This is a genomic window from Bacillus sp. AR2-1 (genome assembly GCF_008368755.1).
Taxonomy (GTDB): Bacteria; Bacillota; Bacilli; order Bacillales; family Bacillaceae_G; genus Bacillus_A; species Bacillus_A wiedmannii.
Genome location: NZ_QORY01000012.1, coordinates 1 through 57,671, shown reverse-complemented (window position 1 = coordinate 57,671; position 57,671 = coordinate 1). Strand labels below are relative to the sequence as shown.

Here is a 57,671-nt window from a genome sequence, read left to right as displayed (position 1 = left end):
ATACTATAAAGGTTACTTTTGGGATATTTTCACTTTTCGCATTTAGTTTAGGTTGTATTATTTTAAAAATGAGAAAAATTTCCACTTACAGTAATGAATGTGCCAAAAAAGTAGAAAATATGAAAAATTTATAGAAAAATTTTTAAAATGTGAAAAAGATAATTATATTTGGAATTTCCAAAAAGATTGATGAAGTTAAAAATTCTGTAAATACAACATTGGAGTTCATTAAAGACGAAGGCTTCGAAAGTGTAACAATAAGAAAAATTGTGGCATTGTCGGATACAAATATTGCGCTTGTAAATTACCATTTTGGCTCAAAAGAAAAATTGATTAGTGAAACAATTAAAATCTTATTAATTAGCTTTCAAGACACCTTTTCTATTTTAGATGATATTAAAGTGCCAGCAAAAGAAAGATTAAAAATAGTTTTACTTGATTATGTACTGGTAATTGGGCAATACCCTGAGTTAGTTAGGAAAATTATTGCAATGGGAACTACGGTATTTACATCTCAATACGAATATGGAGATTTTTTGAAGAGGCTCGGTTTTAGTAAAGTGAAGAATATTTTGAGTGAAATAACAAATGAAACGGATCAGGAAATTTTAATGATGATGACGGTGCAAATATTCGGATCCATTTTTCTTCCAGCATTAATGATGCCAATTCTTGAATCAGGGGCAGATATAAGAATACAGCCTGTAGAAAAGCAAATTGATTTTCTATTTGAACGCTATTTTTATAAAAATTGAGAGAGTGGGTGATAGAGATGATTAGTTTCTTTAGAAAGCACTGGTGTGATGTAGGGTTAGTTATGGCTATTGTTGTCTTAGGTTATTTAGTCGCGAATTTTGGGAAAATGAGTGAAATAAAGGTACTGTTAGCGTTAAGCTTTGTAGCCATTTTAGTGCATCAATTTGAAGAGTATCGTTGGCCAGGTTATTTCGCTGGTCTATTTAATGTAGTTATATTTAAAAGTGATATACCAGATCGCTATCCATTAAATACGCAATCTGCTATGGTAATAAATATTTTGATTGCGTATGTTTTTTATTTACTTCCGGTTTTCTTTCCAAATATTATATGGCTTGGGTTGGCACCTATTTTAATGGGATTTTTTCAATTCATATGGCATGGTATTTTTGCGAATATAAAAGCTAAAACAATATACAACCCAGGATTAGGTGCTGTTGTATTACTACATGTTCCGATTGGTTATGCATATATGAGATATGTTCTTTTACACAATTTAGCTACAAATTTGGATTGGATATTAGGGATAATCTATTTTCTAGTAGCTACCTATTTTTTAATTATAAAAGGAAATATGTTACTGAAAAATAAGGAGACAATTCATTATTTTTCTAAAAAGCAATTAGGTCCGTACAATGCTACGTTAAAGTGATTCAGATTTTGGATGCTGAAGAGAGTACAAGTGAATTACAAAAGAAAGGTGCTTAGTCGCCTTTCTTTTTTTGATAGAGATTTTTGTATTTTGGGGTAGCGCCACATCGCTATCAAGCTAAGGTTTTGAAATACCCCCTAAATAAAAATTTTCTTTTTCTACAGGTGATTCCTTTGAAAAGTCAGCTTATTTTTTCTTAAGCTAATGAGGTATGTGGTGGTATTTAGATATGCAATTAGGCATATTCTATTTATTTTAATTTCTTCTATGATAATATATAATCTATATATTTTTATATTAAATAAAGAGTGGGAATGATTAATGAAGAAACAGTCTCAATATATGTATCATTTAATTATTAGCATACTATCATTTTTAGCTATACTATTTTTGTTTTTTGGAAACTATAAAAGTACTATTTTTAAGTACTCATTTATCTTTATATGTTTAATTAATATGATAATAAATTTCCTTTCTTATTATAAAAAAAGAAATAATTAGTTCTCCATAAAATTAAAAAATACGCTATTCTTTCTTTAAATCATAGGAAAGGATGGCGTATTTTTTCATTTTAGGGGGGATTTTGTTGAATTAGCCTGATAGCAATTGGTGGTACCCCTTATAGGATAATAGAAGTTTACATTTTCAATTTTTTCACACTCTATTAACAAGGCAGTTATAGCATCCTGGTTTAGCGTTAAGAATGTGAATATATTCTACTTCTTTATTATCAAAAATTTCATCTATATTTTCTCTTAAATTCACACCTTCTGTAACCCTTGCTTCTACAATCATTGATTCAGCATTGTAGCCGCGTATAGATAGATACCTATGATGTAGCATAAGCGGAATTTCATTTACATCTAGCTTAGCGGTAGTTGCTCCCTTTCGTATAAATATAGGACCACTTGCTCTATAAGGCGAATTAACACTATGATATTGGTAATTCAGTAAGATTACCTCTTCTCCTACCTCTGCATCCTTCAAACTTATCCTGCAAGGATATCCAGGATTTTTATTTGCTATTATTTTGACTGCCCCGATACTTTTTAATACTTCTTCATTCATTAGAAATAGGTTATTAAACTCCTTCTCTTGTAACGCAACGATTTGAAAGTTATTTCTCATATTCTATCCCTCCTTAATTAGTTGTTATAAAGCATTTCACTAATGATGCTACCACTAAAGTTCATAAAACTTGTTCAATAATCCTGCCCGTTTGTTGAGGATTGAATTAAAAAGCTTACAATTCTATAACAGAGAAAAAATGGCTTATTATTGTTCAATACAAAGTTGTTTACTTTTAATCAATCAGTAATGATTTATCGAAAAATACGATGAGTACAAAGCGCTCTTGTTAATTCATGCTATCTTTTGTTAAAGAACGTGAATTCAGTCAAGTTCTTGGTTTACGGTATTTCCACTATGGAAAGCACGGAATTGACTCGGTGAAAATCCTGTATTTCTTTTAAATGCATTATAAAAGCTAGATACACTTTGATAGCCTGTTTGATAACCAATCTCTGTACTATTAAAGACCGTTGTCAAGAGAAGTTCCTTTGCTTTCTTAACTCTGATCCTTTCTAAATATATTCGAGGAGTATACCCTGTTCTTTCTTTGAAAATCCGATTTAAATGAAAACGACTAACTCCTACCCTTGATGCAATTTCATTTAAAGACATGTTTTGAACATAATTATTTTTTATCAATCGAATAGTATCTTCCAAAACGCATTCGAACGGGTCGTATATTTTTATATTTAGATCTGATCGGCATCTTTTGCATGGGCGATAGCCTGCCCTTTGAGCTTCGTGCACATTTGAAAAAAAGGATACATTTTCATAATTAGGAACCTTAGACTTGCAAGAAGGCCGGCAGAAAATTCCAGTTGTCTTGACTGCGTAAAAGAATATCCCGTCATACGCTGAATCACATGATACTGTTGCTTTCCACATGGTATCTCTGGAAAGGTTATATTGATCCTTCATTAGATTTTACTCCTTCCTTGTAGGCGAAAATCTTATTACTCAAAATCATATAAATCGCATATATAGCCACGACAATTAACGGAACAAATATATACAATTAAAAAAATGGAATCACCAGCAAACATAAAATGAAAGAGATTAACGATGCCCACCATGCCGGTGTGTTCTTCCTAAATAATTTAACGCCTGCTGCCATTGAAAGAACATAAACTAGAATCCCAAGAGAAGTCGGTATAAACAAAATATCATCAAACGTCAGTGACAAAGCTTTTGTCACTAACACACCTGCTACCGAAAAACAGATAACAAACAATACCATCTGTCTTGGAATTTGAGTAGTTGCATGCAGCCTTGAGAAAAATTTTGGGAAAGCACCATCTCTGCTTAATGAATATCCTAATTGCGTTAGGCTGGCTACAAAAGCATTCGCTGTCCCTGTACTAAAACAGCTGTAACGACTTTGGCACCTCCGCCTACTGTATCTCCCATTATAACACCAATAGGAGACAGGTTGCTTTCTTGACTGCCATACGTGGCCGTTCCAATAGTGACAAGGCTTAGCGCTAAAAATAATAATCCAATGACAACTGCACTAATAACTGCACTAATAACTGCACTAATAACTGCTCCTTTGACAATATCTTTTTCTGGCCTTTTAAAGTGCTCATCCAGATTACAAATCGCCTCCCAACCGAAAAATGACCAAAAGATAACCGTTATAGCGTTCCCGACAGAAAACCATCCATTTGGAACAAAGGGAGTAAAACTTCCCCATTGTATTCTTGGAAACGCCACAAATACAGCTGACGCTAAAAGAATCAGTAATAAAGAACTTAAAATCAATGCAACTTTACCACTAACATTTACGCCGTAATAATTGGAAACACCTGCAATTACCAAAATAAAGACGGCAATTAAAATTGTTTCAAAATGCGAAAATCCAAATGCCTGACTGACGTAAAAAGCACCAGTTAAAGATACAATCGTTTGACCAACTGCTGCTGTTACAAAGTAAAACCACCCAACGATATTGCCAAGATGATATCCAAAAGAATTTCTAACAAAGGTTGCTGCTCCACCGGAATCAGGATATATCCGTGCCAAACTAGCAAAGGAATAAGCAAGCGGAAAACTAATTATAATAACGATAAACCAGGATACAATAGATGCAGGGCCCGCTATTGAGGCCGTTACCCCCGATAAAAAAAGGACACCTGATCCTAGAATAGCTGAAATGTATAACGCAATTCCTTGAATAATCCAATGGCTTTATTGTTCATGATCTCCCCCCTTTTATAGGATTTAGTGTACTAGTAAAGGGGGGGGAATTCTTCTTGTTTTTTGCGGTTTAATTCGTTTAATAAAACAATCAAAAGCATTTTTATTATATTTCTTCTTCAACAATCTGGCCCGATTGTTGAAGAAAGTAGCCTGTTCCAATAAAGAACTTTATTGTTCAGTAAACAACTTGTCATGAAACCATAAAACGAACCGAAATTTTTCTTAAGAGTAGAAAATTCGGCTCGCTTTATGTTGGGATTTGCTTAGCGTATATTTTCGTTAAAATGTGGGCGGGACCCCATGCCCATCAAGCTAATATTTTATTACACCCCCAGAACGAAATTTTTAGGCTTTCTTGTAACGAAAAAGCTTATTTATTGTTTTGGGGGTGACCTGTTTTCTTAGGTTGATGGCAATGGGCTAGCACCAACAAAGCGTAAACTTCGTACGCTAAGCAAAATTTCATAAAGAAAAAACCGATTTCCTGTACGCTAAGAGATAATCGACTTCTTATTGTTAAGTTATCTGTAGCGCTCTTTCTCGTAATTTACCATGTTTCCCAAAGAAAATAGCAAAAGAAGGCTATGAACACATTTACAAAATGACGAGAAAAATGACAAAACTGTAAGAATGCACGAATGTTTGTAAGAAAGTTCGATGTTTTCCTTTTTCTTTTTTTATTATAGTGAAAAAAAGAAGGAGGAATTTGAAAATGTCTTTTTCTCAATTCAATATTGATATTTTTCGAGCAATTAATGATTTAGGTAAACAATATTCATTCCTAAATTCAGCCATGATATTTTTGGCAGAATATATGGTATATATTCTTGGTTTAATTATTATAGCTTATTGGTTTACCGGGTCTAGAAAAAGTAGGATGATGGTTATTCAAGCGATGGTTGCTTTTGTGATTGCTGAGATGATTGGAAAAATAGCAGGGAAATTTCATTTGAATTATCAACCGTTTGCAGTATTGCCTGATGTGAATAAACTTGTCGACCATGCTGTAGATAATTCATTTCCTAGTGACCATACGATTCTCTTTTTTTCGATTTGTTTTTCATTTTGGCTTGTTCGTAAAAAGACTGGATGGTTATGGCTCATACTTGCATTTTGTGTAGCGATCTCTCGTATTTGGGTAGGAGTTCATTATCCTTTTGATGTTGTAATAGGGGCTTTAATAGGATGTGTTTCAGCGTTATTTTCGTATTGGTTAGTACCGAAATTTTCTTTTATCAAGCAATTGCTTACTCTATATGAAAGAGTAGAGAAACATGTTTTACCATCCAAAAACAAATCAAAGGGATTTTGAGTATACAAGTATAAAAGTTAACGTGAAAAGTGGGGGAATTATGGGGAAAGAAATATTATTTGATAATGAAGGTCTGATTCTAAAACTAAATGGGATAACAGGATTACTTGCATTAAAACTAAAATTAAAAATGCCTTATAACACGATTAAGAGTGTGTATGTTGACTATTTTGATCCTCCACAATGGATGCTTCGTATGCCTGGAACATCAATTTCTCCTCTCAATATTTTTGAAGGAAGTTTTAAATATGCTGATGAATGGTACTTTCTCTCTTGTGAAAATAGAGTCCCTCTCGTAATGATTGAATTAAAAGGTCATGAAAAATATAAGTATGTCTTTTTTGAGATTGATGATCCTACCAAAGTAGCCTCAGATATTAGAAAACATATAAAAGATTTGTAAGTATTGACCTACCAATATATTACTTCCGCTAACGAGAATTTTACCTTTTCACAATTATTTATGAGAATTCGGCTCATTTTTTCCGTTTTGGGGAACAATCAATTTCTTAAGTTGATGGCGATGCCGATGCCGATGCAATATCAGACATTTTCAGCTGAAATGGGCAGGAATATTTCAGGAGAACAAAGACAACGAATAGCTTTGGCCAGGGCACTACTTAATAATCCAACCGTACTAGTATTGGGTGAAGCAACGAGCGCTTTGGATCATATAAGTGAAGCGCGGGCAGATGAATATTTACCAAGTATTAATTGTAAACGAATAGTGATGGCCCATCGGTTATCGACGGTGATGAATAGCGACATGATCATTGTTTTGGAGAATGGGAAGGTTTGCGATGTAGGAAATCACAGTCAGTTGTTACATACTTCAAGTTATTATCAATATTACTATAGAGAAATGAGTTCATAGCTGATTTTTCTTTACAGGCTGTTCTTAATGAATTCATGAAATGAGGCTGTACTTATATTGTAAGGAGTGGGGAAATTGAAAACGGTATTATCGGTGCAACACCTAACGAAAGAAATCAAGGGCAAGTCGATTGTGCAAGACATATCGTTCGATGTGGTAGAGGGAGAGATTATTGGACTACTTGGTGCGAACGGAGCGGGCAAGACAACCACAATGAAGATGATAGTTGGTCTAAGCACAATAAGTGCCGGGGACGTGCAGATTGCAGGTTACAGTATTAAAAGTCAGTTTTCTAAAGCACTCTTCAATGTAGGGGCAGTGATTGAAGCACCTGCATTCTATCCTTATTTGAGTGGGTACGAAAATTTACGTCAATATCAGCGTTTGCACAAAAATGTGAGTAAGGATTGGTTGCTGGAGGCAGCCAGTCTAACCGGTATAGAACATGCGCTTGAGCAACGAGTAGGCACGTACTCCATGGGAATGAAACAACGCTTGGGAATTGCACAAGCACTACTGCGAAAGCCAAAGTTGCTTGTGTTAGATGAGCCGATGAATGCACTTGATCCTGCTGGTGTCCGTGAAACCCGGAACTATTTAAATAGAATTGCGGCAGAGTTGGGCGTAGCAATTGTTATTTCCAGTCATCAACTGTCTGAGATTGAGCAGATGGCACGTCGAGTGGTTATTATGCAGAATGGCTGCTTAGTGACAGAGCAGCGGATTGATGATGGGTTAAATGATGGGGAATTCTGTATCACACTTCACATTGATAATGTTGAGCTTACAAGCGAAGTTGTGGTTAACTTGTTTGGGGATGATCATCATGCATTGGATTATATGCAGACAGAGAAATTATCTAACGGTTTGCATACTATGATAGTAGCTATTGATGAAGGTCAAGTTCCAAAGCTGATTCGAGCATTGTGTGATGCCGGGGTGGAAGTTCATCGGGTGTTGTCGGCACATACGAGTTTAGAGGATAAGTTTTTAAAATGGACAACTGCGCGCGGTGAGGTGAGTTAAATTGTTATGGAATGAATGTTTGAAGATAGTGAATAAAAGAATCTTTATTCTTTCACACATTGGTTTTATTGTGATGACTGTACTGTTCTCTTGGGCATACACCAGTAATCTCAAGGCTGATGATACGGTGGCTCAAATGGTAAATGCTTTGCTTGGCCTATCGGGAATGCTTGTTATTCTACCTTGGGCGATTGTTTTGTCACCTCTTATTTGGACGGATGAATATCAATATGGTACTCTGAAACAACTGTTCCTGCATACGTCCTCGCGCTCGAGGTTGTATGTTGCAAAAATTGCTGCGATGATTTTGCTCATCATTACGGGTGCTGTTAATATATTCATTGTTTCTTTGTTAGTGAATCCTCTGATGGCTCCCACAAATATACAATGGGGTGACATGACGGATGTTATATACTCTATCGGAGCAATCGTATTGCAATGTTGCCTATATGCAAGTCTAGCATCCTTGATTGGCGTGTGGACGAGATCAGCTGCTATCGCAGTAGGCAGTAGCTTAGTGCTATACTTTTTACAAATGATATTTGGAGGTAGTCTCTTATCTACATCATGGACACACATTCTATTCATTCATCATGATGATTTAAGTGTCTATTGGAGCACGTCACAATATAAATCAGAATTAGTTGGCTTACCTATGTCGTTAGCGATAGATATCGCCTATATTTTGCTTTTCTTTGCAATTGGATTTGGGTTGTTCGTCAAAGAGAGAGGAGCAGACTAAACATAAAACGGAGCTAAGAATGAGAAAAATAGGATACAGTTGTGTCGCTTATGCCGATACTCGGGATAACGGTATGGAAGACAAAATGAAAGTAGCCAATAATGATAAGTGACAATTAATTACGCTAGTCCAATAAACCAGCAGCAGTCTAGGACTTTATTTTTGTCAAAGACTATCGCTGGTTTTACATTAAAGTCAGTCTAACATTTTATCTTTTTCGGGCAGAAACAATAGAATCAGGGGTCCCACCACATCGCTATCAAGCTAATAAAACAAAATTCCCCCTAAAATGAAAAAATACGCTATTCTTTCTATAGAATCATAGGAAAGGATGGCGTTTTTTTAATTTTATAGATACTTTGTGGTAACCTCAAGTAGGAGGATTTAGCACAGTCAAATAATAATATCTTTTGTCTAGAAAGGAGAATGTTTTTTGAAATACACATTAAGAAAAAAATTAAGGGTGTTTTTTATAGGATTATTAGTACTAGTAATAATCGTTTCTATTTTCGTTTATTATAAGTTTTTAACACCTTCAGCAGATATTCAACAATACAAGGCGTATTATGCTCCAAAAACAACACAAAAAGTATTGAATCAAGGCGAGGTAAAGGTCACATTTTTAGGAACATCATCTTTACTATTTGATGATGGAAATACACAATTAATGATTGATGGTTTTATTTCTAGGCCATCCTTACCAAAAATGTTGTTCAGCAATATAAAAACAGATGAAGATAATGTGGATAAAGTTTTTAATCAAATAGGGGCTGATAATAATAAACTTAAGGGATTATTTATTGCACATACACATTATGATCATGCGTTTGATTTAGCTTATATAGCTAAACGAACTGGAACACATGTATATGGTTCGGAATCAGCAATTAACATAGGTATTGGTGGTGATATAAATAAGAACCAGATGTCTGTATATGAAGTAAATAAGGCTATGAAGTTTGGTGATTTTACTGTTACTGTCCTTCCATCGAAACATTCACCAACCTTTGATGAAGGAGAAAAAATAAAAAAGCCACTTAAACAACCGGCTAAAGCCCTAGATTATCATGAAGACTCTTCATATGATTACTTGATTACGTATAATAATAAAACTTTCCTTGTTAAACCAAGTGCTAACTATATAGAAGGGGTATTAGATGATATTCGAGCTGATGTCTTGTTTTTAGGAATAGGGGTATTAGGAAAGCAGGAAAGTACTTTTCAAAATACGTATTACGAGCAAACTGTACGAAAAGTACAACCGAAGCTTGTTATTCCAATACATTGGGACGATTTCAACAAACCGTTGACAGATACTCTTGAAGCAATGCCTAAATATGCGGACAATACCAAAAATGGATTAGATTTTATAATTCAAAGGACAAAAGCAGATAAAATTGATTTTCAAATACTTCAAGGTTTTAGAAGTATTTACTTCTAAAAAAGGGATCCACCACACCTCTATCAAGCTAAAAAATATATTACCCTCAAAATGAAAAAATATGTTAAATTCCCATAGATAACTATCTTATATTAATTACATAACCTAGTGTGTAATATAATAATATAAAGATATTGTGTTTAGAGGGGGGATTCAAATTGGTTAAAAACTTACCTTTACTAATAGTGATTTTAATACTAGGTGTAAGTTCTTCTACATTAAGTACGAACGGATACTTTTCTCCAGTTATAGAATGGTCTTTAATGATTATAAGTATTATTTTAAACATTACTGCAGTGATAGGTTTATCACTACACGTCCTTGTATATCAACCTATGAAAAGATTTGAAAAAAATTTAAAAGAGACCTTCAAATAAAATAATTATATTTGAGGTAACACCACATTGCCATCGAGCTAAAAAAATGTAGCCATAAAAAGAACAAATACGCTATTCTTTCTGTAGAATCATAGGAAAGGATGGCGTTTTTTATGTCTGTTTCTGTGTCTGATGAATTACAACTATTTGCTCAAGAGATTCAAAGATTTTTATCTCCAAATACCTTACGGAATCTTGCTAGAGATGTTGGTTTCGTTATGGGGGTACTTTAAAATCTTAGCTTGATAGACATGCGATAAGACCCCCAATTAAATATAAAAAAGAGCACTGATTTTTAGTGCTCTTTTTGTAAGCATTAAATAATGAAATTTGAAATATTCTTTAGAATAGCGAATAATTCAAATCTGTTTATTTTTAAGATTAATCAATACAGCAATACTTATGCATTTATTATATTTAAAAGGGCTATTTTATTGAAAGCAAATAATAGATAATTCTACTTTACCAATAAGGTTTACTTCTCCTTTTTCAACATCAGCATATATTATCTTCGGTAACCTCAATAATTTCACTCAATTGAATTTGGATCGTTGCTAATTTCCATGTAATTAGTAATTTTTTTACATGAATACTTAGCGCGATATAAAAACCTTCCATATTTAAATGGAATTCCCTCTATCCGATTATATAAATCTATACAATTAAGAAAAACTATTCGAACTTTTAAATTCCAATTACAAGTAACGAGGTATTCTTCGAAAAAGAAGATAAAGATAGCTTTGAGTGTAGAGAGAAACTGTAATAAAAGTAAGATAGGGCAAAGACTAGTATTGAAAAATATAAAAGATGGAAGTAGCATAGGGGATTTACGCATAAAGTAAAATTGATGGTAAAGTTAACAAAATTTTCATTTAAGTCAGATAAAAGGGTGGTGTTTTTAACTTATAATAATGTTAATACAATGAAAATACGGCTGCGAATTAGTTGTTTTAAAAATCAAATTTAGATGGGAAGAGGATAATGAAGACCAGAGATAGTTATAAAATTATTGTAATTGGTGCTGGGACTGCAGGAATATCTTCTACTGCACATTTGTTACGAAATGTACCCCTATTGAAAGAAGATATAGCAATTATTGATCCATCAAAAAAACATTATTTCCAACCACTATGGAGTTTAGTGGGGGGAGGAATTGTTTCAAAGGAAAGTACGATGCGTGATCAAGAAGTGCTTATTCCAAAAGGTGCAACGTGGATTCCTAAAAGTGTTGTTAAGTTGTTTCCGAAAGAAAATAAGCTACTTTTAGATGATGGATTGCTGCTTGAGTATGAAATTCTTATTGTAGCAGCCGGTATACAAATAAATTGGGATGGTATTAAAGGCTTGAAGGAGTCTATTGGGACTAATGGGGTTTGTAGCAATTACTCTTATAAATATGTTGATTCTACTTGGAGAGAAATTGAAAAATTTAAAGGAGGAAATGCAGTTTTTACCCACCCAAACACTCCTATTAAATGCGGTGGTGCTCCACAAAAGATTATGTATTTAGCAGAAGAGTATTTTTCTAATAGCGGTGTAAGAAACAAAAGTGAAGTAATGTTTTATACGGCGAACGCTAATATATTTCAGGTTCCACGTTATGCTAATACATTAGAACAAGTACTAGAAAGAAAGCAAATTATAACGAATTATAATAAAAACTTAGTAGAAATTATTGCCGAAAAAAGAGAAGCAATTTTTGAAGATACGCAAACACTGAAAAGAGAAACTGTACCATACAGTATGATCCATGTTGTTCCACCAATGGGGCCACCTAATTTTATTAAAGAGAGTGAGATAAGTGATTCTCAGGGGTGGGTAGATATAAGCCCTTATACTTTGCAGCATATACAGTATAAGAATATTTTCGGACTTGGAGATTGTACCAATTTACCCACCTCTAAAACTGGAGCGGCAATTCGAAAACAAATACCTGTCTTAAAACAAAATATTATGGACGTACTTAACGGAAGAGACTTGCATGCTAAATATGATGGATATACATCCTGCCCGATTGTTACAGGTTATAAAAGTCTTATACTCGCTGAATTTAACTATGAACATGAGCCTCAAGAAACATTTCCGTTTAATCAAGCGAAAGAACGATATAGTATGTTTTTACTTAAAAGATATATGTTGCCCTATATGTATTGGAATTTTATGTTGAAAGGGATGCTATAGGAGAAGATAGAAAGCAGTTATACAAATTGAAAAGTAATTTGAAATAACTATTTGGAGGGAATAGCTATGCTTTTAAAATATTTTTATGATGAAAAATTAGCACATGCTTCCTATTTGGTCGGTTGTCAGAAGGAAGGCGTAGCAATTGTAATTGATCCAGGTCGCTATATAGAACAATATATAGAATTTGCTAAGAAAGAGGGAATGGAAGTAATTGCTGCGGCTGAAACTCACATTCATGCAGATTTTCTTTCTGGGTCTAGAGAACTTTCTAATCTTTATCATGCAAAGTTATATGTATCTGATGAAGGAAATTGTGATTGGAAATATCAATATCTTAACGAAGGTCGATACAAATTGGTTAGAGAGGGCACAGAGTTTAAAATAGGTCATATAAAATTTAATGTAATTCACACCCCAGGGCATACGCCTGAAAGTATTTCTTTTTTAGTAACTGATACAAGTCAAAATAATTATACGAATGATAAGCCAATGGGAATATTCACAGGTGATTTTATATTTGTAGGAGATATAGGAAGACCGGATTTATTAGAAACTGCTGTAGGTATGAAAAATACTGCAAAAATAGGAGCGAAACAATTATTTAATTCTATACAAAAAATAAAAATACTCTCTGATTATTTGCAAATATGGCCATCACATGGTGCAGGAAGCGCATGTGGAAAAGCATTAGGAGCAATTCCAACTTCTACATTAGGTTATGAAAAGATGTTCAATTGGGCATTTCAGTGTAATGAAGAAAGTGATTTTGTATCGACTTTATTGAGGGGACAGCCAGAGCCTCCAAAGTATTTTTCATTAATGAAGAATTTAAATAAGTCTGGTCCTCCAATTCGTAAGAAGAGAGAAGTTATTGCTATTGATACAGTAGAAAAACTTCAAGAAGTTATGACAAGCGTTCAGCAAATAGTTGATATAAGGGATGTAGAGAGTTTTGCTTCTGGTCACATCGAGAAATCAATTAACATACCTTATAACAATTCCTTTACAACTTGGTGTGGATGGTTACTAGATTATAAAACAGAAACTTTAATCATTCTAGATGAGGAAAAGGTTAGAGTGGAGGAAGTTATTAGAGACTTTGAATCTATTGGGCTAGATAATATTATTGCTTTTGTACCTGTAAAGGTAATACAAAGATTTAATAGATTAGAAAGTTACAAAGAAGACACATCAATCGAATTATATCCGCATATAAAAGGTGGAAGTGTTAAGGTAATCGACGTGCGTAGTAAAAAAGAGTGGGAGGAAGGACATCTTCATGATGCAATACATATCCCTTTAGGAAATCTATTTAAGCAGCTAGATTGTATACCAAAAGATTGCCCAATAGTTTTACAATGTCGAACCGGATTGCGTTCCGCCATAGCAGCTAGTATTTTACAAAGAGCAGGTATAAAGGAAGTAGTGAATTTAAAGGGAGGATTTCTTGCATGGAAAAAAGAAGAGCTTCCTTATATAACATGTAATCGCAATGTGTAGGGAAATAATTTTTATTAATTTATCCGATAAGGAAAATTGCGGATTACATAGGAGTATATCTATATATAGGTGCAATACAGTTAGATAGTGTATTAAAATAGGAGAAATAGATGATTTATTCTATAGACCTGAATTTATTCAGAATTATGCTGATGAGCAAATAGATATAGTTTTATCAGGACACGCTAATGGTGGATAATTAAGGTTACCATTTATCAGCAAATTAGTGGCTCCAAATCAAGGTGTTTTACCTAAATATACAACCAGTTTATATGAAAAACAAAATACGTCTATGGTAGTAAGTATAGGATTAGGCAATAGTATCATTCTGCAAAGAATTTTTAATAGGCCAGAACTTGTAGTCGTACAGTTAAATTGAACTGTACGACTTTTTGTACAGAAAAAATAGGCCATATGCATTTTATACAAGTTAACATTACAGTTTTGTTAAAAATTTTCTACGTTACATAAAGTAACAAAATTTGACCCGGAGAGTTTGTTATAGTGTAAATAATCAAAAAACTTAAAAATTAGTCGAGTGAAAAGTGTGATAAGCAATTCAGTAAAAAACTTAAAGGGGTGTACACATGCATAAAGAATATGAAATTGAAGAGTATACGGCGATTGAGGAACAAATACATTATTATTGTAAATGTTTATTAGTAAGTCATCCTGATCAAATTATAAAGTATTTAGAAAAAAGGTTAGAAAAATATGCAGAAACATTACAATATGCACATTTATATCCTGATACAGTTATTTTACCGTTACAGCAATTAGTTATCGAATATTCTTTAGATGTTGCTAGAATTAGAAAATATATGAATTTAAAAACGTAAAATGAAATATATAATTTAAATGAAACAGAGTCGACTTTAAGAAATGAAATTCTAATGTCGACTCTGTTTCATTGTTTAAGATTGAAAATACATACTAATCAATGAAGTTTGACATATAATTACGCAAGAGTAAAATGAAAGTGAGTACTCACTCATTTTGAAAAGGGGGAAGAATACATGCAGCAACCTGCTATTATTTTACGAACCGTGTCAAAAAGTTTTTGGAAAAAAGAAGTTTTACACAATCTTTCATTGCAAGTTGAAAAAGCAGAGATATTTGGTTTAGTTGGGCCTTCAGGTTCAGGGAAAACGACTCTTATTAAATTGATTGCAGGTATTAATGAGGCAACGAAAGGTGAAGTGCTTGTATACAACACGAACATGCCTAATTTAAATGAAATGAAAAGAATTGGTTATATGGCTCAGGCTGATGCATTATATGAAGAACTATCAGCATATGAAAATGCAGATTTTATTGCAACGATGTATGGATTAAAAGGAAAACATAAAAAAGAAAGAATCGAAGAGGTTTTTGACCTTGTACAATTATCAAAACATATAAGACAGCAAGTGCAGCATTTTTCAGGTGGGATGAAGAAGCGTTTATCATTAGCGATAGCACTCCTTCATGAACCTGAAATATTAATTTTAGATGAGCCAACAGTGGGGATAGATCCACTTCTTAGAAAAACAATCTGGGAAAAATTTTATGATTTGAAAAAGAAAGGCACAACTATTATTGTAACGACGCACATTATGGATGAAGCTGAGTTTTGTGAGCGTTTAGGGTTGATTAGAGAAGGAAAGCTAGTTGCGACTGGAACACCTGAAGAATTGAAAAAACGGGTATCATCAGGACGGATTGAAGATGTCTTTTTGTTGGAAGAGGTGGCCCTATCATGAGAGTTACTGGTGTAATCATTCGTATTATTCGCCAATTTTTTCGAGATAAACGTTCGTTAGCGATGATGTTTGGAGCACCAATGTTATTACTTTGGTTATTGTCTCTAGTGTTTACACAAAAAGACTATGTACCGCATATTGCTGTAGTTGATGTGCCTGCTCCTATTGTAAAAACAATGAAAACTCAAGAAGCCTCAATTTATGAATATGGCAAAGAGAAAGCAATTTCAGAGTTAGAACAGCAAAAGGTAGATGCAGTAATTTATTTAGAGAATGGGAAAATGAATGTTTTATTAGAAGGAAGTGATTCATCAAAAAATCGTGCTGTACTTCAAGTTTTACAAAAGAGTTCAGAAAAGAATGATGTATCAGTTATGAAGCCTGAAGTAAATTACTTACATGGCTCTAAAGACTTTACAATGTTTGATGGGCTTGGCCCCGTATTGATTGGTTTCTTTACATTTTTCTTTGTATTTATATTATCTGGAGTTTCCTTTGTTAGAGAACGTTTAAGTGGTACATTAGAGAGGTTATTGTCCACTCCAGTGAGAAGATGGGAAATAGTTGTAGGATATATTATTGGTTTTGGAATCTTTGCATTTATACAATCAATTATAATCGTGAATTTTTCAGTTTATATTTTAGACTTGTATGTAGCTGGCTCCATATGGCTAACGCTACTTATTACATGTATGCTTTCTTTAACAGCACTAACTTTAGGGACATTTTTATCAGCATACGCAAATAATGAATTTCAAATGATTCAATTTATACCGCTTGTCATTGTGCCACAAATTTTCTTTTCTGGGTTGTTTCCAATTGAATCTATGAATAAGTGGCTACAAATGTTAGGGAAATTATTTCCGCTCACATATGGAGCTGACGCAATGAGACAAGTGATGATTCGAAATCAAGGATTTACAGAGATTGTGTTAGATCTAACTGTATTACTACTTTTTTCTCTATTATTTGCAATAGGGAATGTATTTGCATTAAAGAAACATCGGAAAACATAATGATGATACAAAGGGGCATTATAGATGAAGAAGGATTGGTTGGATGAATTAATTGCCGCAACTAATACGGATAAACGAAATGAACGTCAAATGCGTATTTTAGAGGCAGCTGTTGATATGTTTGGAGAAAAAGGATATGCATCAACTTCTACAAGTGAAATTGCAAAGCGTGCTGGTGTAGCGGAAGGAACAATCTTCCGCTACTATAAAACGAAAAAAGATTTATTGTTAGCGGTCGTCATGCCGACATTAACAAAGTTTGCTGCACCATTTTTCGTACAAGCCTTTGCAAAGGAAATATTTAAATCGAAGTATGAATCATATGAGGGACTTTTACGAGTTGTCATTCATAATAGATTTGAATTTGCTCAAAAGCACTTTCCTATGATTAAAATATTAATTCAAGAAGTACCATTTCAACCAGAGCTAAAAAATGAAATACAACAATTAGTAGAAACGGAACTGTTTTCACATTTCAAAAAGTTGATTGTGAAGTTTCAAGATAAAGGAGAAATTATTGAGATACCACCATCTTCTGTATTACGTCTTACTTTATCAGCTGTATTAGGTTTACTATTAACACGATTTTTATTATTGCCTGAAGAAAAATGGGATGATGAAGTGGAAATTGAAAATACGATTCAATTTATATTGTATGGATTAACGCCACGAATCTAACTATAACAGCATTTCAGGAGTTTGATTTTTGGTATTTAAATAAATGTAATTTAATAGGTTTAATCATAAGTAAAAATATGTTGATGTGTGAATTACATATACTATTTTTAAGCAAATAATAAATCGCCTTTAAAAAGGCGATTTATATTCATTATACAATTTTGATAAATAAGTACTTGTTTATGAAAAACATTCTAGATTAACGTACTTCTTTGTCTCTTCTTCTAAGACCTAATAATCCTGCTAGACCTAATAAACCCAGCCAAGCCCAATTATTATTTCTATCATGATTATTATTTAAATCATTTGTCGTATTTACATTTCGAGTTCTTACATCATTATTAACTCTGTTCAAGTTATTATCATTAACTCGAGTTGACATATCAGTGTTATTAACTCTATTCATATGATTTCCATCGTATTCAGCTTGGGCAGATGTGCCTAAAAACATAATAGATAGTGCTAAAACACTTAAAATAGATGATAATTTTTTCTTCATAAATTTCCCCTCCTTTCTTATGTATTAATTTCTCCATTGCTTTTGTACATTATTCGTATCACAGTATCTAAATCATAAAGTTAAAATTATTAGAACTATCTTTAATCTCCATTATTAAAAGGACAGGTAAATACAACGAAGCGGTTAACAAAAGTTAACCGCTTATGCCATGTTATGCTTGATCAGATTGAAGAACATGTAAAGGAGGAGGAATAATCCAGCCTTTTTTCTTATTTAACCGTAGTAAGGTAGCCCCTGCTTGTGCCTTTTTCATATGGAATTGTCCAAACATCATTCCTACGTCTTCTCGAAGTGATTGTCCCATCGCTTGGCTACATGCTACTAGTCCAGCAGCAAGATCCATAGAAACTTTAGCTGCAATTTCTGCGTCATTAATACGAGCACCAGGAGGGATTGTTTCAATAGATGCAACTGGACGCTCTGGAGGTGCTGGTGGTAATGCCACACCGTTTGATTTTAACAAGTTTTTTAGTTCTTCAACTTCTGATTGGATATCATTTTCTATAAGATTTTCTAAAAACTTTTTTAAGTCCTCGTCTCCAGAATGATTGACAAGAACTTGGTAACCAGCAATGGCACCTTGTGCCCCTGCAAGATAACTCCAAATTGCAAAGACTTCTCCGTAATGCATTGGTTCATTTTGGGGATTACCACTTAATACTCCCATTTTAATATGCCTCCTTAAAATAAATGGATTTTTTGAAATATTTTTTACCAAAGAAAAAATGCTTCTGAAAATGTTCCGCAATAAAGAAAGTAGGTTTCTAAAATTCATTTGGAACACCCTAACTACAAGTAATACTTTCTCAGTCTATAATGTACAAATATAAAGAATATATTCCAAATAACTTGGGATTAAAATTCGTATTAAGACTTATTTTAATTTAAATGTAAAGAGGAGAGGAAAGAATCTGTAACTATGCTAGTAAAGATGGATTGTGTTTAGACAAAAATGTATTAACAAGTTTGTACAAGAACTTGTTAATACATATACGAAATAGATTTGAATTGCAGTTGATATAGCATTAAATTTATAGTTATTATAAAAATAATCAATATAAACAGACTTTGCTTAAGATACTAATATCAGTACAATTTAGATTGTATGGATTGATACCATGGAGGTAATGAAATGCGGCAATTTGCAAAACCAACAATAGTTGTAAGTAAATGTTTAGAATTTGATGCCTGTCGTTATAATGCAGAGATGATACCAGATGTAACAATACGAAATTTGCAGCCATTTGTTACATTTATACCTGTTTGTCCAGAAGTCGAGATCGGATTGGGGACTCCTCGTGAAACGATACGAATTGTAGAAGAAAATGGTGTGAATAGGCTTGTACAGCCGTCGACACGAGAAGATGTAACTGAAAAAATGGAGCAATTTTCATATGTCTTTTTACAAACGATATCTGATGTGGATGGTTTTATTTTAAAGAATCGTTCGCCGAGTTGTGGTACGCGTGATGTGAAAATTTATTCTGGTTTTGAAAAAGCACCAGCAAAAGGAAAGGGATCTGGCTTATTTGGCGGAGCAGTAATAAAAAATTTTTCGCATCTTCCAATTGAAGAAGAGGGTAGATTGTCGAATTTTATTATTAGAGAACATTTCTTTACAAGGCTGTTTACAATCGCGCATTACAAAATGATTAAACATACTAAAAACATAAAAGAACTCGTATCATTTCAATCAGACTATAAGTATTTATTTATGGCATATAATCAGGTAAAACAAAAGGAATTGGGGCGTATTATTGCAAACCAAAAAAATGAAACGATTGAAGTGGTATTTGAAAACTATGAGAAGACTTTATATGAATTATTTATGCGCACACCCCGCTATACATCGAATGTAAATGTATGTGAGCATATTTTTGGATATTTTAAAACTAAGCTGAAAAAACAAGAAAAAGATCATTTTTTAGATTTGATACAAAAGTATATAGAAAAGAAAGTCCCGCTTAGTAGCTTACTTGCAATTTTAAAATCATGGGCCATTCGATTTGACGAAAAGTATTTATTAAGACAAACATATTTTGAACCTTACCCTGAAGCTTTAGTAGAAATTTCTGATTCGGGAAAAGGTAGAGATTATTAAACAATAAATTACATAATTCGACAAGAAAACTCCTATGTTGTTGTAGAACAATGTAGGAATTTTTTTGTGCATTAGTACAGAATCTGTTTTAAAATTAAGTTATGACAGAATTATAGCAATTATCTAACTAATATTCGTGTCTTTTAATTCGTAATGTTTGTAGTAGAAACTCGCACGCTGTCGAAACTCAATATTCGATAAGGGGTGTGTAGCGGAATGGAATTTACTCTAACTCGCGAAAAACAAATGATTAAAGAAATGGTACGTGACTTTGCTGAAAAGGAAATCGCACCGAAAGCTGTATATTATGACAAAACTGCGGAATTTCCATATGAAACATTTCAAAAAATGGGCGAACTAGGATTATTAGGAATCCCATTCCCTGAAGAGTATGGAGGTTCAGGTGGCGATACTGTATCGTACGCGTTAGCAGTTGAAGAAATTGGTCGTGCTTGTGGTGGGACAGGATTAAGTTACGCTGCAACAATTTCATTAGGTGCTTCTCCAATTTATTATTTCGGTACAGAAGAACAAAAACAGAAATATTTAATTCCAATGGCATCAGGTAAAACTTTAGGTGCTTTCGGATTAACTGAGCCGAACGCTGGATCTGATGCAGGTGGTACACAAACGAAAGCTGTATTAGATGGAGACGAGTATGTTATTAGTGGTGAAAAGTGTTGGATTACAAATGCAGAGTATGCAAATACAATTATCGTAACCGCTATCAACGGTGTTGAAGATAATGGTAGAAAGCGTATTTCGGCATTTATCGTACCGACTACAAGTGAAGGATTAACGATTTCAAGTCCTTACGATAAGATGGGTGTTCGTGCTTCTAATACATGTGAAATCGTACTTGATGGTGTACGTGTACCGAAAGAAAATATTCTTGGTGATGTAAATAAAGGATTTAAACAATTCTTATATACACTTGATGGAGGACGTATTTCAATCGCAGCATTAGCAGTAGGTATTGCACAATCTGCATTTGAACGTGCGCTGCAATATGCGAAAGAACGTCAACAATTTGGAAAGTCAATCTCTAATTTCCAAGCGATTCAATTTAAATTAGCTGATATGGCGACTGAAGTAGAACTTGCACGTAATTTAGTACATAAAGCAGCTTGGTTAAAAGATAATGATAAACCTTTCGGTAAAGAAGCGGCTATGGCAAAGTTATTTGCATCTGAGGCTGCTAGTCGTATTGCAAATCAAGCGGTACAAATTCACGGTGGATACGGCTATATGCGTGAATATGAAGTGGAACGACATATTCGTGATGCAAAACTATTAGAAATTGGTGAAGGAACTTCTGAAATTCAACGTCTCGTAATTGCAAGACATTTAGGATGTAGATAAAAAGGAGGAATCACTATGTTTCAAAAAATATTAATTGCTAATCGCGGGGAAATCGCAGTTCGTATTATGAAAACTTGTCAAAAACTTGGCATTCGCACTGTTGCTATTTATTCTGAGGCTGATGAAAATGCCCTACATGTAAAAATGGCAAATGAAGCTTACTTAGTAGGTGGACCGCGTGTCCAAGAAAGCTATTTAAACCTTGAAAAAATTATTGAAATAGCTAAGAAGACAAATGCTGAAGCAATCCATCCGGGATATGGATTATTATCAGAGAATCCATCTTTTCCGGTTCGCTGTAGAGAAGAAGGAATTGTATTTATCGGTCCATCTGAAGAAATTATTACGAAGATGGGAAGTAAAATCGAATCTCGTATTGCAATGCAAGCTGCAGATGTCCCAGTAGTTCCAGGTATTACTACAAATATTGAAACTGCTGAAGAAGCAATTGAAATTGCAAAACAAATTGGTTATCCACTAATGCTGAAGGCATCCGCAGGTGGCGGAGGCATTGGAATGCAGTTGATGGAAACTGAGCAAACGCTCACCAAAGCATTTGAAAGTAACAAAACAAGAGCACAAAACTTCTTCGGTAACGGAGAAATGTATTTAGAGCGCTATATTGCAGATGCACACCATATTGAAATTCAGCTTTTAGCAGATACACATGGTAACACAGTGTATTTATGGGAGCGTGAATGTTCCGTGCAGCGCCGAAATCAAAAAGTAATTGAAGAAGCACCTTCACCATTTTTAGATGAAGGTACGCGAAAAGCGATGGGGGAAGTTGCTGTACAAGCTGCCAAAGCTCTAGGCTATACAAATGCAGGTACAGTTGAGTTTCTTGTAGATGATCAGAAGAACTTTTATTTCTTAGAGATGAATACGAGATTACAAGTAGAGCATCCAGTTACAGAAGAAATTACAGGTTTAGATCTTGTAGAACAACAACTTCTAATTGCATACGGTGAGAAACTATCATTTACACAAGATGATGTAAAACGTAGTGGTCATGCCATTGAGGCACGTATTTATGCAGAGGATCCGAAAACTTTCTTCCCATCACCTGGAAAGATTACAGATTTAACGCTTCCATCAAATGTACGTATTGATCACTTTTTGGAGAATCAAGTCACGATTACACCTTTCTACGATCCAATGATTGCGAAAGTCATTGCTCATGGTGAAACTCGTGAAGAAGCAATTTCAAAATTACATGATGCTTTAGAAGAATTAAAAGTAGAAGGTATTAAAACGAACACGCCAATGTTACTTCAAGTATTGGAAGACGATGTGTTCAAAAGTGGTATTTATACAACAGGTTTTGTAACGAAACAACTTGTTAAAAAATAAGATTTAACAATATTAAGGGGGAAAAAATGATGACGAAGGTATATGCATCGATGGCAGGAAATGTATGGAAGATTGTTGTAGGAGTAGGAGATACAGTAGAGGAAGAGCAGGATGTCGTCATTTTGGAATCTATGAAAATGGAAATTCCAATCATTTCAGAAGAAGCTGGCACAGTTATGAAAATTAATGTGCAAGAAGGCGATTTTGTAAATGAAGGAGATGTATTACTAGAAATTGAATAGGGAGATATAGGGGGAAGCGAATTGAAACTACCTAATTTTGCTGTCATTAAAGAAGTCGGGCCACGTGATGGCTTACAAAATGAAAAAAAGATTGTTGGCACAAAAGATAAAGTAAAATGGATTCAACTACTTACACAGGCGGGATTATCGTACGTTGAAGTTTCCTCATTCGTTCACCCTAAATGGGTCCCTGCATTAGCAGATGCAAATGATGTGTTTTCTGAGCTGAAAAGGGATCCCAATGTTACTTATGCAGCGCTTGTTCCAAATCAAAATGGTTTGGAACGAGCTTTTTTGCAAAATGTAGATGAGGTGAATGTTTTTTTATCAGCAAGTGAATCTCATAATAAAAGTAATATTAATAAATCAATTAAAGAAGCATTAGTTGTAATTGAAGATATAACAAAACAGGCATTATTCGAAGGAAAAAAGGTAAGAGGCTATGTTTCTACTGTATTTGGATGTCCTTATGAAGGGGATATAAGTGCCACAGCAGTTGACGAATTATGTAATCAACTATTTTCATACGGCATTTATGAAGTATCTCTTGGTGACACGATTGGTGTAGCGAATCCACTACAAGTAGAGCGAGTATTAGAACATTTATTAAAGAAATATGATGCTTCGCAGTTTGCAATGCACTTCCATAATACGTATGGAATGGCTCTGGCGAATGTAGTTAAGTCATTAGAATATGGTATTACAACATTTGATAGTTCTTGTGGTGGTCTTGGGGGCTGTCCATATGCACCAGGAGCATCAGGCAATGTTGCAACCGATGACTTAGTTCATATGCTTCATAAGTTAGGGGTCCAAACGAATATTGATGAAGAGAAGTTATTGAAAGCGAGTCAATTCATTCAAAGTAAATTAAATATCCAATTACCGAGTCATGTGTATAGAGCGCTTCAACATAAAACGATAAGTAGGTGAGAAGATGCTACAATTACAAAACATTTCAGTTAATTATGTAACACCTCACGTTGTAAAGATTTCGTTATATCGTGAAAGACAAGCAAACTCATTATCTTTAGCGTTATTAGAAGAGTTACAAAACATATTAACTCAAATAAGTGAAGAGTCCAATACTCGTGTAGTTATTTTAACAGGTGCTGGTGAAAAAGCGTTTTGTGCTGGTGCTGATTTAAAAGAACGTGCTGGTATGAATGAGGAACAAGTTCGCCATGCTGTTAGTATGATTCGCACTACTATGGAGATGGTTGAACAATTACCACAGCCAGTTATTGCTGCTATAAACGGAATCGCCCTTGGTGGTGGTACGGAATTAAGTTTAGCTTGTGATTTTAGAATTGCGGCTAAATCTGCAAGTCTTGGTCTTACTGAAACTACACTTGCAATTATACCAGGAGCAGGTGGTACGCAGCGTTTACCAAGATTAATTGGTGTTGGTAGAGCGAAAGAATTAATTTATACAGGCAGACGTATTTCAGCGCAAGAAGCAAAAGAATATGGTTTAGTAGAATTTGTTGTACCAGCTCATTTACTTGAAGAGAAAGCGATTGAAATAGCAGAGAAAATTGCTAGTAATGGTCCTATTGCTGTTCGATTGGCAAAAGAAGCAATTTCAAACGGTATTCAAGTTGATTTACATACCGGATTACAAATGGAAAAACAAGCGTATGAAGGTGTAATCCATACGAAAGATAGATTAGAAGGATTACAAGCATTCAAGGAAAAACGCACACCAATGTATAAGGGGGAGTAAATATGTTAGACCAAAAACAACAATCGAATACATTTGAAGAACGAGTTGAAGCGATTAAACAAGGCGGCGCACCAAAGTATCATGAACAAAACAAAGCAAAAGGAAAACTATTCGTTCGAGATCGCTTAGCTCTTTTATTTGATAATGGTGAATATGTAGAAGATGCATTATTTGCAAATTGTGAACAAACAGGATTACCTGCTGATGGTGTTATAACGGCAACGGGTAAAATACATGGTCGTACTGCATGCGTAATGGCAAATGATTCAACGGTAAAGGCTGGATCATGGGGCGCACGTACAGTTGAAAAGATTTTACGTATTCAAGAAACGGCAGAAAAATTACGTGTTCCGTTATTTTATTTAGTTGATTCTGCTGGAGCGCGTATTACAGATCAAGTAGAAATGTTCCCAGGGCGCCGTGGTGCAGGAAGAATCTTCTACAATCAAGTGAAATTATCAGGTAAAGTTCCTCAAGTATGCTTATTATTTGGACCTTCGGCAGCTGGTGGCGCATATATTCCAGCCTTTTGTGACATTGTTATGATGGTAGAAGGGAATGCATCTATGTACTTAGGTTCTCCTCGTATGGCGGAGATGGTTATCGGCGAGAAGGTAACTTTAGAGGAGATGGGCGGAGCTCGTATGCATTGCTCTGTATCAGGATGCGGAGATGTTTTATGTAAAACAGAAGAAGATGCGATTAAACAAGCAAGACAATACATTTCATATTTTCCAAACAACTACTTAGAGAAGACTCCATTGGTTACACCTCAAGAACCGAAACAATTCGAAAAAACGTTAGAACAAATCATTCCAGAAAATCAAAATGCTCCTTTCAATATGAAAGATCTCATTAATAGAGTTATTGATGAAGGTTCTTTCTATGAAGTAAAAAAATTATTTGCTCAAGAACTAATTACAGGCTTGGCACGTATTGATGGTAAGCCAGTTGGTATTATTGCGAATCAACCGCGTATGAAAGGCGGCGTATTATTCCACGATTCTGCGGATAAAGCAGCGAAATTTATTAATTTATGTGATGCATATCATATTCCGTTGTTATTCCTTGCAGATGTACCTGGATTTATGATTGGTACAAAAGTAGAGCGTGCGGGTATTATTCGTCATGGTGCAAAGATGATTTCTGCAATGAGTGAAGCAACTGTACCGAAAATTTCTATCGTTGTTCGTAAAGCATACGGTGCTGGTTTATATGCAATGGCAGGTCCAGCCTTTGAACCAGATTGCTGCCTAGCATTACCGACAGCTTCTATTGCAGTAATGGGTCCAGAAGCGGCAGTTAATGCTGTATATGCAAATAAGATTGCAGCTTTACCAGAAGAAGAGCGTGATAGCTTCATTGCTGAAAAACGCGAAGAGTATAAGAAAGATATTGATATTTACCATTTGGCATCAGAGATGGTCATTGATGGTATTGTTCATCCAAACAATTTAAGAGAAGAGTTAAAAGGACGATTCGAAATGTATATGAGTAAATATCAAGTATTTACAGATCGTAAACATCCTGTTTATCCAGTTTAAAAGCCCTATTTAGGGCTTTCTTGCTCAAAAAGTCAAGGAGGGGAAAACATTGAAACAAGCAGTTTGGTTTCCAACAGAAGAATATAAAGAAAAAACGCGTTTATATGGTTGGATGAAATCATTGGGCTATGAAGATTATGAAACGTTTTATAATAAATCTATTGAAGAAACAGATTGGTTTTGGGGAGAAGCTGAGAAAGCGGTTGGCTATCAATGGATGAGGCCTTATACAGAAGTGCTAGATTTAGAAAATGGTACGCCGTTTGCACAGTGGTATAATGGCGGAACATGTAACGTTGTAGAATCAGTTTTATCACGCTGGCTTGCAGATGATGAAACAAGAACGCAACCAGCACTACAGTACGAGGGAGAAAATGGAACTTCAAAATCATTTACATATGAAGAGCTTGACAACTGGGTAAGTCGCGTTGCAAACGGTTTGAAACATGCGGGTATTGAAAAAGGTGACCGTGTAACAATTTATATGCCGATGATTCCAGAAACAGTTGTTGCAATGCTAGCTGTTATGAAAATCGGAGCAATTATTTCACCAATATTCTCAGGATTTGCGTCTGATGCAGTCATGACTCGTGTACAAGCGGCAGGATCAAAAATGATCATTACTGCAGATGGTTTTTCACGCCGGGGTAAAGTTGTTTCATTAAAAGACGAAGTAGATAAAGCTTGCGAACATTGTCCAACTGTTGAAAAAGTTGTTATTGTTCGTCATGCAGGAAATGATTTTACACCACATAATTATGATTTCCCATGGAGTGCGCTAGAAAAAGAAAAACCATTTACACATGCTGAAGAGATGAATAGTGATGATCCGTTAATGCTCATTTATACATCAGGTACAACTGGGAAACCGAAAGGAACAGTACATACACATGCTGGTTTCCCTTTGAAATCTGCATTTGATGCAGGATTTGGAATGAACATCAAACAAGGTGACCGCGTATTATGGGTAACTGATATGGGCTGGATGATGGGACCGTTTTTATTATTTGGCTCTCTCATTAATGGAGCAACGATGGTTATGTACGAAGGTGTTCCAGATTTCCCAGAAGCAGATCGTTTATGGGAGACTGTTGATAAATATGAAATTACACATCTCGGTATATCACCAACATTAATTCGTGCGTTAATGGCAAAGGGTGATGATTATGTAAATAAACATTCGCTCAAGAGTTTAGAAGTATTCGCATCAACAGGTGAACCTTGGAATCCAGATCCTTGGATGTGGCTATTTGAAACAGTTGGAAAAAATAATGTACCAATTTGTAACTATTCAGGCGGAACTGAAATTTCTGGTGGGATTTTCGGAAACGTCCTTATTAAACCAATTGCACCGATTAGTTTTAACGCATCTTTACCAGGAATGGCAGCGGTTGTGCTCGATGATCAAGGCAATCCAATTCGTGATGAAGTTGGAGAATTATGTTTAGAGAAACCTTGGGTTGGTATGACGAAAAGTTTCTGGGAAGACGATGAGCGTTATGTGAACACGTATTGGTCACGTTTTGAAAACAAATGGGTTCATGGTGACTGGGTGATTTATGATGGTGAGCAATATATTATTACAGGACGCTCAGATGATACGTTAAACATTGCTGGAAAACGTATTGGACCTGCAGAATATGAATCTATTCTTGTGAAGCATAATGATGTCATAGAAGCTGCCGCGATTGGAGTACCTGATGATGTAAAAGGTGAAGTTTGTCATTGTTTTGTAGTATTAAGGGACGATGTAACATTCACAGGAGAGTTAAAGAAAGAATTAATGAGTTTAGTAAACTCTCATATCGGAAAAGCATTGTGTCCAAAAGATATTCACGTTGTAGAAGATTTACCAAAAACACGAAATTCTAAAGTAATGCGACGTGTTATTAAAACAGCTTACTTAGGAAAAGAGTTAGGAGATTTATCGTCACTTGTAAATCCTGAAGTAGTTCCGTTTATTCAGGGGTTACAGTCTAGCAAACTATAAAATTACGAATGAGCTCTATTTACATAGAGCTCATTTTTAATGTTTACAAAAAGATAAGAGAGAAAAAGTAAATTTGAAGTTAAAAAATCTACTATTAGTGTTAAGTATATCTGTTTGTTTTTAGTTTTTATCAAAATAGGATACTATGGCTGTCTATTCAATGGAGTGATTGAATTTTGTTAAGAATGAAAATTTAGTGAAGAAAAAAGTAATGAATAAAAGGAGAAATCCCTGGGGGACAGGGATTCAATAAGGGAGATATCATTGTCGTTCAATGTCGAAATTTGGCGTATCCGACAAATTAATATTATCACGAATTTTCAGGAGATTGTGATAGTGGATGTGTCAAAAATGTGTACGGGTTTCATATAAAAGTGTTATTCAAATAGGAAAAGGGAAAAGAATTAAGTTCACTGGTTCTTAAGATTTTTCCCTTTTAAATTTACTGTTTGTTCGTTGTTCTATATACATCTGAAATTGGTAAATCTTCGCCATGTAAAGCTTGAGTACTGTCCTTTTTGTTTGAATCATGTGCCTCCTGAGATGTTTCTTGCATTTGCTCTTGGGCCTTACTAGGAGTATTCAGCGCATCTGATGACACATGATCAAGTTGTTGACTTAATAAATCTTTTTTATCCATGTTATGTAGCTCCTTTTTGAACTTAGATATAAAAACGAAGTGCTTTTAAATAGTTACGTGGGTATTATGTATCTTTGAATGGAATTATATACATAAACTATATTGAGAATTTAACTAATTATAAAAATTACTTGTGATGACAAGCTTAAGAAATATAAAGATCATTAGTTCTTAATAAAAGCGTTATTTTAGTAGGGTGTTACGAAATTTTATTTGAAAGGAACATCCCAATGATAAAAAAGAGCACTGTAAATCAGTGCTCATCTTATTAGATATTGCTTAGTCCTTAAAAATAAAACCATTATGAACAATTCACAATGGTAATAGTGACGCTAGCCATTGTTCCAGGAGAATCAAGAAGTGAAGCAGTAACGGTTACTGTTCCAGGCCCATTAGCGGCTAGAAATACAGCGGTAAAGTTACCTGAAGCATTGGTAATGACCGCAAGAGGAACCATGAAAGCAAGAGAAGGGTTACTGAATGAAAAACTGACCACTACTCCTGGAGTAGGACTACCGTTTACTAATACTTGACCCGAAAAAAATAAAGTATTATTTCCTTGAGTGGATACACATGCTGTGGTTTCGCTAGAAGTCAAGGTAATAGAGGCAGGCCCAGCAGGAAGATTAAATCCAGTTGGTCCGGTAGAACCGGTAGAACCGGTTGATCCGGTTGGTCCGGTAGAACCAGTTGATCCGGTTGATCCGGTTGGTCCAGTTGGTCCGGTAGAACCAGTAGCTCCTGTAGAACCGGTGGGACCAGTAGGGAATTGAAAGGGTTGAACAGGTGGAAGTGTAGGTCCAATAGAACCCGGATTAAGTGCAGCAAAATATAAAAACTCGTCCATTATTTATCACCTCTAAAAATCGTATTACTAATAGTAAATGTAATGATAGAGCAATGTGAAATGGACAAGTGGTTGTATTTTAATAAATTAAACAAAATAGTTATTTGATAGAAAAAGAAATTAGTATGTTTATTTTAGAAATTAAATATAAAAAGGCGATTATCGTCAAATCGCCTTTTTGGGTAATGCAGTGTAATTTTATTCAGTTATTTGAAATATAGTTTCATTCGGTTTGGAAAATCCATACAGTTTCCTTGCGAATTTTAAAATTTCTTCTTCACTACCTGTTAAAGCCTTAACATCATTTTTAAGGGAATGACCATCCTTCTTTAAAGAAGATAATTTTTGTTGCTCCGTATTAACCGTGATTTGTTTCTCTTTAATCATTTCTTGCTGGTTATTAAGAGAATATTGAAGGACAAAAATTATAGGTAATATAAAAGCTAAAGTAGTTATAATACGGCGTCTTGTTTTTTTATTATTACCTTGTTTGGTGTTAGCGTTCACTTGCTGTGAGGGTATCTTAGGATTTGATTGTTGTGATGATATTTTTGGGATGTTTCCCATTAAAATGCCTCCATTACTGATTGTAGAATTTAAACTGTTTAAAAGTATTATAAATGTTCAATGGGAATTTTAGAAGATAGTTTAATATAGGTGAGTTTTGTAAAGTTTAAACAAAATCCTTATTTAAATAAAAGGAACCCCGATTGTCTGCAGGGCTCCTAAGGGTAATCGTCAAGTAATGACGTACTCGACTAGTTAACGATATCATGAATTTTTTGGTAAATATACTGGTAAATGCTTCCAAATTAATGAGAGCATTATTTGAAACAAAAACGCTATTTTAATAGGGAGGGGAATAATGATGATTCCATGGGACAAGCGAGTATACATTGTATTAAGGTGATCATTTTATTACAGAGGGGACAATTTTAGAGGTTAGTGAAAAGGCGAATAAATCATTATATTGGCTTTGGTGCATGTTAGCTCCAAGCTATGAAAAAGTGTGCGGTAATAGTACAAAGCGACTTCGGTTGATTCGGATAGATGATGATGAAGAATGATATAAAAATTTCATTTTGTAGAGAAATGAGGTGATTAAGGATGGGCATAGAATATGCCATGTTTGTATTAAAAAAGAGCAGAATTTAGCCTATATATAAAGATGTTGGAATTGTTCTAAAGGGGGGAATATCTGAAATATAAATAATTGAGGGGAGTGAACTAATAATGGAAACTAGTACTTTTTTAGGATTGTTTTGGGGATGGATAACGGTTATCGTATCGGGAATACTTTTCGTACGTCCATCGGTACTACGTGAATTGAAAAAATTAGTGGTTGAAGACAGAGGATTTGGTATTATGTATGGTTTTCTATCGATTTTCCTAGGGTTAGGTAGTGTAATCCTACATAATGTATGGGTATTCAATTGGCAGGGGTTCCTAACGGTTATTGCATGGCTTGCATTATTAAAGGGAATCTACATAATTGCATATCCTGAACCCTCCAAGAAAACAGACTTTGAATTAAGGGTACTATCTACACGTATAGCGCTCGCTATCATTGGCGCCTTGGCTTTATGGATGCTTATAGTAATCTATATAAAATAATCCTTTTCTAATAAGAACTATATTAAAATAAATCTCTACGTGTTCATTGACAAAAAGCTGACTATACTTAGTCAGCTTTTTGTATATTACATTCTAGTATTTATCGGTCACAAAAGACATGTTCTCTCTTTTAAGTCGATATCGAAAATATTACCAATTTTTTCTTTTACAATGACAACAAATAAAGAAACATTTACAACGACACTTATTTCGTTTAGAACTCCAATCATCATCACAATGATTCTTTTCTTTAGATTTCCACCAATCATCATTACAATGCTTTTCCTTAGAACTCCAATCATCATCACAATGATTCTTTTCTTTAGATTTCCACCAGTCATCACAACAATGCTTTTTCTTAGAACTCCAGCAATCATTTTTCCAGGACATTCTTTTATACCTCCCTTCAATAGGATTCATACTATTCTATGTTTTAGTAAAAGAATGGCTTGTTTATTAACCTATTATTTTACCTTTATATGATAGAGTGCTTTCTACTAGATATAGAATTCATACAAACTATGCTAATTTTCAGGAGATAGTTGAGAGAACTACTGGTTATGATATTAATCAACAAACACTTGTTGAAGGAAACGTTAAGATTTTAAATAATATCTTATTTTGGAGTACGCTTTTTTGAATGTATATTTCACAACAGCAAAGGTACTATATTAATGCAAACAAAGCCTATGTATATGGTATATGTGAAGTAATAGGAAAAGCTGGGGACTCTTAAAGGAGCTGACTTATAAGAGGTTGTCTAAACTTTAAATTCAGCAGAATTAAATCCAATTCCCCTCATTAAACAAGCTTCAAATTGTTAGAGGCCTGTTTTTATAGTTAATAAAGAAAAGAATGTCTAATACAATTGTTTGTTTTTTCCTTTCTATGTGTTTGTCTCTTACACTTTTAAGCTTGTGGACATACTTTACTAATAGAAAGGATTAGGGGGTGAGGTTTTGGGTTCTCGATTTAATAATTGTAAAAAGAAGTGTACATGTAAACAGGATGATTGTTGGGATGCTTTCGAAGAATGTAAAAAAGAACAAGAAGAACAAAATAAAAAATGCGATTGTTGCTGTGTACAAGGAATTAGAGATGAGCTTAAAAAATTAGTAAACAGAGCCGTGCGAATTACTACAGTAGGAAATAATTATGCAGGAACTGTTTCTTCAGTAACTTGCGATGTTGTAAAGCTTGCTAATAGTGCTGGGGTAGTTACGGTAATTATTTCTGTTTGTAAAATTGAAGCGATTGAACTTTTGTTGACATAGGAAAATAGCATAATTATGCCGTTTTTTGTAAAGCCATTCTTATGAATGGCTTTATTTTAATTTCGTATAAAAGGAGAATATATTCTTTATATAGAAATAGGTTTGAGGCTATAAAGAGTGATGTACGAACGGAGAATGAGAGTGATTAAATTAGTACCCTTTAAAAGATCTGATTTCAAACAATTAATAAATTGGATTAATTCCGAAGAATTTTTAATACAATGGTCGGGAAATGCATTTACATATCCTTTAAATGAACAGCAATTAGAGAAATATACAGAATGTGCAAACACACTGGCATTCAAAATAATGGATGAAGAGACTAAAGCAGTTATTGGTCATATTTCTCTTGGACAAATAGATAATATAAATAAGTCTGCTAGAATTGGAAAAGTGCTAGTTGGTAATACGAAAATGAGAGGGCGTTCTATAGGGAAACATATGATGAAAGCCGTACTTTGTATTGCTTTTGATGAATTAAAACTACATAGAGTAACTCTTGGTGTTTATGACTTTAATAAGTCAGCTATTTCTTGTTACGAAAAAATAGGTTTTGTAAAAGAAGGTTTATTAAGAGAGTCAAAAAGAGTAGGAGAAACGTATTGGAATTTATGGGAAATGAGTATGTTAGAATATGAATGGAGCGGTAAAAAATAATAGTTATCTATAACTATGTTATGTTAATTAAAAGGGGTATGGTGGGAAATTATGAATAAAAAAACGAAAATCATTACAGTTGCAGCTGTTTCAGGAGGAGGTAAAACTACTGTTACAGAAAAATTAACTCAAAAGTTAACAAATTCAAAAGCACTATATTTTGATAGCTATCACTTTAAAAACTGTCCTAGTGATATTTGTAAATGGATTGATGATGGAGCAAATTATGATGAATGGGTACTTACGCCATTAATTCATGATATTCAGCATCTTATACGAGAGGCTAATGTAGATTATATTATTGTAGATTATCCTTTTGCATACTTAAATAGTGAAATGCGAGAGTTTATTGATGTAACTATATTTATCGATACACCTTTAGATATTGCGATGGCTAGAAGAATTTTGCGAGATTTTAAAGAAGATACAATAGATGAAATACATAATGATTTGAAACATTACATGACATTTGCGAGAAAAGCATATTTAGAGGCAATTCATACTGTTAAGCCGAATTCGGATATTATATTGGATGGCTCTTTATCTGTAAGTAAAATAATTAATCATGCTGTAGAGGAACTTGGCCTGAGAGAAGTGATTGTCAATGGTTAAATGTATAGAGGAATATGTGCAAGTTGATGATTTTAAAATGTATACGAAAAAGTTTCAAGGAAAGAAGCTGCAGCCAGTTATTATAATGGAGGCAGGTTATGGCGATTATTCAAAGGCGTGGGACCATATTGCTGAAGAGTTGATGGAATATGGGACGGTACTTACATATGATCGAGCGGGATTAGGGAAAAGTGGGAAGAGTTCCAAGAGACGTATTAGTTCTGAAATGGTAAAAGATTTAAGAAGTTGCTTAGCGCAACTACAATTGAAACCACCTTATATTTTTGTAGGACATTCTTTTGGCGGTATAAATGCACGTTTATTTGCGACTTCTTATCCCAAAGATTTGTTGGGAATCGTTTTGGCTGATTCGACACCGGAAAATTATAAAGAAGATTTTCTGCCAATCATGTCTCCAGAATTTCAAGAAGCTTACTATAAACAGTTTGTATATGAAAGTTCTTATGAAGAGTTTACATTTAGTTTAAGTGAAGTAGATAGACATTGTAAATCAATGAATGATATTCCACTTGTCGTGTTAGCTGCGGGTAAAAAAGCTTTTTATTCGCCAGATGCACAAATGAAATGGTTACAATTGCAAGAAGAATTATTACGATTATCATACAATCATAAATTTGTAATTGCAGAAAAAAGCGGTCACTATATTCAAAAAGATGAACCATATTATGTAATAGATGCGGTTAAGTGGATTGTTGAGGTAGGGGAGAGATAAATATATATGTACACGTTATTTCAATACAATTGGCAAGTAAGGGATGATTGGTTTAAGTGGTGTGAACAACTTTCAAAGGAAGAATTACTCCGCAAGCGTGTAGGTGGTGTTGGGAGTGTTTTAGAAACATTATTCCATATTGTCGATGTTGAGTACAGCTGGATTAGTGCGCTTCAGGGAAAAGAAGATAATGAACCGCAGTTTAAAGATTATCAATCCATCCAAAAAGTGAAAGCGTTATCTGATTTATATAAACGAGAATTAGAAGATTTTTTACAAGAATGGTCATCTACCGTAGAATGTAAGATATTAAAAGCTTCATGGACGGATAAAACATATACATATGGTGAAGTTTTAAGACATGTAATTGTACATGAAATTCATCATATTGGTCAGCTATCTATATGGGCGAGAGAATTAAATCTTCAGCCTGTTTCAGCGAATTTAATTGGAAGAGGATTATAAATTTAGAAAACCGGCTTGCACTGTAAATGCAAGCCGGTTTTTATATAAAAGAAGATTTCCTAGTTGAAATCCTCGGATTTTTTCTGACGTATATGTAAAAACATTAAAATTGTAATGATGAAGAAAATCAACAATGTTTGTATGATCAAATTTTTAAATTGAAGCAAAACTGTCCACGATGTAACAGCATCTTTAAAAGCTTGGAGTGCAGAGTACGAGGAAGGATCAAAACCGTACTGTAGTAACTTTTTTGTTTCAATAAAAGTACTGTTTTCTTCATTGGAGTCTAATATTACGGAAATAAGTCTAGTATCTCCTCGTTTTGCTGTACTGACAAAACTATAATTACCATTAGTTGAAAAACTAGTTTGTAAGCCGTCAACACCTTGGAGTTTAATGTTTTTATTAAGAGAATAAATCATTTTATTTGTGTTGAAAACTTTTGAGTCTTTGAAGGTAAATTGGTAAGAGGTTAGTTTCGTAACATTCAATACATCTGGAAAGTCTTTTACTAATTGTGTCGCTAGTTTAGCTACGTCTATAGCTGTTGTAGTTGATTGTTTATTTGTATCGTTATTCATTCCAGTAGCATTTAAAAACGGGGATGGTTGTGATAACTTTAGTTGTTTTGCTTTCTCATTCATTAAAAGTGTAAAGTTATCTTCGTTTCCAGCAATGTGTTCTGCAAGGGCAAGTGCGGAACGATTATTCCCTGTCAAAAACAATGCATGAAGTAAATCACGAACTGTCGTTTTATCTTTCGAAGTTACTTGTATAGGACTCGTTTCTGCTCGGAAAACTTCGTTACTTATTTTTACTAATTCATCTAACTGTATTTTTCCTTCATTCAGTTGTTCCAGTGTGATATACTCTGTCATTAATTTAGATAAAGTAGCTGATTGTATAGGAGTTTCTTCATTTTTTTTATAAACAACTTCACTTGAATTAGCATCTATTAAAATAGCTGATTTAGCTTGAATAATTGGACCATTTACATAGAGGTAAAAATATAAAACGATAAGTGCTGTAATAACAAAAGATAAGAATAAAATTGTGAACTTTTTCAAGAATTGCATAAGCGATCCTCCTACTATGACATCAATAATACTATTGTAAAAAGGAATGCTTAATTAGGAAGAAAGAAAAGGTAAAGAATTTCTAAAGAATTATAAAGGATTATTAAATTTGGATTTTAATGGAAAATAAAAGATCCAATTTCTTATATGGTAAGAAATTGGACCTAAAATTAAGTTGTATTAACATTTATATGGTTGTAGTTTTACAGTGAAAGTTGTTTTTTTATCATCACTATATACTTCAATTGTTCCTTTATGCAATTCCACAATACTTTTTGCAATTGCCAATCCGAGTCCAGATCCACCAGTGTTCGTAGAGCGAGATTTTTCAACGCGATAAAAACGTTCAAAAATATGAGGTAAATCCGTACTAGGAATAGGTTGGCCGTAATTTGTTATATCTATAGTAATCATATTATTGCTTTCATAGGCAGCAAGGTCGATATATCCACCGTCGTTTCCATAAGCGATAGCATTTATAATAAGATTTTCAAACACTCGTACTAATTTGTCTCCATCAGCTAATACCATGAGTTTTTGAGATGGGAAAGAAGGTCGACATTCTATATTAGCTTCTTGAACTTGTATGCGGAATTGAACAGTTAATTGCCCAAGTAGCTCTACAATATCAATGGGAACAGAATATAAACTTAACTCTTTATTTTGAACACGTGTATATTCAAACAAATCATTCATTAATGCGTTAAGACGGGTTACTTTATCGTAAATGACTTGTATATAATGGCGTAATTCCACTTCATCTCTATAATTATCATGGTGGATTAAATTTACGTATCCAACTATAGAGGTAAGAGGAGTACGTAAATCATGCGATACATTTGTAATAAGTTCACTTTTTGCTTGTTCAGCCTGTCTTTCTTCATCAATCGAAACTTTCAATTGTTCAACAATGTGATTAACCCCGCTTGCTAACTCTTCCAGATAATTATGATTTACGATAGAAACTTTATGATTGAAGTTTCCATTTGCAATATAACGAATCTCTTCTATCATTTTTTTAATACAAGTTTCATAATAAATCTTTTTTTCATGACGATAAAAAATGTATAGGTAGGATGAGAAAATAGAAAATAAAAACAAATAAGATACAATCATCATCCATAGAGATTCCTTTATTCCTTTATATTTTTCATATCCAAAAATTCTAATGAATTCTTTTCCGAGCTCGCTTAACGTAAGTGAACTTTCAATTACACTTGTAACAAGGCGATATATAATTAATTCAGTAATAGGAGTAAGTGTGATGGCTAACATAAACCAAAAAATTAACTTCCATTTTGGGATATCTTTTAATATATCAAATGCTTCATTTCTCAATTTTATAGCCTACTCCCCAAACAGTATGAATAAACTTCTCTCCATTCATTCCTGTTTCAAGTTTATCTCGTAAATTACTAATGTGAACCATTACAGTTTTATTTGAACCATAACCATCTTCGTTCCATACGCGTTCAAAAATTTCTTCGGAACTAAATACTCTTCCGGTATTACTCGCAAGTAAATATAAAATATCAAATTCAATAGATGTAAGTTTAATATATTCTCCATTTACTTTAACAGTATGATTATGTTTGTGTATTTCAGCAGAACGAATACGAATAATACCATCTTCATTTTTGGAGGAAGTGGCATTTTGGAAAGATGATCTTCGTAACAAAGCTTTCACTCTAGCTACTAATTCTAATGGATTGAATGGCTTAATCATATAATCATCTGCACCTGTCATAAGACCTAATATTTTATCCATATCTTCTGCTTTTGCACTCAGCATAAGAATAGGTACAGTATTATTCTCACGAACTTCCTGGCAAACTTCTAATCCATTGCGTTTTGGCATCATAATATCCAAAACCATAAGGTCAACATCATATGTAGAAATCATTTGCAATGCCTCATCGCCATCGTATGCTTTATAAATGTTATAGCCTTCATTTCGCAAATAAACAGCAAGTAACTCAACAATTTCTTTATCATCATCAATAATTAATATGTTTTTATTCATTATGTAGTTCCTTTCCTTACAAATCATTAACATTACTATAATATCAAACATTTATGTATTTTGTAGCAATGATTCACCATAAAATTTCATGTAACGTATAAAAAAGGGATTAAAACATTCATAACGAATACAAATAAAAAGGATATTTAAATACAGCGTTATATTGAAAGTTAGGAAGAAAGGTGACTTGAGATGTTATATAAGGATATATATTCATTTACTCCAACTGGAAAAATTGAAAATGATATAAAATCATTTCTATTAAAATACAATAAAGAACTTACTTATAAACATTCAATTCAGGTGGCAAAAGAAGCCCGTAAAATTGCGATTACGTATCATGTAAATGAAGAAAAGGCAGCGATTGCAGGATATTTACATGATATTAGTGCAATCTTTCCAAATGAAGATCGGGTTGCAGTTGCTGAAGAATTTGGAATAGAGATATTACAAGAAGAACGAGAATTTCCAATGATTATTCATCAAAAGTTATCGAAAGTAATTGCAAAAGAGATATTTAAAGTGGATGATGAAGAAATCTTAAATGCAATTTGCTGCCATACTACACTACGTAAACTTGCAACGAAAATGGATTTAGTGTTATTTGTTGCTGATAAAATAGAATGGGATCAAAATGGAGCACCACCATATTTAGTAGAAGTAAAAAAAGAATTAGAAAAATCTTTAGAACATGCTGCTTTTGCATATATTTCATATTTGTGGGACAGAAAAGACACGTTGAAAGTTATACATCCATGGCTAGAAGATGCATATTGGCAGTTAAAAGAAATTGTAGAGTAGAAAGGAATTAAGAATGCAATTAAAAGAATATATGAATGAAACATTCCCTGGAGTTACATTAGTACCACATATATACTTTCAATGGGAAAATCATTTGCATTTTCATTTTGGGAAAGGGAAAGACCTATTTGTAGAAAGAACCGACGATGTAAATAGGGAATACTTCACTCAGCTTTATACATATAATAAATACTTATTTGAAGATATATTTTCAAAAGAAGATGAAGTTTTTTTAGTAACAAATGTTTATCGATTTAAAAAGGAAAATGTGAAAAATCCACAGAAAATTAATATATATAGACGTTTTATTCATAATAGAGATTTAAAGTATCATATAAGGCAAGAAACAATACCTTTTTTATTTGAAGAAGAAGAAGCTGACTTGTATTGTACTTATCAATTTTCATTAAAATGTTTTGCTTGTGATATAAAGTATACACCGCTTATTCAAGCTGCAAATCATGAAGATTTTCTAGGTCTTTATCCTCGTTTTGGACGCAAAAAAGAAATTTCTTATCCAGATGTATTTCTCATAAATGCAACAAAAGATATTATCATGTTTATTTACGATGATAGAGGATGTGAAGTAATTGCGAAGAATAAAGAAACAATACGAAATTTATATGAGAAATATAAAGAGTGGATTCCAGATTATGAATGAGAAAGTATAGATAAAGTATTTACATGATAACAATAGGGGAAGTGAAGCATGTAATGAAGCGTATTGCAATCGTATCCGCATGGGAACCAGAACTTACGTATTTGCATCAATATTATCCAAGTGAACGTATTGAAAAACGAGCAGCTTGGGAATTTCATTTTCATTATATTAATAATATGGAAGTTATCTCCGTAATAACTGGAGTTGGGAAAGTAAGTTGTGCTAGTTGTGTGCAATTATTAATTAGTGAGTTTCAGCCAGATGAGTTGTTTATGACAGGAATATGCGGAAGTCTATCAAATAAGGTGAAAAATGGACATATTGTAGTAGCCCTTAATGCAATACAACACGACGTTACTGCTGCTGGTTCAGGGGAAGATATTTTTAATTTATATAATGGTAGGACAGCACCTATTGAAACAACAAAGTCACTTGTAAGAAGAATAAAAAAGATACGATCTTATGATCCGATTCATTATGGTACATTTTTATCTGGAGATCAACGTATCCGTAGTTCAGAAATGAGATATTTACTCCATACTGTATATGGAGCATTAGCGGTTGATCAAGAAGTGGCAGCTTTTGCTTATGTGTGTCAAATCAATAACAAACCTTTTCTTAGTTTAAAAGCTGCATCAGATCAAGCAAATGATAAAACGAAAGAGGAACAAAAAATCTTTAAAATGTTAGCGTGTGAACGAGCGTGCGAGCATTTAATTGCTTTTTTACGTGTACATGAGATTAATGTAGTAAATAATAGATAGTAAGAGGGGTTAATATTGGAAAGTACAAATAAAATAGCTATTCTGAGTGCAAACGGAAACGCAGGGAAATTCCTTGTAAACGAAGCGTTAGAAAAGGGATATCAAGTAAAAATATTAACAAGAAATTCTAATAATATCAAAATAACAAATGAAAATTTAGAGATTATTAATGGAGATGCACGTGATTTTGTTTCAATACGCAAATTACTTAAAGGGTGTCGAGCTGTAATTAATGCGGTAGGTTAACCAAAAAATGAATCTTATATTTTTAGCACAGTAACGAAGCATATTTTAGAAGCAATGAAAGAATTTGAAATAAAAAGATATATACTAATTTCTGGAGGTTCTTTAGATGTTACAGGAGATCAAAAGGGAATTGTAAATAAAATAGGAGCTACCTTGTTTAAAGTATTTTTATCAAAGATGATGCAAGATAAATATAAAGAATTGCAAACTATTCAAGGTAGTGATGTAGATTGGACAATTGTTAGATTACCATTTGTTATGGAAGGGAAGAGCATTGGAAATATAAAAGAGAGTTTAGTAGATATGCCAGGAATCAAAATTCAAAATAGTGATATTGCACCATTTGTTATAAAACAAATTAACAGTGAGAGATATGTAGGGAAGTGCCCGTTTATTTCAAATTAAATGTTAAAGAATGATGGGTAGAGTGAAACTAGTACATTTTACGTATTTGAATGCTAAGTTTAACACGAGTAAGTGGGGGAGAATTTTATATGATTCAATACAAAAGATGCAGTGAAGTAAGTATAGATTTAGTGTATGAAGCTTTTAAAGATGGATTTTCAGATTACATTATTAAAATGGAAGTTTCAAAAGAAGATTTTATAAAAAGGTTTTTGGGATCAGAAGGGAATTCACTAAAACATTCCTTTCTTGCTTTAGACGGTAACAAATCTGTTGGTGTAATACTTGGCGGGATAAAGGATTATGAAAACATAAAAACAATGCGTTGTGGAACATTAGCGGTTCATCCTAATTACCGCGGTATTGGTGTGAGTCAAAAATTATTTGAACTGCATAAGGAAGAGGCGCTTCAAAATGAGTGTAAGCAACTTTTTCTTGAAGTCATTGTAGGCAATGACCGAGCGATTCATTTTTATACGAAATTAGGCTATGAAAAAGTGTACGATCTATCTTACTATAATTTAAAAGATATGACTAAAATAATAAATAAAGATCGTAAGGGAATTGAAGTAAAACAATTAGAATTTCCAGCTTTTAAAGTTGAAATTCAGAAATGGTTACACTTCCATATAAATTGGCAAAATGATATGGATTATATCGGAAAAACAAACAATACATTTTATGGTGCATATGTCGATAATGATTTAAAAGGTTCTATATGTATGAATGAACAAGGTAAAATTAGTTTTCTTTTCGTAGAAAAAGACTATAGAAATCGTGGTATTGGATCAAAATTATTACAAGTAGCAACAGAAAACTTAAATGTATCAAGTTTATCAATTGGGTTTCCAAACAACAATTTACTGGAAGGGTTTTTAAAGAAAACTGGATTTGAAAAGAATTCATTAGCACAATATGAAATGTATGTATTATTATAAAAAGCGAAAGGAGTCATTCTTTCGCTTTTTATTTTTGTGCTATATTGATATTTTACTTTGTATAATATTCTTTTTTTATGTAGAATAGATAGGATGGGAGGGGATGAAATGAATAATGGATTAAAGTTTAAGATTTTTGAATTGCATTGTTTCGTTCAAAAGACTTATTCTGATATTAAAATAGCATGTGATATTGCTATTTATCAAGAAAACACTTCTAAATATTTAATTTCATTAGGATTTTTAAATAAATCATATATGACTTATATAGAAGCAAAAAGATTTTATCGTGAAAATGAAGAACTTATAAGTGTAGAATTTGATAATTTCTTTCATACATATGATAAATTAGAACAAGAATTAAAAAAGGTTATTTCAACTGAAGATAAGAATCCTTCATTGCTACATAGCAGATTTGATCAGTTTCAGCAAAAAGTTGAAAATATAAATGACCTAATAAAAGTATTGCAAAACGCTCGTTAAAGAATACTTTTTCTTTTTCATATAGAAAGTATGCATTAAAAACATATTAGGGATATGACATATTGAAGAGGTGACTTTTGTTGATGACAGAAGTCATCTTTTTATAATACGGTTTTGCGTAATGTGATGTACTTTTTATTTTTTCTATTTTTGATAGGAATACATTTAAGCAGTTTCATATTTTAGGAAATTATACGAGGAAAATAAAATGAAGAATAAAAAAGAAATAGCTATAGTTGTATTAACAACAGGATTAGTTTTAACAAGTGTAGCACCATACGGAGTAGTTTATGCAGAAGAAACGGGTCAAATGCAAGTTGATATTCAAGAGGGTTCATTCCGTACAGGTGAACTTACACAACCATCACAAAAGACGCCAGAGAATGTAGTGAAAGATGCACTTAAGGAAAAAACCGAGCATGCTTTGTCTCCAAAACAAGTTAGTGGGGACAAAGGGGTAGATTACAACGTTGTTCAAAAACGTGCTTCTTATGATGGGACTACACTTGTACGTATGCAACAAATATATGAAGGTAAAGAAGTATATGGACACCAATTGACTGCTCATGTAGATAAAAAGGGTATTATTAAAAGTATTTCAGGAGAAAGTGCACAAAATTTAACACAAGAAGATTTAAAGAATGCTAGTAATTTATCAAAAGAAGAAGCAAAACAATATATTTATATGAAGTACGGGAACGATATTAAATTTATTTCTGAGCCAGAAGTTAAGGAAGTTATTTTTGTTAATGAAAATCATGGACAGGCTACCAATGCATATCAAGTTACATTTGCCGCTGCAACACCAAACTATGTATCTGGAACTTATTTAGTGAATGCTCATAATGGTGATATGTTGAAAAATATGGTGCAAGAGTCAGATTTAAAAGTAAGTGAAGAGCATGTTGAAGCTATTAAGGAGAGTAAAAAAAGCAATTTTAAATCATTAACCGGAACTGGAAAAGATGATTTAGGAATAACTCGTACATTCGGTATTTCTGAACAAAGTAATGGGAAATATGCGCTTGCAGATTACACAAGAGGGCAAGGAATTGAGACATATGATGTGAATTATAGAGATATTAGTTTTGAAGAAAAATATTATCCTGGTATATTAGCAACTAGCACATCAACAACATTTAATGATCCAAAGGCGGTAAGTGCCCATTTCTTAGCAACAAAGGTATATGATTTTTATAAAGATAAATATAAGCGTAATAGTTTTGACAATAAGGGGAACAAAGTAGTATCAGTTGTACATGCATGGGATTCTGGAGAAACAGATGATCCTAAAAATTGGAGTAATGCATTTAGTGCTAATGTTAACAATGTTAGTATGCTTATATATGGTGATTCAATGGTTAGAGCGTTTGACATAGCGGGCCATGAATTTACGCATGCGGTTACATCTAGCGAATCTAATCTTGAATTTTTCGGAGAATCTGGAGCAATTAACGAGGCGTTATCTGATATTATGGGAACGGCTATTGAGAAATATATAAATAATGGAGAATTTAATTGGACAATAGGAGAACAAAGCGGCTCAGTTCTACGTAATATGAAAAATCCATCTTCAATCAATTTTTTTGATGGAGTACCGTATCCAGATGATTATAGCAAATACAGTAATTTAAACGGAGAAGATAATGAGGGCGTTCATTTCAACTCAAGTATTATTAATAAAGTCGCGTATTTAATTGCACAAGGTGGCACTCATAACGGTGTAACTGTAAATGGTATTGGTGAAGATAAAATGTTTGATATTTTCTATTATGCAAATACTGATGAATTGAACATGACTTCTAATTTCACTGAATTAAGATTAGCGTGTCTTAAAGTTGCAACAAACAAATATGGAGCGAACTCAATTGAGGTTGAAGCGGTCCAAAAAGCTTTTGATGCAGCAAAAATTAAAGGGACAGTGAAAGAAAACGAAAAAACTGCAGAAAACCAAGTCCCTGAATTAACTGTACCGCTTACAATTACACTGCGTGTTGGTGATACGTTTGACCCGATGAGTAATGTAAAAGCTGTTGATAAAGAAGAGGGTGATTTAACAAATAAAGTAAAACATAAAGGCGATGTAGATACTTCTAAACTAGGTACATACATTGTGAACTACTCGGTCGTTGACTCTCAAGGGGGGAATGCAACGGCTACACAGACTGTAATTGTAAAGGGAAATGGAGAAGCATTAGATTTAAACCCTACATTAACAGTGCCTACTGCAGCGACAATTCATGTAGGAGATTCATTCGATCCAATGGCAAAAGTATTAGCTATTGATAAAGAAGAGGGTGATCTTACTTCTAAAGTAAAACTTAATGGTGAAGTAGATACCTCTAAAGCCGGTACTTACGTATTAACGTACACAGTTACAGATTCTAAAGGTCATAAAGTAACTGCGGAACAAACTGTAACGGTCAAAGTTAGAGATGAAGTTAAAAATGAAATACCAATACTAAAAGTACCTGCTACAACTACAATTACTGAAGGAGACCAATTCAATCCAATGGCAAAAGTATTAGCTACTGATAAAGAAGACGGTGATCTTACTTCTAAAGTAGCATATGAAGGTATTGGAGATACCACTAAAGCTGGTACTTTTGAAATAATATATAGTGTCACAGATTCTGTAGGTAATGAGGTACATACAATACAAAAAGTATTGGTGAAGGATAAAGATACTAGAAAAGCTAAAGGCGTTGCTAATAACAGTAATATCCCGAACAACAGTAATACCGATAAAAAAGAATCTACATATAAAGAGCTTCCCAACACAGGTGCCAGTACAACTAACAGTGCAACAATGGGCATATGGATGGTTATTGCAGGTACAGTACTCACTTTGGCTCGCAAATTTAGACAGATACAAAAATAACAGTAGGGATTATTTCTTACACAATAATTATTAGATAAATTTTTTACTTAATAAGATTTTAGTATTTAAGTAGTGTATTTGGCTTCTATAAAACTTTTTGCTTGGACGCTATTTTGCCTACAGACCTACATTACATATAAAGCACGTTACTATTCTCATTCAAATAAAAGAATAGTAACGTGTTTTTTGATTTAAAAATAGCCTAAATTCAAAAGGTCATGAGTGTGGAAGTAATTCTAATCTGCCATTGATAAGTTACTAAAAACACTTAGTTTTAATAAAAGTTTAACTCTATATGACAACATGAGATTTTCGGTATTTACCAGGTGTTTCATTAGTGAATTTTTTAAAAATTTTAGTAAAATAGCTTTGATCACTAAAGTTGAGCGAAGCACATATGTCTGATAAGGGATAGGTTGTGAAAGTTAATAATTTTTTTGCTTCTTCGATTCGTTCATGTTGTATGTACTCAATTAATGAAATACCGACTTCTTTTTTGAATAATATAGATAAATAATCTGAATTTACGTTTGCAAATTTAGCAAGTTGTTTAACTGATATTTGATTGTAAATATTTTCAAAAATATAGTTTTTGCAAATAGCGATAGTCTTTGAGTATTTCTTTACTTTTTGTGCTTTTACACGGTCTGCAAAAGTACAGAAAACATTTCTTAATAAATCCCAAACAGATTCTGTGTCTTTTAAATCCTCTGTCTTTTGGATGTGTATATCGTAAATCTTGTAAGCAATCCCGGAAGGAAGTCCTCCTTTTATAGCATATCTAGTAGCAAGTGTGATGGATGAAATACAAATGTTTTTATGACGTCTTAATTGATGGAATGAAGATAAGGATGAAAGAGTATCTTGTTGGAATTCGTAATAATATTTGAGTACGCTTTCTTTATCCCCGTTTTCTATAGCTCCAAGTAGTTGGTTCTCTATATACAAATTATGACAGATAGATTCGTTTTTTTGCATTGAAATATATACATCCTCGTTTAAGATACTGCTATGATTTACATGAAATGAGTCACTGTTATTTGAAAAGGTACGTACATCTGATTTTTTTTTGTAGAGAATGTTATAGAACAATATTGCTATATTTACAAAGAAATTTTGATCTTTGACTGACAATGAAAAATAATAATCTCTTGTTCGTTTATAATTCGAAATGAAATTAAGGTTACTATCCGTTTTACTTGTAGAAAAATTTACATGTGTCAAGGGCCCAATAATAACAGTACCGTTCACCATATAATGACTCTTTATGTGAATTAAAATGAAGTGCCCTAAATATTGGTGAGATCTGAAGATGGGCGAATTATTTGAATCATTTTTTTGAAAAAGCACATGTAACTGTTCTATTTTTGATTTATAGAACGAATGTGATTCATCTTTTGATGTAAATTCTAAAAGAATATTTTTGTTACAATCTAAAAAACAAACTGGAATTTCAAAAGATTGGAAAAACAGATTACAAATGTACTCTATCTCAACTAGACTGAGCTTTTTATTCATATTATTCCTCCTTACAGTTGTGTGTAATAGTTGAATGTTTATATATTCCTTTTTTTCATAAGTAGAAACGGAAAAACTTTATCTATAAAAATTATAAACTTCTAAGAATAATACCATAATTTAACATGATTAGCACATATTATTTGAATATAAAGGTAATAGTTTTAGGGAGTAACGTAAAATATGAATTGTCACACTTATTCGTTGTTCATTGTTTATATGTATCAAAAATGATTAAGATTGGATTTTAAATAGGGATAGGAAGGGAGAGATTAATGAATTGAAGTTAAGTTAAGTAATTAATGAAAATTTGCGATAGAAGTTAATATGTAACGATTTTTGAAGTAGAGATATAAGTGCAATTCAGGGAAAAAACTACATATATCATACGGAGAGACAACGTAATAATAGAAAATAAGAAGAGTGAATAAGTGATTGTAAACAATGGATTGTTGGACGACTATGTTTTAGGTTACTCGTTTAAATCTGGTACTTGGCACACTATTACTTTTAAGAGGGTAATAGTAATAAAGAGATTTTTAAAATGATAGAAGTAGTAAAGGGGATAAGAGAAATGAAAAAAATATTTAGTGTGCTTTTAGTATTTTTCTTAACATTTTCTACATGGTCTAGTGTATTAGTAAAGGCAGCTTCACCATCCAAAGGTACTTTAACGATTCATAAATATGAACAAGAAAAAGATGGCGCATCGGGGCTAGAAGGTGATGGCTCTGCAAATCAAGAAGTACCAACAAATGCGAAACCATTAAAAGGTGTAACGTTTGAAGTGAAAAGGGTTGCGTCGTTTGAAAAAATTTCAAACGATGGGAAAATCGTGAAAGAAGATGTGAAGCCTGTAATGGGAGCAACTCCAACTCAAGTAGTAACAGATGATAACGGACAAGCTGTATTAAAAGATCTTCCGCTAGGACGTTATGAAGTGAAAGAAGTGGCAGGACCTCCGCATGTTAACCTAAATCCAAATACGTATACAGTGGATATTCCATTAACGAATAAAGAGGGTAAGGTACTAAACTATGATGTTCATATGTATCCGAAAAATGAGATTAAACGTGGTGCAGTTGATTTAGTAAAAACTGGTGCAAATGAAAAAGCATTAGCAGGTGCAGTATTCTCTTTATTAAAAAAAGATGGTACAGAAGTGAAAAAAGAGTTAGCAACAGATGGTAATGGGCATATTCGCGTGCAAGGATTAGAGTATGGGGAATACTATTTCCAAGAGACAAAAGCGCCGAAAGGGTATGTACTAGATCCGACTAAACACGAGTTTTTTATAAAGACCTCCGGAACTATTAACGAAGATGGAACAATTACTTCTGGTACAGTAGTTAAAGTAGAAGTGCAAAACTATGAAGAACCAAATATTGATAAAAAGATTAACGGGAATTTGGAAGCGCTACCAATCAATCCGTTAACTAATTACAATTATGATATCAAAACATTAATTCCAGAAGACATTAAAGAATACAAAAAATATGTAGTAACAGATACTTTAGACGATCGTTTAATGATTCAAGGAAAACCAGTCGTAAAAATTGATGGAGCGGAAGTAAATGCAAGCATTGTAGAGGTAGCTGTAGAAGGCCAAAAAGTAACAGCCACAGTAAAAGATTTCACAAAGTTAGATGGTAAAAAAGAATTTCATTTACAAATTAAATCACAAGTAAAAGAAGGAGTACTATCTGGTTCGGAAATTTTAAATACAGCAAAAATTGATTTTATAAATAAAAATGATGTAATTGGAGAAAAGGAATCTAAACCTGTAGTTGTTGTTCCGACAACTGGAATTATCGAGTTAACAAAAGTTGATGGTGCTGATAAGAAGAAATTAAAAGGTGCGGAGTTTGTACTTAAAGATAAAAATGGAAAAATAGTTGTTGTGGCAGGTAAAGAAGTCACAGGTGTATCAGATGAAAATGGTGTTATTAAATGGACTAACATTCCGTATGGAGACTATCAAATTTTTGAAACGAAAGCACCAATTTATACAAAAGAAGATGGTATAACAGCTTCATATCAATTATTAAAGGACCCTATTGATGTAAAGATTAGCGAAAATAATCAAACGGTTAAATTATCGATTGAAAATAATAAAAGTGGATGGATTCTTCCTGTAACGGGTGGTATCGGAACGACTCTATTTACTGTACTAGGTCTTACGTTAATGGCTACAGCGGCATTTGTTTTCTTTAGAAAAAAGTTTGCTAATAATTAAGGTTTTAGGAACATGTAACCAAGTGATGTGAAAAGGGGAGAAGCAAAATGCTTCCCTCTTTTCAATATTTTAGTATATACAGAGGTGGAAATATGAAACGAAATCTTGTTTTAGGAGGTATTTTTTTATTTGGATTAGCTATTTTTTTATATCCTACTATTAGTAATTGGTTGGCAACTCGTGCACATTATTCTGAGATTAGCTCCTACGATAAGAAGATCAAAGTACTACAAAAGAAAGAAGTTGAACGTAGGGAAAAAGAAGCAACCGAATATAATAAACAAGTTCAAACTTCCATGAAAACATTTGCAGATCCATTTTCTGAAGAAAAAAATAATCATCAAGCGTATGCCGATGCGTTAAATTTAGGTGATGTAATGGGGTATATTGAAATATCGAAAATTAATATAAAACTGCCAATCTATCAAGGGACCTCTGAGGAAGTATTGAGTCGCGGGGTAGGTCATTTAGATTATTCTTCACTTCCAGTAGGTGGAGAAAATACGCACACTATTTTAACAGGGCATCGTGGTTTACCATCATCAAAATTATTTACAGATTTAGATAAGTTGAGTGAAGGAGATCTTTTTTATATTCATTCTTTAGACAAAATTCTTGCTTATAAAGTAGATCAAATTAAAGTAGTGTTACCACACGAAACGGACGATTTAAAAATTGTGGAAAATAAAGATTATATAACATTAATTACATGTACGCCTTATGGAGTAAACACAAATAGATTACTGGTTCGAGGTGAGCGTGTGGAGTTTAACGAGAAAGAAAAACAAAAAATGGGTAAAGAGATATTTATGTTTAATAAGTGGACCGTAGTAATCTTAATCCTATTATTATGTGTGTTACTAGTCGCAATTTATAAGAAAAAATTAACTCGATAGAATGAATTTATTTATCCTGTATTAATGGGCAGTGGGACCGAAAATCCAGAGATAAGTAAAGAAGGTATATAGGGGATGAAGTAAATCCTCACTGAAAAAATTTTCACTTTATTCGACTGTAGAAAAAATACGGTAAAGGTGGGAACAAAGGAATTGAGGTTACAATTAAAGTTGGTAAGTATTCATTTTATGGTTTTGTTAATGTTATGTGTAAGTTTTGTCGTATATGCACCAAAAGAAGCATATGGATCCACGACTAACTTAGAAGGTCTAGGGGATATATCGCGTTATAATGCTGTTGTCTTTGGTAACCATATAGCAGTAGGTGGAGACATTGAAGGAGCAATTGCAGTTCAAGGTGATATGGATGCATCTGGTTATACAATTGTAGGTGCAGCAGCGGGAACATCTAATATAGTTGGGGAAAAATGGGATGATGAGAGATATCCATCCTTGTTATTGTCTGGAAAATTTAAAAAATCAAGAGAGGAATCTTTTATCATTCAAAACGGAATAGTCGTAATGACAAAAGAGAGTGATCCAGATCGTATCATACAATCTTCTTATGATCGTATCGTTTATAAAGAAAAACTAGAAATTGACGCGAAATTTAATGAATTTTACAACATAGTGAACCAAGTCAGTAAAAATGCAGGTCAATATAAAACGAATACCCCAATTCCAAATATGAGTTATGGAATCGGAAAAGATATAAACAATCCTAATATTTATGTTTCATCAGAACTGGTAGGGAAAATCAATTTAGATATAAGAGATGTCTTTTTACCTAATGCTAAAGGAAAAGATTTTATCGTTATGTATTCGGATGCAATAGAGGTTACATTTAAAAATGGTGCTATCTTATATGACACGAACAATATTGGTAGGGCTACAGATATAATTCCTACATCACAACCCTATTCTCCTAATTCACCGTTCACTGAGTTATACGGGAAGGTGATTTGGGTTTTTCCTAATGCAAAAAAGATCACAACAGAGGGATATGGTGTCGTTGGGAGTGTGTTTGCTCCAAATGCTGTATTAGAAACAAAAGGCGGTTCGATTAATGGACAAGCATTTGTCGGTGCAGTACAACAAACTGGTGGATTTGAATTTCACAATTTCAAATTTAATTGGCAACATTGGAACAAGCCTAGTACAGGAAAAGTAAAGATAAAAAAAGTAGATAGTAATAATGATAATAAAGAATTGATGGGGGCAAAGTTTCATATTGAAGATTCAAATAAAAAAGTAGTTGGTGAGTTAGTAACAGATGAAAAAGGGGAAGCGATATCAAAAGAATTACCAATAGGTAACTATACTCTTGTGGAAACAGAAGCGCCTAAAGGTTACGAATTATTAAAAGATAAAATAGCTGTAAAAATAGAAAAAGATGCAGTAGTAGAAATTAAAATAGGAAATAAGAAATTACCAGATCCGATGGGGAAAATGAAGCTAGTGAAAGTAGATACGGGAGATAAAAATAAAAAGCTAGCAGGAGCAAAGTTTCATATTGAAGATTCAAATAAAAAAGTAGTTGGTGAGTTAGTAACAGATGGACAAGGAGAAGCGATATCAAAGGAATTACCAATAGGTAACTATACCCTAGTGGAAGTAGAAGCACCTAAAGGTTATGACTTATTAAAAGATAAAATAGCTGTAAAAGTAGAAAAAGATGTAGTAGTAGAAAGTAAAATAGGGAATAAGAAATTACCAGATCCAATGGGGAAAATGAAGTTAGTAAAAGTAGATACGAGCGATAAAAATAAAAAGCTAGCAGGGGCAAAGTTTCATATTGAAGATTCAAATAAAAAAGTAGTTGGTGAGTTAGTAACAGATGAAAAAGGAGAAGCGATATCAAAAGAATTGCCAATAGGTAACTATACCCTAGTGGAAGTAGAAGCACCTAAAGGTTATGACTTATTAAAAGATAAAATAGCTGTAAAAATAGAAAAAGATACAGTAGTAGAAATTAAAATAGGGAATAAGAAATTACCAGATCCGACTGGGCAATTTGAAATTGAGAAAGTTGATGATAAGGATATTAATTTAAAACTAAAAGGTGCTGTATTTCAAGTATTAGATAAAGAAGGTAAAGAAGTTACTAGATTAACAACGGATGAAAAAGGAAAGGTGATTTCCAACCAGTTAGTACTTGGAAAGTATATGATTAAAGAAATAAAAGCGCCAAACGGTTATATGTTACTTAGAGATCCAATAGAAATAGAAATTACAGAAGCGGTAAGGACACAAAAACTAACAGTGAAAAATGTGAAAAATAATTGGGTAATTCCTAATACTGGTGGCAGCGGAACAACAAGTTTTTACGTGATTGGTTTTGTGCTAATGTTTGGTGTGTTATGCTTATATAAGAAAAATCGTATATAAATAGTATAAAAACAGTTGTGTATTATGAACTGATTCCATAAAGTTAGAAAATCGTTTGGTTAGAAAAATTTCCAGCATGAGTTCGGTATTGTACTGGATTCATGCTATTAAATTTGTTGAAGAAGGAAGGATAATAGTAAACATAGAATATATTAATAAATCAAAATGTTTACGAGGTGAAAGTGATGGCAACAAAACAAGATGAAATTAAAGTAGTAGTCGGCGCTGGCGTGTTTAATAATAATCCAGGTTGGATTCAAACACAAGAAGATGAACTTAACTTATTAGACAAAGCTACGTGGGAAGAAAGATTTGAATACAACTCTATTTCAGCTATTTTAGCTGAGCATGTATGGGAACACCTTACTTTTGAAGAAGGTATAAGAGCAGCTGAAATTTGTTATGAATTTTTAAAGCCAGGAGGGCATATTCGTTGTGGTGTTCCTGATGCATTCTTCCGAGATGAAGCATACCAAAACATAGTTCAAATAGGCGGACCTGGCCCGAAAGATCATCCAGCAGCAAGTCATAAAATTGTTCATAATTATAAAACATTAACGGAAATGTTTAAATTTGCTGGATTTGAGGTAGTTTTACTTGAATATTGTGATGAAAATGGTCAGTTTTATTACAACGAATGGGATGCAAACGACGGTGTTATTTTCCGTTCGAAAAGGTATGATTCTAGAAATAAAGGTGAGAAGCTTGGTTTTCCATCTTTAATTGTTGATGCGATTAAGCGGTAAGTCATTCAATAAAAGCAAGGGTTAATACTATAATTTCATGAGTCGCAAATGCGGCTTTTTTTATTGGTGTGTAAGTCTATATTTAATAAGGAAACGGATATACATGATAATTATTTTTCAACATTATATAACTCGACTTGGAAAATATTTAAGTTTTTCTCATTACCATTAACTTTAAATTAATACTTCGTTGACATAAAGATTTATTTTATATTTATATTCGTGTAAAATAGAGTGAGAACATACATTCTGTATAAAGGGGCAATCAATATGATAGCTGAAATTGGGAAACTAACTAATGGGTATATTGTAAAATTTGAACGCCGATTTCCAAATACAATAGAGGAAGTTTGGTCTGTTTTAACAGAAAACAGTAAGCTTAAAAAATGGATGTCTAATTTACAAATTGAAAGTCTTAAAACGGGTGGAATAATAAAGTTCGACATGATGGACGGTTCATTTATAAATATTGATATTTTAGAGTGTCAAGTAAATTCAGTACTTGAATTTACTTGGGATAAAGATCGTGTCCGATTTGAAATACATAAAGAAGAAAGTGGGACTCTTTTACTTCTTAAAGAGTACATTCATGTATTAACTGATCATACACCGAAAGATATAGCTGGTTGGCATATTTGCTTAGATCTTTTTTCTTCCGTACTAGAAGGAAAAGAAAAAGAATTTTCTAAAGATGAATGGCAACAATGGTTTGAAACATATAAGGATAAGATCCTTGAAGTGAGAGGGTAATTGTATAAAAAGTTATATTCATTATGTAATTATTACACTGTAAAAATGATTTTAAAGAAAAATAAGAATAGAGGTTAATATGAAAGTAAATCAATTAATTGCTAATAACATAAATAAATTAGATACAGTGATTCCATTTAATAAGTCGTTTGGAATCGCTGGTTTATCAGGCTCAGGTAAAACAACCTTTTGTCAAACGATTGGTGAAGAATCAAAAAAACGATTAGTTTCTTTATTGCCAAAGGCTGAATATCAATATTTATTTCCTAACATTATGCAAACGAATTTTAGTGCTATTAAGATAGAAGATATGCCTTTAGTTCTTTTTCTAGGAAAATCATCGATTTCTTCCAATCCACGTTCAACGATCGGTACACATACTGGTGTTTTCACAGAGGTACGTGAAAAACTTGCTGATGTATTTCATCTTTCACCTGAGGTTTTTTCATTCAATAACCAGTTAGGCTGGTGTACTGGCTGTAAAGGCCGAGGTACTACTAAAAATATTGAGTGTAAAAAATGTAAGGGAAAACGTTATAGCGAAGAAATCGAACAACATAAGATAGATTTATTTGCTAAACCACATACAATTTCAAATATTAATGATTTAAGTGTTGAGTCTATTCTTTCGTTAGCGGAAGAGTTAAAAATTAGTGAAGCAAAGCAACATATACTGCAAAATATAATTAATATGAACATTGGTTATTTAACATTAAATCGAATTATGGGTACGTTGTCAGGTGGAGAGTTAACAAGACTATATTTGGCTGAATTTATGGCAGTAAGCGAAAATGCTGTAATTATTATTGATGAGATTTCAGTTGGACTTGATCATGAAACATTATTACAAATATTAGAAGAGATTAAGCAGTTAGGGTGTAAAAATCAAATTTGGCTCATTGATCATTCAGATACTGTACTGGATACAACAGATGAGCAATTGTTCTTTGGACCTGGTAGCGGAAAATATGGTGGACAAATTGTGAAAGAATCGCCAAGACCAAAACCAATACTGTCGGATCTAAATAAAGAAGTACCAACAGAATACTATACATTCCATGAATTATATTGCCGTAATATCCAAATGGCGGAGTTTCAAATCCCTAAAAATAGGCTTGTGACGGTTACTGGAGAATCTGGATGCGGGAAATCTACACTTGTCAATGAATGTTTAGCTACAGATTTCTTGAAACGATATCCAAAAGATAAATTAGTTATGGTAGGACAAGATCGAAATCAATCCATTACAAGTCGATCAACTGTAGCCACTTTCCTAGATATTAAAAAGAAACTCACAAAGTATAGCGAAGAAATTGATGATATTTTTGAGCGTTCGATTGAGGATATTATAGATGAACTTCCAAATGAAGATATTGCGTATAAACGCTTGAGTCTACTAATTAAACTAGGACTTGGTTATTTAACGTTAGAACGAAAAACACAAACATTATCAACAGGTGAGTTTCAATGTGTTCATTTAGTTTCGGAGTTATTTGCAAACACAAGAAATCCACATACATTATTTATTTTTGATGAGCCTTCAAAAGGTTTATCACAAAATATTTTAAACCAATTTATAGATAGTGTTAGAGGGATATTACAAGATGAATCAGTCTCTATCATCATGATTGAACATAATAGTTATATGTTAGAAAGCTCTGATTATATTGTAGATTTCGGGAAAAGACAGCTTGAATCTATAAAACATCTTGATGTAGTAAGTCATGAAGATTATTATCGTCAAAAAAGCAGTGTGAATAATGCTGAGCAAATACATATTTCTTCAGCACTTAAGCATAAAGAAGGCGTTCACTATTTAGAAGAAAATCATATTCACTATTTTAAAAATGCCGAAAACATTTATAAGGGTGGTATTTTAAAAAGTTTATCATCAATGGCCCGTTTAATTTATAGTGAATATGAATCTGATATAATTGCACCTGTTGTTGCTATTGATCTTGAAAGACATTTATATAGTCAATATAGTTTTTTATATGAAATTGGTGGATTAATTAATCATATTGTAGCTGCTCATCCAACTAATAAAGATACGAGAAGTTTTGATTTCTATTTACAGGACAATCATTGTCCATCTTGTTCTGGACGTCTTCAAATTGAAGTTTTCGATAAAGATATTACAATTCAAGATAAAAACGTTCCATTTTGGGACGGTTTATTCGATCCGGAAATCATGAAAGTATTAAAATTTTATCAATATGAAAAAATAGAATTTCTATTTGAAGAAATTAAAAATGAGCTTGGTCACGATTTATCAAAGAGCTATAATGATATGTCAGAAGAAGAAAAGCATACGTTTTGGTACGGATATTTTGAAAAATCATTTTATGATAAAAAAGGAAAGACACGCAGAACATGGGTAGGATTTAATACGATTATTGGTGGATATATTGTTATTTCTAAAGCAGCTATTAAAGAAGAAATTAAGTCTTCTAAAGAAATGATGACATGTCCAATTTGTGAGGGTACGGTTTTAAATCATCATAAACCGCTTAAATTTGCTAACTTCGATATTCGTGAAATTATCAATCAACCAGTTGATGAAGTGTTGAAAATAGTTGGTGATTTACCTGCACTTCATAAATTAAAGTCTATAGTTGGTGGCGATATGAGATTGACAGAAGATGTTTCTTTATTACCAAGGAAAGCACAAGTGGCACTGAAAATGTTTGAATTAGAACAGGCAAGCTTTTCAAACTATGAAATGGTCTTACAAAATGTCTTACCATTCTGGGACGAAATAAAAGGAAATATCGAATCCATTAGTGTTAATAATCAAGTAACTATTTGTGATTTCCCTAATGTTTATGAAACGAGAGAAAATATTATAGATAAGTATTTCACAAATGGTAAATATAAAAAACTTACGTATGTATATGAAGCATTTGGATACAAAAAGTTAGTTACCCAAATTAATAAAATTAAAAAAAGTAATCCATGTCCATTCTGTAAAGGGAAGAAAGTTATTACTGAAGATAATTTGCATGATGGTGTGTTTAAACTAACAATTCCATGTGTAACTTGTAATACAAGTGGTATTAATGATGAAGGACTAAAAGAAGTGGTTGAGGATGTGGATGTACAAACATGGTTAACTGGAAAAGTTAGTGATGTTGTGGATGAGAGCTTATTAACAGAAGCTGTTGCGCAAATACCAATTTTTAATCGTATTCGCGAATTGGATAAACGAGATATGATGGCGGTTTATGAATGTCTTGAGAGTAATCAGTAAAGTTTTATTAGTTTATGTGTTATTAACATAACTTATATAAAATATAAAACGTATATTCTTTATAATGTTTATAATAACGCAGTATGAGTATTATAAGGTAATGAAAGAAGATCCAATTTCTTAATGTGAAAATTAAGAAATTGGATCTTTTAGTATTTTTATGTCCCGTATACTATAGTTCCAACTAGTATGGAGGAGAGATAAAAAATAATAGGGATGAACAGTTGATATATTATGTAATTATTATATTATAAAAATGATGATTAGGGGTAAAAACAGTTTATTAGTTATATCTTTATTCTTGTTTATTAATCATGTTGTTTTATTGTCTGATTTTTTAAATTTAACAGAAATATATA

Annotated in this window: 56 protein-coding genes and 4 pseudogenes (1 of these 60 running past the window's edge); 46 read left to right on the top strand and 14 right to left on the bottom strand. The window is 33.0% G+C overall.

Features of this window, described 5'->3' with window-relative positions; translation table 11 throughout:
• The 3 genes in view from DT250_RS15280 to DT250_RS15270 are tightly spaced (at most 39 nt apart) and all read left to right on the top strand, a layout consistent with a single transcriptional unit that may run on beyond the window.
• Positions 1-134 carry the final stretch of an MFS transporter gene (locus tag DT250_RS15280; RefSeq protein WP_149213295.1) on the top strand. The gene continues 1,069 nt to the left of window position 1, outside the view, so only the last 134 of its 1,203 coding nucleotides appear in the window; its start codon lies beyond the left edge, outside the window; it ends in the stop codon at positions 132-134.
• Between the two features lie 39 nt (positions 135-173).
• Complete coding sequence (locus DT250_RS15275) at positions 174-755, top strand: TetR/AcrR family transcriptional regulator (protein ID WP_149213319.1); 582 nt, start codon at positions 174-176, stop codon at positions 753-755.
• An 8-nt stretch (positions 756-763) separates the two neighbouring features.
• Entirely contained in the window at positions 764-1,408 is a 645-nt protein-coding gene (locus DT250_RS15270) for an HXXEE domain-containing protein (protein ID WP_088063403.1), read from the top strand.
• A 654-nt stretch (positions 1,409-2,062) separates the two neighbouring features.
• On the opposite strand, the gene DT250_RS15265 is transcribed toward DT250_RS15270, so the two are convergent.
• From DT250_RS15265 to DT250_RS15255, 3 genes and pseudogenes are all read right to left on the bottom strand, one after another.
• Complete coding sequence (locus DT250_RS15265) at positions 2,063-2,536, bottom strand: DUF1203 domain-containing protein (RefSeq protein WP_149213294.1); 474 nt, start codon at positions 2,534-2,536, stop codon at positions 2,063-2,065.
• 264 nt (positions 2,537-2,800) lie between these two features.
• On the bottom strand, positions 2,801-3,397 hold the full coding sequence (locus DT250_RS15260) for a bifunctional transcriptional activator/DNA repair enzyme AdaA (protein ID WP_149213293.1): 597 nt from the start codon (positions 3,395-3,397) through the stop codon (positions 2,801-2,803).
• A pseudogene (locus DT250_RS15255) lies at positions 3,381-4,677 on the bottom strand (APC family permease). Before DT250_RS15255 ends, DT250_RS15260 begins: the two are co-directional and overlap by 17 nt.
• A 713-nt stretch (positions 4,678-5,390) precedes the next feature.
• Between DT250_RS15255 and DT250_RS15250 the strand changes: the two are divergent.
• The 7 genes from DT250_RS15250 (at position 5,391) to DT250_RS15220 (ending at position 10,450) form a co-directional block, all read left to right on the top strand.
• Positions 5,391-5,990: an undecaprenyl-diphosphatase gene (locus DT250_RS15250; protein WP_016078081.1), complete on the top strand. Its 600-nt coding sequence runs from the start codon at positions 5,391-5,393 to the stop codon at positions 5,988-5,990.
• A 40-nt stretch (positions 5,991-6,030) separates the two neighbouring features.
• Positions 6,031-6,393, top strand: a complete 363-nt coding sequence (locus tag DT250_RS15245) for a hypothetical protein (protein WP_149213292.1) — start codon at positions 6,031-6,033, stop codon at positions 6,391-6,393.
• Positions 6,394-6,519: 126 nt separating this feature from the next.
• Positions 6,520-6,864 (top strand): ATP-binding cassette domain-containing protein, encoded by a 345-nt coding sequence (locus DT250_RS15240; RefSeq protein ID WP_255450158.1) that lies wholly within the window; start codon positions 6,520-6,522, stop codon positions 6,862-6,864.
• Positions 6,865-6,939: 75 nt separating this feature from the next.
• Positions 6,940-7,890, top strand: coding sequence for an ABC transporter ATP-binding protein (locus DT250_RS15235; RefSeq protein WP_149213291.1), 951 nt, complete (start codon positions 6,940-6,942; stop codon positions 7,888-7,890).
• A 1-nt stretch (position 7,891) separates the two neighbouring features.
• A complete protein-coding gene (locus tag DT250_RS15230; RefSeq protein WP_149213290.1) occupies positions 7,892-8,632 on the top strand; it encodes an ABC transporter permease in 741 nt (246 codons plus the stop codon).
• 433 nt (positions 8,633-9,065) lie between these two features.
• Positions 9,066-10,073: an MBL fold metallo-hydrolase gene (locus tag DT250_RS15225; protein WP_149213289.1), complete on the top strand. Its 1,008-nt coding sequence runs from the start codon at positions 9,066-9,068 to the stop codon at positions 10,071-10,073.
• A gap of 158 nt (positions 10,074-10,231) precedes the next feature.
• Positions 10,232-10,450 (top strand): hypothetical protein, encoded by a 219-nt coding sequence (locus DT250_RS15220; RefSeq protein ID WP_000240392.1) that lies wholly within the window; start codon positions 10,232-10,234, stop codon positions 10,448-10,450.
• Between the two features lie 495 nt (positions 10,451-10,945).
• On the opposite strand, the gene DT250_RS32805 is transcribed toward DT250_RS15220, so the two are convergent.
• Positions 10,946-11,068, bottom strand: a complete 123-nt coding sequence (locus DT250_RS32805) for a SunI/YnzG family protein (RefSeq protein ID WP_472926192.1) — start codon at positions 11,066-11,068, stop codon at positions 10,946-10,948.
• Positions 11,069-11,431: 363 nt separating this feature from the next.
• Here DT250_RS32805 and DT250_RS15215 point away from each other — a divergent pair, with 363 nt between their 5' ends.
• The 7 genes and pseudogenes from DT250_RS15215 (at position 11,432) to DT250_RS15185 (ending at position 17,570) form a co-directional block, all read left to right on the top strand.
• The gene (locus DT250_RS15215; protein ID WP_088609804.1) at positions 11,432-12,631 is read left to right on the top strand and encodes an FAD/NAD(P)-binding oxidoreductase; all 1,200 of its coding nucleotides are present in this window, start codon (positions 11,432-11,434) and stop codon (positions 12,629-12,631) included.
• 66 nt (positions 12,632-12,697) lie between these two features.
• The gene (locus tag DT250_RS15210; protein WP_097907923.1) at positions 12,698-14,134 is read left to right on the top strand and encodes an MBL fold metallo-hydrolase; all 1,437 of its coding nucleotides are present in this window, start codon (positions 12,698-12,700) and stop codon (positions 14,132-14,134) included.
• A gap of 115 nt (positions 14,135-14,249) precedes the next feature.
• A pseudogene (locus tag DT250_RS15205) lies at positions 14,250-14,513 on the top strand (metallophosphoesterase); the annotation flags it as partial.
• 208 nt (positions 14,514-14,721) lie between these two features.
• A complete protein-coding gene (locus tag DT250_RS15200; RefSeq protein WP_000548621.1) occupies positions 14,722-14,973 on the top strand; it encodes a hypothetical protein in 252 nt (83 codons plus the stop codon).
• A 177-nt stretch (positions 14,974-15,150) separates the two neighbouring features.
• Positions 15,151-15,876: an ABC transporter ATP-binding protein gene (locus DT250_RS15195; protein WP_048546950.1), complete on the top strand. Its 726-nt coding sequence runs from the start codon at positions 15,151-15,153 to the stop codon at positions 15,874-15,876.
• Positions 15,873-16,892, top strand: coding sequence for an ABC transporter permease (locus tag DT250_RS15190; RefSeq protein WP_149213288.1), 1,020 nt, complete (start codon positions 15,873-15,875; stop codon positions 16,890-16,892). The genes DT250_RS15195 and DT250_RS15190 overlap by 4 nt, the downstream gene beginning before the upstream one ends.
• A gap of 24 nt (positions 16,893-16,916) precedes the next feature.
• Positions 16,917-17,570, top strand: coding sequence for a TetR/AcrR family transcriptional regulator (locus DT250_RS15185; protein WP_060488911.1), 654 nt, complete (start codon positions 16,917-16,919; stop codon positions 17,568-17,570).
• Between the two features lie 199 nt (positions 17,571-17,769).
• On the opposite strand, the gene DT250_RS15180 is transcribed toward DT250_RS15185, so the two are convergent.
• Together DT250_RS15180 and DT250_RS15175 are read right to left on the bottom strand one after the other, a co-directional pair.
• On the bottom strand, positions 17,770-18,069 hold the full coding sequence (locus tag DT250_RS15180; RefSeq protein ID WP_060488913.1) for a WGxxGxxG family protein: 300 nt from the start codon (positions 18,067-18,069) through the stop codon (positions 17,770-17,772).
• 172 nt (positions 18,070-18,241) lie between these two features.
• A complete protein-coding gene (locus DT250_RS15175) occupies positions 18,242-18,757 on the bottom strand; it encodes a DUF3231 family protein (protein WP_087986148.1) in 516 nt (171 codons plus the stop codon).
• A gap of 465 nt (positions 18,758-19,222) precedes the next feature.
• Between DT250_RS15175 and DT250_RS15170 the strand changes: the two genes are divergently transcribed.
• The 8 genes from DT250_RS15170 to DT250_RS15135 all read left to right on the top strand — a co-directional run bounded on the left by DT250_RS15170 (position 19,223) and on the right by DT250_RS15135 (position 28,408).
• Entirely contained in the window at positions 19,223-20,191 is a 969-nt protein-coding gene (locus DT250_RS15170) for a YbgA family protein (protein ID WP_087986147.1), read from the top strand.
• A gap of 216 nt (positions 20,192-20,407) precedes the next feature.
• Positions 20,408-21,553, top strand: coding sequence for an acyl-CoA dehydrogenase (locus DT250_RS15165; protein WP_000397260.1), 1,146 nt, complete (start codon positions 20,408-20,410; stop codon positions 21,551-21,553).
• Positions 21,554-21,568: 15 nt separating this feature from the next.
• On the top strand, positions 21,569-22,906 hold the full coding sequence (locus DT250_RS15160) for an acetyl-CoA carboxylase biotin carboxylase subunit (RefSeq protein WP_000486754.1): 1,338 nt from the start codon (positions 21,569-21,571) through the stop codon (positions 22,904-22,906).
• A gap of 26 nt (positions 22,907-22,932) precedes the next feature.
• The gene (locus tag DT250_RS15155; protein ID WP_001987345.1) at positions 22,933-23,148 is read left to right on the top strand and encodes an acetyl-CoA carboxylase biotin carboxyl carrier protein subunit; all 216 of its coding nucleotides are present in this window, start codon (positions 22,933-22,935) and stop codon (positions 23,146-23,148) included.
• A 21-nt stretch (positions 23,149-23,169) separates the two neighbouring features.
• On the top strand, positions 23,170-24,081 hold the full coding sequence (gene mvaB, locus DT250_RS15150) for a hydroxymethylglutaryl-CoA lyase (RefSeq protein WP_088609800.1): 912 nt from the start codon (positions 23,170-23,172) through the stop codon (positions 24,079-24,081).
• A gap of 4 nt (positions 24,082-24,085) precedes the next feature.
• Positions 24,086-24,874, top strand: coding sequence for an enoyl-CoA hydratase (locus tag DT250_RS15145; protein ID WP_088609799.1), 789 nt, complete (start codon positions 24,086-24,088; stop codon positions 24,872-24,874).
• Between the two features lie 2 nt (positions 24,875-24,876).
• The gene (locus DT250_RS15140) at positions 24,877-26,418 is read left to right on the top strand and encodes an acyl-CoA carboxylase subunit beta (RefSeq protein ID WP_088609798.1); all 1,542 of its coding nucleotides are present in this window, start codon (positions 24,877-24,879) and stop codon (positions 26,416-26,418) included.
• A 49-nt stretch (positions 26,419-26,467) separates the two neighbouring features.
• A complete protein-coding gene (locus DT250_RS15135; protein ID WP_149213287.1) occupies positions 26,468-28,408 on the top strand; it encodes an AMP-binding protein in 1,941 nt (646 codons plus the stop codon).
• 442 nt (positions 28,409-28,850) lie between these two features.
• Here the strand turns inward: DT250_RS15135 and DT250_RS15130 are convergent, their stop codons facing one another.
• On the bottom strand, positions 28,851-29,048 hold the full coding sequence (locus tag DT250_RS15130; protein WP_044440827.1) for a hypothetical protein: 198 nt from the start codon (positions 29,046-29,048) through the stop codon (positions 28,851-28,853).
• A gap of 317 nt (positions 29,049-29,365) precedes the next feature.
• Here DT250_RS15130 and DT250_RS32280 point away from each other — a divergent pair, with 317 nt between their 5' ends.
• Positions 29,366-29,581, top strand: a complete 216-nt coding sequence (locus DT250_RS32280) for a hypothetical protein (protein ID WP_002085442.1) — start codon at positions 29,366-29,368, stop codon at positions 29,579-29,581.
• Between the two features lie 45 nt (positions 29,582-29,626).
• Positions 29,627-29,821, top strand: a complete 195-nt coding sequence (locus DT250_RS32275; RefSeq protein WP_255450154.1) for a hypothetical protein — start codon at positions 29,627-29,629, stop codon at positions 29,819-29,821.
• A gap of 17 nt (positions 29,822-29,838) precedes the next feature.
• Here the strand turns inward: DT250_RS32275 and DT250_RS32270 are convergent.
• Both DT250_RS32270 and DT250_RS15120 read right to left on the bottom strand, forming a co-directional pair.
• Positions 29,839-29,895, bottom strand: a pseudogene (locus DT250_RS32270) (exosporium leader peptide-containing protein); the annotation flags it as partial.
• Between the two features lie 198 nt (positions 29,896-30,093).
• On the bottom strand, positions 30,094-30,462 hold the full coding sequence (locus DT250_RS15120) for an FtsB family cell division protein (protein WP_002168337.1): 369 nt from the start codon (positions 30,460-30,462) through the stop codon (positions 30,094-30,096).
• Between the two features lie 666 nt (positions 30,463-31,128).
• Here DT250_RS15120 and DT250_RS15115 point away from each other — a divergent pair.
• Positions 31,129-31,509, top strand: coding sequence for a hypothetical protein (locus DT250_RS15115; RefSeq protein WP_002127497.1), 381 nt, complete (start codon positions 31,129-31,131; stop codon positions 31,507-31,509).
• 107 nt (positions 31,510-31,616) lie between these two features.
• Here the strand turns inward: DT250_RS15115 and DT250_RS15110 are convergent, their stop codons facing one another.
• Positions 31,617-31,919 (bottom strand): hypothetical protein, encoded by a 303-nt coding sequence (locus tag DT250_RS15110; RefSeq protein WP_306426517.1) that lies wholly within the window; start codon positions 31,917-31,919, stop codon positions 31,617-31,619.
• A gap of 549 nt (positions 31,920-32,468) precedes the next feature.
• Between DT250_RS15110 and exsK the strand changes: the two genes are divergently transcribed.
• From exsK to DT250_RS15085, 5 genes are all read left to right on the top strand, one after another.
• Positions 32,469-32,783, top strand: coding sequence for an exosporium protein ExsK (exsK, locus tag DT250_RS15105; protein ID WP_000535565.1), 315 nt, complete (start codon positions 32,469-32,471; stop codon positions 32,781-32,783).
• A gap of 141 nt (positions 32,784-32,924) precedes the next feature.
• A complete protein-coding gene (locus tag DT250_RS15100; protein ID WP_142291743.1) occupies positions 32,925-33,440 on the top strand; it encodes a GNAT family N-acetyltransferase in 516 nt (171 codons plus the stop codon).
• Positions 33,441-33,491: 51 nt separating this feature from the next.
• A complete protein-coding gene (locus DT250_RS15095; protein ID WP_088609795.1) occupies positions 33,492-34,052 on the top strand; it encodes a nucleoside/nucleotide kinase family protein in 561 nt (186 codons plus the stop codon).
• Positions 34,045-34,785 carry an alpha/beta fold hydrolase gene (locus DT250_RS15090; protein WP_149213285.1) on the top strand — a complete coding sequence of 247 codons (741 nt, stop codon included), beginning with the start codon at positions 34,045-34,047 and terminating at the stop codon, positions 34,783-34,785. Before DT250_RS15095 ends, DT250_RS15090 begins: the two co-directional genes overlap by 8 nt.
• A 6-nt stretch (positions 34,786-34,791) precedes the next feature.
• Positions 34,792-35,250 carry a DinB family protein gene (locus DT250_RS15085; protein ID WP_088609793.1) on the top strand — a complete coding sequence of 153 codons (459 nt, stop codon included), beginning with the start codon at positions 34,792-34,794 and terminating at the stop codon, positions 35,248-35,250.
• 59 nt (positions 35,251-35,309) lie between these two features.
• On the opposite strand, the gene DT250_RS15080 is transcribed toward DT250_RS15085, so the two are convergent.
• From DT250_RS15080 to DT250_RS15070, 3 genes are all read right to left on the bottom strand, one after another.
• Positions 35,310-36,326: a D-alanyl-D-alanine carboxypeptidase family protein gene (locus DT250_RS15080; RefSeq protein WP_088609792.1), complete on the bottom strand. Its 1,017-nt coding sequence runs from the start codon at positions 36,324-36,326 to the stop codon at positions 35,310-35,312.
• A gap of 180 nt (positions 36,327-36,506) precedes the next feature.
• Positions 36,507-37,664, bottom strand: a complete 1,158-nt coding sequence (locus tag DT250_RS15075) for a sensor histidine kinase (RefSeq protein ID WP_097890895.1) — start codon at positions 37,662-37,664, stop codon at positions 36,507-36,509.
• A complete protein-coding gene (locus DT250_RS15070; RefSeq protein WP_087986134.1) occupies positions 37,654-38,349 on the bottom strand; it encodes a response regulator transcription factor in 696 nt (231 codons plus the stop codon). Before DT250_RS15070 ends, DT250_RS15075 begins: the two co-directional genes overlap by 11 nt.
• A gap of 192 nt (positions 38,350-38,541) precedes the next feature.
• Here DT250_RS15070 and yqeK point away from each other — a divergent pair, with 192 nt between their 5' ends.
• From yqeK to DT250_RS15035, 7 genes and pseudogenes are all read left to right on the top strand, one after another.
• Positions 38,542-39,150, top strand: a complete 609-nt coding sequence (gene yqeK, locus DT250_RS15065; protein ID WP_149213284.1) for a bis(5'-nucleosyl)-tetraphosphatase (symmetrical) YqeK — start codon at positions 38,542-38,544, stop codon at positions 39,148-39,150.
• A gap of 13 nt (positions 39,151-39,163) precedes the next feature.
• Positions 39,164-39,811, top strand: coding sequence for a DUF3885 domain-containing protein (locus DT250_RS15060; RefSeq protein ID WP_149213283.1), 648 nt, complete (start codon positions 39,164-39,166; stop codon positions 39,809-39,811).
• Between the two features lie 26 nt (positions 39,812-39,837).
• A complete protein-coding gene (gene mtnN / locus DT250_RS15055) occupies positions 39,838-40,575 on the top strand; it encodes a 5'-methylthioadenosine/S-adenosylhomocysteine nucleosidase (protein ID WP_137015065.1) in 738 nt (245 codons plus the stop codon).
• 15 nt (positions 40,576-40,590) lie between these two features.
• Positions 40,591-41,226 (top strand): annotated as a pseudogene (locus DT250_RS15050) (SDR family oxidoreductase).
• A gap of 89 nt (positions 41,227-41,315) precedes the next feature.
• Entirely contained in the window at positions 41,316-42,164 is an 849-nt protein-coding gene (locus DT250_RS15045) for a GNAT family N-acetyltransferase (RefSeq protein WP_149213282.1), read from the top strand.
• A 108-nt stretch (positions 42,165-42,272) separates the two neighbouring features.
• Entirely contained in the window at positions 42,273-42,647 is a 375-nt protein-coding gene (locus DT250_RS15040) for a hypothetical protein (protein WP_088063527.1), read from the top strand.
• A 208-nt stretch (positions 42,648-42,855) separates the two neighbouring features.
• Positions 42,856-45,528, top strand: a complete 2,673-nt coding sequence (locus tag DT250_RS15035; RefSeq protein WP_149213281.1) for a M4 family metallopeptidase — start codon at positions 42,856-42,858, stop codon at positions 45,526-45,528.
• Between the two features lie 291 nt (positions 45,529-45,819).
• Here DT250_RS15035 and DT250_RS15030 read toward each other — a convergent pair whose 3' ends face one another.
• Positions 45,820-47,046 carry an AraC family transcriptional regulator gene (locus DT250_RS15030; RefSeq protein WP_149213280.1) on the bottom strand — a complete coding sequence of 409 codons (1,227 nt, stop codon included), beginning with the start codon at positions 47,044-47,046 and terminating at the stop codon, positions 45,820-45,822.
• A gap of 574 nt (positions 47,047-47,620) precedes the next feature.
• Between DT250_RS15030 and DT250_RS15025 the strand changes: the two genes are divergently transcribed.
• The 6 genes from DT250_RS15025 to DT250_RS15000 all read left to right on the top strand — a co-directional run bounded on the left by DT250_RS15025 (position 47,621) and on the right by DT250_RS15000 (position 57,312).
• On the top strand, positions 47,621-49,282 hold the full coding sequence (locus tag DT250_RS15025) for a SpaA isopeptide-forming pilin-related protein (protein WP_148666419.1): 1,662 nt from the start codon (positions 47,621-47,623) through the stop codon (positions 49,280-49,282).
• Between the two features lie 92 nt (positions 49,283-49,374).
• Positions 49,375-50,178 (top strand): class C sortase, encoded by an 804-nt coding sequence (locus tag DT250_RS15020; protein ID WP_179952844.1) that lies wholly within the window; start codon positions 49,375-49,377, stop codon positions 50,176-50,178.
• 153 nt (positions 50,179-50,331) lie between these two features.
• On the top strand, positions 50,332-52,566 hold the full coding sequence (locus DT250_RS15015) for an MSCRAMM family protein (protein ID WP_149213278.1): 2,235 nt from the start codon (positions 50,332-50,334) through the stop codon (positions 52,564-52,566).
• Between the two features lie 185 nt (positions 52,567-52,751).
• Positions 52,752-53,312, top strand: a complete 561-nt coding sequence (locus DT250_RS15010) for a class I SAM-dependent methyltransferase (RefSeq protein ID WP_088063530.1) — start codon at positions 52,752-52,754, stop codon at positions 53,310-53,312.
• Positions 53,313-53,582: 270 nt separating this feature from the next.
• A complete protein-coding gene (locus DT250_RS15005) occupies positions 53,583-54,062 on the top strand; it encodes an SRPBCC family protein (protein ID WP_000559859.1) in 480 nt (159 codons plus the stop codon).
• Positions 54,063-54,141: 79 nt separating this feature from the next.
• Positions 54,142-57,312: an ATP-binding cassette domain-containing protein gene (locus DT250_RS15000; protein WP_149213277.1), complete on the top strand. Its 3,171-nt coding sequence runs from the start codon at positions 54,142-54,144 to the stop codon at positions 57,310-57,312.
• The last annotated feature ends 359 nt before the right edge of the window (positions 57,313-57,671 follow it).

Excerpts from the sequence above, each read along its gene's own strand:
- DT250_RS15265 (WP_149213294.1), bottom strand. The coding sequence starts at position 2,536 with ATGAGAAATAACTTTCAAATCGTTGCGTTACAAGAGAAGGAGTTTAAT.
- DT250_RS15260 (WP_149213293.1), bottom strand. The coding sequence starts at position 3,397 with ATGAAGGATCAATATAACCTTTCCAGAGATACCATGTGGAAAGCAACA.
- DT250_RS15250 (WP_016078081.1), top strand. The coding sequence starts at position 5,391 with ATGTCTTTTTCTCAATTCAATATTGATATTTTTCGAGCAATTAATGAT.
- DT250_RS15245 (WP_149213292.1), top strand. The coding sequence starts at position 6,031 with ATGGGGAAAGAAATATTATTTGATAATGAAGGTCTGATTCTAAAACTA.
- DT250_RS15240 (WP_255450158.1), top strand. The coding sequence starts at position 6,520 with ATGCCGATGCAATATCAGACATTTTCAGCTGAAATGGGCAGGAATATT.
- DT250_RS32805 (WP_472926192.1), bottom strand. The coding sequence starts at position 11,068 with ATGGAAGGTTTTTATATCGCGCTAAGTATTCATGTAAAAAAATTACTA.
- DT250_RS15215 (WP_088609804.1), top strand. The coding sequence starts at position 11,432 with ATGAAGACCAGAGATAGTTATAAAATTATTGTAATTGGTGCTGGGACT.
- DT250_RS15210 (WP_097907923.1), top strand. The coding sequence starts at position 12,698 with ATGCTTTTAAAATATTTTTATGATGAAAAATTAGCACATGCTTCCTAT.
- DT250_RS15200 (WP_000548621.1), top strand. The coding sequence starts at position 14,722 with ATGCATAAAGAATATGAAATTGAAGAGTATACGGCGATTGAGGAACAA.
- DT250_RS15195 (WP_048546950.1), top strand. The coding sequence starts at position 15,151 with ATGCAGCAACCTGCTATTATTTTACGAACCGTGTCAAAAAGTTTTTGG.
- DT250_RS15190 (WP_149213288.1), top strand. The coding sequence starts at position 15,873 with ATGAGAGTTACTGGTGTAATCATTCGTATTATTCGCCAATTTTTTCGA.
- DT250_RS15185 (WP_060488911.1), top strand. The coding sequence starts at position 16,917 with ATGAAGAAGGATTGGTTGGATGAATTAATTGCCGCAACTAATACGGAT.
- DT250_RS15180 (WP_060488913.1), bottom strand. The coding sequence starts at position 18,069 with ATGAAGAAAAAATTATCATCTATTTTAAGTGTTTTAGCACTATCTATT.
- DT250_RS15175 (WP_087986148.1), bottom strand. The coding sequence starts at position 18,757 with ATGGGAGTATTAAGTGGTAATCCCCAAAATGAACCAATGCATTACGGA.
- DT250_RS15170 (WP_087986147.1), top strand. The coding sequence starts at position 19,223 with ATGCGGCAATTTGCAAAACCAACAATAGTTGTAAGTAAATGTTTAGAA.
- DT250_RS15165 (WP_000397260.1), top strand. The coding sequence starts at position 20,408 with ATGGAATTTACTCTAACTCGCGAAAAACAAATGATTAAAGAAATGGTA.
- DT250_RS15160 (WP_000486754.1), top strand. The coding sequence starts at position 21,569 with ATGTTTCAAAAAATATTAATTGCTAATCGCGGGGAAATCGCAGTTCGT.
- DT250_RS15155 (WP_001987345.1), top strand. The coding sequence starts at position 22,933 with ATGATGACGAAGGTATATGCATCGATGGCAGGAAATGTATGGAAGATT.
- DT250_RS15145 (WP_088609799.1), top strand. The coding sequence starts at position 24,086 with ATGCTACAATTACAAAACATTTCAGTTAATTATGTAACACCTCACGTT.
- DT250_RS15140 (WP_088609798.1), top strand. The coding sequence starts at position 24,877 with ATGTTAGACCAAAAACAACAATCGAATACATTTGAAGAACGAGTTGAA.
- DT250_RS15130 (WP_044440827.1), bottom strand. The coding sequence starts at position 29,048 with ATGGATAAAAAAGATTTATTAAGTCAACAACTTGATCATGTGTCATCA.
- DT250_RS32280 (WP_002085442.1), top strand. The coding sequence starts at position 29,366 with ATGGTAATAGTGACGCTAGCCATTGTTCCAGGAGAATCAAGAAGTGAA.
- DT250_RS15120 (WP_002168337.1), bottom strand. The coding sequence starts at position 30,462 with ATGGGAAACATCCCAAAAATATCATCACAACAATCAAATCCTAAGATA.
- DT250_RS15115 (WP_002127497.1), top strand. The coding sequence starts at position 31,129 with ATGGAAACTAGTACTTTTTTAGGATTGTTTTGGGGATGGATAACGGTT.
- DT250_RS15095 (WP_088609795.1), top strand. The coding sequence starts at position 33,492 with ATGAATAAAAAAACGAAAATCATTACAGTTGCAGCTGTTTCAGGAGGA.
- DT250_RS15090 (WP_149213285.1), top strand. The coding sequence starts at position 34,045 with ATGGTTAAATGTATAGAGGAATATGTGCAAGTTGATGATTTTAAAATG.
- DT250_RS15085 (WP_088609793.1), top strand. The coding sequence starts at position 34,792 with ATGTACACGTTATTTCAATACAATTGGCAAGTAAGGGATGATTGGTTT.
- DT250_RS15080 (WP_088609792.1), bottom strand. The coding sequence starts at position 36,326 with ATGCAATTCTTGAAAAAGTTCACAATTTTATTCTTATCTTTTGTTATT.
- DT250_RS15070 (WP_087986134.1), bottom strand. The coding sequence starts at position 38,349 with ATGAATAAAAACATATTAATTATTGATGATGATAAAGAAATTGTTGAG.
- yqeK (WP_149213284.1), top strand. The coding sequence starts at position 38,542 with ATGTTATATAAGGATATATATTCATTTACTCCAACTGGAAAAATTGAA.
- DT250_RS15060 (WP_149213283.1), top strand. The coding sequence starts at position 39,164 with ATGCAATTAAAAGAATATATGAATGAAACATTCCCTGGAGTTACATTA.
- DT250_RS15045 (WP_149213282.1), top strand. The coding sequence starts at position 41,316 with ATGATTCAATACAAAAGATGCAGTGAAGTAAGTATAGATTTAGTGTAT.
- DT250_RS15040 (WP_088063527.1), top strand. The coding sequence starts at position 42,273 with ATGAATAATGGATTAAAGTTTAAGATTTTTGAATTGCATTGTTTCGTT.
- DT250_RS15035 (WP_149213281.1), top strand. The coding sequence starts at position 42,856 with ATGAAGAATAAAAAAGAAATAGCTATAGTTGTATTAACAACAGGATTA.
- DT250_RS15030 (WP_149213280.1), bottom strand. The coding sequence starts at position 47,046 with ATGAATAAAAAGCTCAGTCTAGTTGAGATAGAGTACATTTGTAATCTG.
- DT250_RS15025 (WP_148666419.1), top strand. The coding sequence starts at position 47,621 with ATGAAAAAAATATTTAGTGTGCTTTTAGTATTTTTCTTAACATTTTCT.
- DT250_RS15020 (WP_179952844.1), top strand. The coding sequence starts at position 49,375 with ATGAAACGAAATCTTGTTTTAGGAGGTATTTTTTTATTTGGATTAGCT.
- DT250_RS15010 (WP_088063530.1), top strand. The coding sequence starts at position 52,752 with ATGGCAACAAAACAAGATGAAATTAAAGTAGTAGTCGGCGCTGGCGTG.
- DT250_RS15005 (WP_000559859.1), top strand. The coding sequence starts at position 53,583 with ATGATAGCTGAAATTGGGAAACTAACTAATGGGTATATTGTAAAATTT.
- DT250_RS15000 (WP_149213277.1), top strand. The coding sequence starts at position 54,142 with ATGAAAGTAAATCAATTAATTGCTAATAACATAAATAAATTAGATACA.